This is a genomic window from Methanolobus halotolerans (assembly GCF_004745425.1).
Lineage (GTDB): Archaea > Halobacteriota > Methanosarcinia > Methanosarcinales > Methanosarcinaceae > Methanolobus > Methanolobus halotolerans.
Map to the genome: position 1 here is coordinate 288,229 of NZ_PGGK01000001.1, position 41,405 is coordinate 329,633.

General features: G+C 40.5%; 36 protein-coding genes and 3 pseudogenes (1 of these 39 running past the window's edge). 25 read left to right on the forward strand and 14 right to left on the reverse strand.

Annotated features, from left to right (window positions below):
• The 7 genes from ilvC to CUN85_RS01410 all read right to left on the reverse strand — a co-directional run.
• Positions 1-680, reverse strand: partial view of a ketol-acid reductoisomerase gene (gene ilvC, locus CUN85_RS01380; RefSeq protein ID WP_135388232.1) — the 5' portion only. It extends 328 nt beyond the left edge of the window; 680 of the gene's 1,008 nt are visible here — the first part of the coding sequence; its start codon is at positions 678-680; the stop codon falls past the left edge of the window.
• Between the two features lie 67 nt (positions 681-747).
• Positions 748-1,239 (reverse strand): acetolactate synthase small subunit, encoded by a 492-nt coding sequence (gene ilvN / locus CUN85_RS01385; RefSeq protein WP_135388235.1) that lies wholly within the window; start codon positions 1,237-1,239, stop codon positions 748-750.
• Complete coding sequence (locus CUN85_RS01390; RefSeq protein WP_135388238.1) at positions 1,236-2,933, reverse strand: acetolactate synthase large subunit; 1,698 nt, start codon at positions 2,931-2,933, stop codon at positions 1,236-1,238. The genes ilvN and CUN85_RS01390 overlap by 4 nt, the downstream gene beginning before the upstream one ends.
• 63 nt (positions 2,934-2,996) lie before the next feature.
• A complete protein-coding gene (locus CUN85_RS01395) occupies positions 2,997-4,475 on the reverse strand; it encodes a (R)-citramalate synthase (RefSeq protein WP_135388241.1) in 1,479 nt (492 codons plus the stop codon).
• A gap of 137 nt (positions 4,476-4,612) precedes the next feature.
• On the reverse strand, positions 4,613-5,659 hold the full coding sequence (locus CUN85_RS01400) for a M42 family metallopeptidase (RefSeq protein ID WP_135388244.1): 1,047 nt from the start codon (positions 5,657-5,659) through the stop codon (positions 4,613-4,615).
• A gap of 118 nt (positions 5,660-5,777) precedes the next feature.
• Positions 5,778-6,278, reverse strand: coding sequence for a PEF-CTERM sorting domain-containing protein (locus CUN85_RS01405; RefSeq protein WP_235856144.1), 501 nt, complete (start codon positions 6,276-6,278; stop codon positions 5,778-5,780).
• 143 nt (positions 6,279-6,421) lie between these two features.
• Positions 6,422-9,130 (reverse strand): DUF1616 domain-containing protein, encoded by a 2,709-nt coding sequence (locus tag CUN85_RS01410; RefSeq protein WP_135388247.1) that lies wholly within the window; start codon positions 9,128-9,130, stop codon positions 6,422-6,424.
• A 152-nt stretch (positions 9,131-9,282) separates the two neighbouring features.
• Between CUN85_RS01410 and CUN85_RS01415 the strand changes: the two genes are divergently transcribed.
• The gene (locus CUN85_RS01415; RefSeq protein ID WP_167848746.1) at positions 9,283-10,119 is read left to right on the forward strand and encodes a M48 family metalloprotease; all 837 of its coding nucleotides are present in this window, start codon (positions 9,283-9,285) and stop codon (positions 10,117-10,119) included.
• 34 nt (positions 10,120-10,153) lie between these two features.
• Positions 10,154-10,390, forward strand: a complete 237-nt coding sequence (locus tag CUN85_RS01420; RefSeq protein WP_135388253.1) for a hypothetical protein — start codon at positions 10,154-10,156, stop codon at positions 10,388-10,390.
• A gap of 39 nt (positions 10,391-10,429) precedes the next feature.
• Here CUN85_RS01420 and artC read toward each other — a convergent pair whose 3' ends face one another.
• A complete protein-coding gene (gene artC, locus CUN85_RS01425; protein WP_135388258.1) occupies positions 10,430-11,263 on the reverse strand; it encodes an archaeosortase C in 834 nt (277 codons plus the stop codon).
• A 229-nt stretch (positions 11,264-11,492) separates the two neighbouring features.
• Here artC and CUN85_RS01430 point away from each other — a divergent pair, with 229 nt between their 5' ends.
• The 12 genes from CUN85_RS01430 to CUN85_RS01485 all read left to right on the forward strand — a co-directional run bounded on the left by CUN85_RS01430 (position 11,493) and on the right by CUN85_RS01485 (position 23,483).
• A complete protein-coding gene (locus tag CUN85_RS01430; protein WP_167848747.1) occupies positions 11,493-12,281 on the forward strand; it encodes a hypothetical protein in 789 nt (262 codons plus the stop codon).
• Between the two features lie 6 nt (positions 12,282-12,287).
• Positions 12,288-13,307, forward strand: a complete 1,020-nt coding sequence (locus tag CUN85_RS01435) for a lipid II:glycine glycyltransferase FemX (RefSeq protein ID WP_135388260.1) — start codon at positions 12,288-12,290, stop codon at positions 13,305-13,307.
• Between the two features lie 46 nt (positions 13,308-13,353).
• Positions 13,354-13,818 carry an acyltransferase gene (locus CUN85_RS13475; RefSeq protein ID WP_135388262.1) on the forward strand — a complete coding sequence of 155 codons (465 nt, stop codon included), beginning with the start codon at positions 13,354-13,356 and terminating at the stop codon, positions 13,816-13,818.
• A 14-nt stretch (positions 13,819-13,832) separates the two neighbouring features.
• Positions 13,833-14,939, forward strand: a complete 1,107-nt coding sequence (locus CUN85_RS01445; RefSeq protein ID WP_135388264.1) for a carboxylate--amine ligase — start codon at positions 13,833-13,835, stop codon at positions 14,937-14,939.
• Positions 14,940-15,977, forward strand: coding sequence for a DUF354 domain-containing protein (locus CUN85_RS01450; RefSeq protein WP_135388266.1), 1,038 nt, complete (start codon positions 14,940-14,942; stop codon positions 15,975-15,977).
• A 78-nt stretch (positions 15,978-16,055) separates the two neighbouring features.
• Complete coding sequence (locus CUN85_RS01455) at positions 16,056-17,477, forward strand: flippase (protein ID WP_135388268.1); 1,422 nt, start codon at positions 16,056-16,058, stop codon at positions 17,475-17,477.
• Between the two features lie 109 nt (positions 17,478-17,586).
• Positions 17,587-18,255 (forward strand): WbqC family protein, encoded by a 669-nt coding sequence (locus CUN85_RS01460; RefSeq protein ID WP_135388271.1) that lies wholly within the window; start codon positions 17,587-17,589, stop codon positions 18,253-18,255.
• Positions 18,236-19,168, forward strand: coding sequence for a methionyl-tRNA formyltransferase (locus CUN85_RS01465; protein WP_167848748.1), 933 nt, complete (start codon positions 18,236-18,238; stop codon positions 19,166-19,168). The genes CUN85_RS01460 and CUN85_RS01465 overlap by 20 nt, the downstream gene beginning before the upstream one ends.
• Before the next feature lie 14 nt (positions 19,169-19,182).
• Entirely contained in the window at positions 19,183-19,836 is a 654-nt protein-coding gene (locus tag CUN85_RS01470) for a PIG-L deacetylase family protein (protein WP_135388276.1), read from the forward strand.
• Complete coding sequence (locus CUN85_RS01475) at positions 19,827-20,732, forward strand: glycosyltransferase (RefSeq protein WP_135388278.1); 906 nt, start codon at positions 19,827-19,829, stop codon at positions 20,730-20,732. Before CUN85_RS01470 ends, CUN85_RS01475 begins: the two co-directional genes overlap by 10 nt.
• On the forward strand, positions 20,696-22,267 hold the full coding sequence (locus CUN85_RS01480) for a hypothetical protein (RefSeq protein ID WP_135388281.1): 1,572 nt from the start codon (positions 20,696-20,698) through the stop codon (positions 22,265-22,267). Before CUN85_RS01475 ends, CUN85_RS01480 begins: the two co-directional genes overlap by 37 nt.
• Before the next feature lie 22 nt (positions 22,268-22,289).
• Positions 22,290-23,483, forward strand: coding sequence for a glycosyltransferase (locus CUN85_RS01485; protein WP_135388283.1), 1,194 nt, complete (start codon positions 22,290-22,292; stop codon positions 23,481-23,483).
• A 50-nt stretch (positions 23,484-23,533) separates the two neighbouring features.
• Here the strand turns inward: CUN85_RS01485 and CUN85_RS01490 are convergent, their stop codons facing one another.
• The 4 genes and pseudogenes from CUN85_RS01490 to CUN85_RS01505 all read right to left on the reverse strand — a co-directional run bounded on the left by CUN85_RS01490 (position 23,534) and on the right by CUN85_RS01505 (position 28,536).
• A complete protein-coding gene (locus tag CUN85_RS01490; RefSeq protein WP_135388286.1) occupies positions 23,534-25,024 on the reverse strand; it encodes an MOP flippase family protein in 1,491 nt (496 codons plus the stop codon).
• A 203-nt stretch (positions 25,025-25,227) separates the two neighbouring features.
• Positions 25,228-26,409, reverse strand: coding sequence for a hypothetical protein (locus CUN85_RS01495; protein WP_135388288.1), 1,182 nt, complete (start codon positions 26,407-26,409; stop codon positions 25,228-25,230).
• An 85-nt stretch (positions 26,410-26,494) separates the two neighbouring features.
• Positions 26,495-27,350 (reverse strand): annotated as a pseudogene (locus CUN85_RS01500) (IS630 family transposase); the annotation flags it as partial.
• 244 nt (positions 27,351-27,594) lie between these two features.
• Positions 27,595-28,536, reverse strand: a complete 942-nt coding sequence (locus tag CUN85_RS01505; RefSeq protein ID WP_135388290.1) for a polysaccharide pyruvyl transferase family protein — start codon at positions 28,534-28,536, stop codon at positions 27,595-27,597.
• Positions 28,537-28,723: 187 nt separating this feature from the next.
• Between CUN85_RS01505 and CUN85_RS01510 the strand changes: the two are divergent.
• Positions 28,724-29,406: pseudogene (locus CUN85_RS01510) on the forward strand (IS1 family transposase).
• Positions 29,407-31,212: 1,806 nt separating this feature from the next.
• Positions 31,213-32,784 carry a putative Ig domain-containing protein gene (locus CUN85_RS01515; protein WP_135388293.1) on the forward strand — a complete coding sequence of 524 codons (1,572 nt, stop codon included), beginning with the start codon at positions 31,213-31,215 and terminating at the stop codon, positions 32,782-32,784.
• Positions 32,785-32,810: 26 nt separating this feature from the next.
• Here the strand turns inward: CUN85_RS01515 and CUN85_RS01520 are convergent, their stop codons facing one another.
• On the reverse strand, positions 32,811-33,029 hold the full coding sequence (locus CUN85_RS01520) for a hypothetical protein (protein WP_135388295.1): 219 nt from the start codon (positions 33,027-33,029) through the stop codon (positions 32,811-32,813).
• Positions 33,030-33,476: 447 nt separating this feature from the next.
• Between CUN85_RS01520 and CUN85_RS01525 the strand changes: the two genes are divergently transcribed.
• The 9 genes from CUN85_RS01525 (at position 33,477) to CUN85_RS01560 (ending at position 40,548) form a co-directional block, all read left to right on the forward strand.
• Positions 33,477-33,815: a hypothetical protein gene (locus CUN85_RS01525; RefSeq protein ID WP_135388298.1), complete on the forward strand. Its 339-nt coding sequence runs from the start codon at positions 33,477-33,479 to the stop codon at positions 33,813-33,815.
• Positions 33,812-33,979, forward strand: coding sequence for a hypothetical protein (locus CUN85_RS12880; protein ID WP_167848750.1), 168 nt, complete (start codon positions 33,812-33,814; stop codon positions 33,977-33,979). The genes CUN85_RS01525 and CUN85_RS12880 overlap by 4 nt, the downstream gene beginning before the upstream one ends.
• Complete coding sequence (locus tag CUN85_RS01530) at positions 33,979-34,209, forward strand: hypothetical protein (RefSeq protein WP_135388300.1); 231 nt, start codon at positions 33,979-33,981, stop codon at positions 34,207-34,209. The genes CUN85_RS12880 and CUN85_RS01530 overlap by 1 nt, the downstream gene beginning before the upstream one ends.
• Positions 34,210-34,291: 82 nt before the next feature.
• Entirely contained in the window at positions 34,292-35,275 is a 984-nt protein-coding gene (locus CUN85_RS01535; protein WP_135388303.1) for an ATP-binding protein, read from the forward strand.
• Positions 35,276-35,324: 49 nt separating this feature from the next.
• A complete protein-coding gene (locus CUN85_RS01540; protein WP_135388306.1) occupies positions 35,325-38,366 on the forward strand; it encodes a phage/plasmid primase, P4 family in 3,042 nt (1,013 codons plus the stop codon).
• Position 38,367: 1 nt separating this feature from the next.
• Entirely contained in the window at positions 38,368-38,589 is a 222-nt protein-coding gene (locus tag CUN85_RS01545) for a hypothetical protein (protein WP_135388309.1), read from the forward strand.
• Positions 38,586-38,882 carry a hypothetical protein gene (locus tag CUN85_RS01550; protein WP_135388312.1) on the forward strand — a complete coding sequence of 99 codons (297 nt, stop codon included), beginning with the start codon at positions 38,586-38,588 and terminating at the stop codon, positions 38,880-38,882. Before CUN85_RS01545 ends, CUN85_RS01550 begins: the two co-directional genes overlap by 4 nt.
• 131 nt (positions 38,883-39,013) lie before the next feature.
• Positions 39,014-40,345: a DNA-packaging protein gene (locus CUN85_RS01555; RefSeq protein WP_167848751.1), complete on the forward strand. Its 1,332-nt coding sequence runs from the start codon at positions 39,014-39,016 to the stop codon at positions 40,343-40,345.
• Positions 40,342-40,548 carry a hypothetical protein gene (locus CUN85_RS01560; protein ID WP_135388314.1) on the forward strand — a complete coding sequence of 69 codons (207 nt, stop codon included), beginning with the start codon at positions 40,342-40,344 and terminating at the stop codon, positions 40,546-40,548. The genes CUN85_RS01555 and CUN85_RS01560 overlap by 4 nt, the downstream gene beginning before the upstream one ends.
• Positions 40,549-40,629: 81 nt before the next feature.
• Here CUN85_RS01560 and CUN85_RS01565 read toward each other — a convergent pair.
• Positions 40,630-41,283: pseudogene (locus CUN85_RS01565) on the reverse strand (IS5 family transposase); the annotation flags it as partial.
• Positions 41,284-41,405: the final 122 nt, after the last annotated feature.

Below are 41,405 nucleotides of genomic sequence, written 5' to 3' on the forward strand. Positions count from 1 at the left end.
TCAAAATATGCCATCTCGGGCTGGTAGCCGGCTTCCACAAGCACCTCGAAGGAGGTCTTGATAAGTGAGGCCACGCCACCGCACAGGTCAACCTGTTCTCCGAAGAGATCGGTCTCTGTCTCCTCCCTGAAGCTTGTCTCATAAACTCCTGCACGGGTACATCCGACACCCTTTGCATGTGCGAGTGCCATCTGTTTAGCATTGCCTGTAGCATCCTGGAACACAGCTATAAGGCCCGGTACTCCTGCACCATCCCTGTAGGTCCTTCTGACCAGATGGCCGGGGCTCTTTGGAGCTACCATGTAAACATCTATGTCTTCCTGTGGTCTGATTTGATTGTAGTGGATGTTAAAACCATGTGAGAACACGATGGCATTCCCTGCTTCAAGACCGGGTTCGATCTGGCTGTAGTATATATCTGACTGTACCTCGTCGGGCAGAAGTATCTGCACGACATCCGCAGCCTTTGCAGCCTCAGAAACTGTCATGACCTTCAATCCGTCATCTTCTGCCTGTTTCCAGCGTTTGCTGCCCTTTCGCAGACCTACGACCACATCAAGTCCCGAATCATGAAGATTCTGGGCCTGTGCATGTCCCTGGCTTCCGTAACCCATCACTGCTATTTTCTTATCTTTCAATATGTCAAGATCTGCATCGTTATCATAGAACATCTGTGCCATTGTCTAGTACCTCTCCTGGAATAATATGGAATAACTACCTATGAAATATTTGCTGTTAACTGTACTTTCAGCTTGAAACACCTTTCGCCCCCCTTCTCAGGGCGACCTTGCCCGTTCTCACCATCTCCTTTATGCCGAAGGGGCGGAATAGCTGCTCGATAGCATCGATCTTTGTCTCATCTCCCGTAACCTCTATTATCACTGACCGCGGGGCAACATCAATGATCCTGGCACGGAATATGTCGGCTATCTGCATGATCTCCGAGCGGTTGTTCACATCAGAGCTAACCTTGAAAAGCGCCAGCTCCCTTTCTACCGTTTCTTCGGATTTAAGGTCGGTTACCCTGATCACATCGATGAGCTTGTTGAGCTGTTTTGTGACCTGTTCGAGAACATCGTCATCTCCTTTTACAACAATGGTCATACGGGAGATCGTGGGGTCTTCAGTGATTCCTACTGTCAGGCTGTCAATATTGTAGCCTCTCCTTGAGAACATGCCTGCGACTCTTGTGAGTACACCGTGTTTGTTCTCAACCAGAACTGAAAGTGTATGCCTCATTTTTTCCTCTCCAGGTCAAGTATCTCGTTGATCGCAGCACCCGCAGGTACCATTGGTGAGACGTTCTCCTCACATTCGACAATGAAATCGATCAGTGTAGGTCTTCCCGATGCAATTGCCTCCTCTATTGCAGGGCGCACCTCATCACGTTTGGTCGCCCTTATTCCCAGAGCTCCATAGGCTTCTGCAAGTTTTACGAAGTCAACACTGTTCTGAATGCAGGTTGACGAGTATCTTCTCTCATAAAAGAGCTCCTGCCACTGCCTGACCATCCCGAGGTAACCATTATTGAAAATAACTATTATGACCGGAACATTCTCCTGCACAGCCGTAGCCATCTCCTGTGAGTTCATCTGGAAAGAGCCGTCTCCTGAAACATCGAAGACTACCTTGTCGGGTCTGCCTATCTTGGCTCCAATGGCTGCGGGGAAGCCGTATCCCATGGTCCCGAGCCCGCCTGAGGATATGAAGGTCCGTGGTTCCTTATACCTGAAGTACTGCGCAGCCCACATCTGATGCTGCCCTACTTCAGTAACGATAATAGCATCCTCGCAAGCCTCTCTTATCTGCTCGATGATGTACTGGGGCTTGATGCCATCTCCTGTGGCAGGTCCTATGTAGTGCAGAGGATATTGCTGTTTCCATTCCTCCACCTTTTTCAGCCATTCTTCGGACTGAGCTTTTTCAGCATATTTCATAAGGTGGGAAAGGATCCATTTTGCATCGCCTACTATCGGAATGTCTACTTTTATATTCTTTGATATCTCTGCCGGATCGATATCAATATGGATTATCTTTGCGTTGGCTGCAAATGACTTCAGCTTACCCGTGACCCTGTCATCGAACCTTACGCCGACAGCAATGAGAAGGTCTGATTCCTGGATCGCATAGTTTGCGTACTTGGTTCCGTGCATACCCGGCATTCCCATGAACAGCGGATGGTCACCAGGGAATCCTCCCATTCCCGTCAGGGTGGTGGTAACAGGTGCCTGGATCTTTTCTGCGAGCTTTGTAAGCTCTCCTGCCGCGTCAGAACTGATAATTCCTCCTCCTGCGTATATTACCGGGTTCTTTGATCTTTTGATCTCAGATGCAGCTTTCTTTATCTGCTGGATGTTACCGTGGTAAGTGGGATTGTACCCGCGCAGCTCCACTTTGTCCGGGTAATAGAAGTCTATTTCATCCGTTGTGATATCCTTGGGCAGATCTACAAGTACGGGTCCCGGTCTTCCTGTGGAAGCGATATGGAATGCCTCCTTGATTATCCGGGGGAGCTCCCTGGCATCCTGTACAAGATAATTGTGTTTGGTGATCGGCATTGTTATGCCTGTGATGTTCGCTTCCTGGAATGCGTCGTTACCGATCATCAAACTTGGCACCTGGCCGGTAAAAGCCACCATGGGTATGGAGTCCATGTAAGCGTTCGCAATGCCTGTGACCAGGTTCGTTGCGCCCGGGCCGGATGTTGCCAGGCATACGCCGGTCTTGCCCGTTGCCCTTGCATACCCTTCTGCAGCATGAGCTGCGGCCTGTTCATGGCGTACAAGTACATGGCGTATGTTCGAATCATACAGTTCGTCATAAATGGGAAGCAGGACTCCTCCGGGGTATCCGAAAATAGTATCAACGCCTTCCCTGTACAGGCACTCTATGAGGGCTCTTGCACCTGTCATTTTTTCAGTTGATCCTGTCATATAAATCCTCTATATAATATGTTTTACAATGATCTTTATCTTTTTGCAGATATCCTGGTCGGCTCATATAAGACGGTTGATACCGTTGAGAAGAGCTTCTACGGATGCCATTACTATGTCTGTACGGGCTCCTCTTGAAGTGACCATCTTTCCATCCTTTGATAGCTTCACAAGTACCTCTACCAGAGCATCGGTACCTCCGCTGATAGCATCCACATGGTATTCCTCAAGTTGCACATCCCCAATGCTTGCAACACCTTTTCTGATACTTGCCAGGGTCGCATCCACAGGTCCGTCTCCGATACCTGCCTCGACAACCTCTCTGCCATCCACCCTGAGTTTCACGGATGCTGTTGGAGTGACCTTGTTCCCGGAAACAACAGTGTATTCTTCCAGGATGACCTTGGCCTCTCTCTGGATATTGAGCACTGTCTCGGCTATGGACTGCAGGTCTGCGTCAGTGACTTTCTTTCCATGGTCTCCGAGCTCCTTTACACGGGCAAGTATCTCATGTAGCTCGATGTCGTCAACCTCAAATCCCATCTCTTTTACTGCAAGTGTTACAGAGCTCTTGCCTGCATGCTTGCCTAGCACGATCTTACGTTCCCTGCCGATAACATCCGGCTTGATGGGTTCGTAGGTCGATGTATCCGCCAACAGGCCGTGTACGTGAATGCCTGCCTCGTGGGTGAAAGCATTTCCGCCCACTAAAGATTTGTTCGGAGCCACAGGTATGCCTGTCAGCCTGCTCACAAGCCTTGATGTCTTGAAGATCTCCTTTGTATTAATGCCGGTATTGCATTTGTATAACCATTCAATGGTCATGACGACTTCTTCCAGCGACGTGTTGCCTGCCCGCTCACCAATGCCGTTCATAGTTACATGTGCCTGCTTTGAACCTGCTCTTAAGGCTGCAATGGTATTGGCGGTGGCAAGTCCGAAATCGTCGTGGCAGTGTATGCTTACGGGTGCTTTTACGGCAGATGTGATATCCCTGAACATCTCATCGGTCTTCTCAGGAACCAGTAATCCGACCGTGTCACAGAAACATAACCTGTCAGCTCCTGCCTGCACACCATCGATGTATAAGGACTTCAAAAACTCCAGGTCCGCCCTTGAGGCATCCTCGCCGCTGAGCTCTACGATCAGGCCATGCTCTTTGGCATACTCGGTAGTGTCCACAGCCATCTGCCTAACGGTTTCCCTGTCCTTGCGTAACTTAACGCTTATATGGAGATCGGATACGGGTGCTACAAGGTGGATCGAGTCCACATCACAGGCAAGTGCATGGTCCACATCCTGCTTCATGATCCTGCAGTAGCTGCATATCTCTGCGTTTAACCCTTCAGCGACCACTGCTCTTATCGACTCGCGTTCACCTTCGGATGTGATGGCGGATCCCGCCTCGATCACATTGACGCCTAACTCATCCAGCTTTGTGGCAATTGCCACCTTGTCCTCGCTGCTAAGTGCTACGCCTGGTGTCTGTTCGCCGTCTCTGAGAGTTGTGTCTAAAAACCGGACATTTTCAAATAATATAATCCCTCACATTTTCTGATCTGTTATCCAATAACAGCCTACAGGGATATTACGAAGTGCTATATATGTATAGCGATGAATCTATCACGATTGTACACAAAAAAAGTATGGCGGGGAGAGCCCCGTCAGCCAGATCAGGATCAGAAATAGTCGTTTACGTTCTGCACTGCCTTTGTAAGCAGGTCTGCAGAGTATTTGAGGTCAGCAAGATCAAGCACTTCTACGGGTGAGTGGATATACCTGGTTGCTACACTCAGCACACCTGTGGGGATCCCGTCCCTTGTAAGATGGATCGCAGTTGCATCGGTGGTACCGCCGTCTCCTACGTCCAGCTGGTAGGGAATATCGTTCTTCTCGGCAGTTTCCCTCAGCCATTTGATCACCCGGGGTGATGCAATGATGCCACGGCCGGAAGCGTCTACGACGGTGATGACCCCTCCCTTTCCGGTCTCAAGCACAGAATCCTTTTTCTCAATACCGGGATGGTCGCCGGGTATGGTCGTATCAATGGCTATGGCTACATCCGGATTTAGTCCGAAGGCTGATGTGCGTGCGCCTTTGAGTCCCACCTCTTCCTGTACGGTTCCCACAACATAGAGGGTTGCCTTTAAGTCCATCTTAGAGAGCTGCTTCATTGTCTCGATCACGATGGCACAGCCTGCCCTGTTGTCAAAGGCTTTTCCTGTTATCTTGCCGTTTGCAAGCTTTTTAACTTCCCTGTCCATGGATATAGGGGTGCCTACTTCGATACCCATCTTTTCAGCATCTTCCTTGTCGCTGGCTCCCACGTCGATGAACATATCATCTGACTTGATGGGTTTTTTCCTGTCCTCCTCTTTCATCACATGGGGTGGCTTGGAACCGATGACCCCCGGGATCGGGCCTTTGCTGGTATGCACGATGACCCTCTGGCTGTGCAGTGTCTGGTCAAACCAGCCTCCGATCGTCACGAACCTCAAAAAGCCCTTTTCATCGATATATTTTACCATCAGCCCTATCTCGTCCATATGGGCCGCGAGCATAATGGAGGGACCATCACCTTTCTTGACAACAATGAGGTTCCCCATCTTGTCAGTTCTCATCTCGTCTGCATAAGGCTTAAGCTCCTCTTCTAAAATGGCCTGTATGTTTCCCTCACTACCGGATATGCCATGAGCATTGGATAATTTTGTAATCAGTTCTTCCATTGTTATCATCTTTTAACTTTAGTCAGGAAAGAATGGAATTGCAGGAATATAAGTTTTGAGTAACGAAAAAAAGAGCTTGAACAAAAAAGAAAGAAAAAGGTAAGAGTGAGTTATTAACTTACTCTTCCTTGCGGCGCTGGAAGATAAATGCCAGACCGAGGATCGCAGCTATTGGAAGTGCTACGGTTGGGAACTCAGGAATCTGTGCATTGAAATTCTGTGATGCGGATGCCCATACGAACGGAACCTGTAAAACTGCAACAGCTTCAGGGTTCTGTGTTGGATCTTCTTTGTATACATCTACTCTACCACTGAATGTCTGTCCCTGTTCTGCTCCGGCTTCAATTGTAACACGAACCATGTCGTAGTCTACAAATGAATTTGAATTAACAACTGTTCCTTGCTTAAGGATTTCCATCTCTAAGCCTGCGTCGAACGGTACAGCTACATAGTATACGGTTTCGCCAGTAAAGTCTTCAAGTATGATGCTGTAATCTACCGGAGTTCCGACCATTTGTGTAACTGTGACCGGCAAAATTACTCCATCACTGTCTGCAAGATCGGCTCCATAACTGGCACTTGCGGTTCCCATCATAGCAACTATCGCTATAATAGCCATTATTATTAATTTCTTCATTTTGTACCACCTTTATTTTAATTAGGAAATTTTTGGTCATGTCATACTTCCTCGCCTTTGTATATAAACATTTGTAAAAAGACTCGAATGTAATTATCATCATTATGATGATTTAGAAACAATAATCAGGAAGATATGTAGAAGGACCATTCTTCCTTCTCAGTGTTACCTGCCTGATCGGTCACACTAAGGTAAACATCCACCCTGCCACTTGCAAGTCCTTCTGCGTTGTATGAAAGTGACCCGGAACCTATCTCCGTATCTGCAGTGACATCAATACCATTGACCCTAAGGACTGTCCTGTCCCTGTCAATGCCGGACCTGTCATCAGAATACGATGCCATGATGCTTGGACTGTCAACGGTTTCATCTTTCATCGGACTGATGCTGTTAACACTTGGCTCGATCCTGTCTATTATGAACGTTTTCTCTTCATACAGGTTCTCGGAGTCGACTGTCTTTGCCTTGACTGTGACACGGGCAACACCATCGTTGATATCATCATCTATCTCTGCTGTGTAGCTGTACTCACCATCCGATGAGCTTTCGAAGTTCACATCAAGGCTTCTTCCGTACCTGTCTTTGACCGTTACAGTTGGATTCTCCTGAAGTGCTATCGAAGGCACGATCTTTATAGTTACGTCATTGGCTGTCTTTTCCGGTTCAATGATGATGTCAAGGTCTTCCAGGGAGGTGTCGGTGTAGATGGTTCCAAATGTGTACGCTGTGTTGTTGGCATAGTCTTTTCCGGTGATCTCCACATCGAAAGTATCCTTTAACTTTACCGTGTACTTAGCTGTCCACACAAGATTGTCCTTGCTTGTCATCCTGACATTCTCTGTGCTTCCGAAGGTGCGGGGTGTTACCAGACATGTCAGGTCCTGCAGCGGTTTGGTTGATTCGACTGTCAGATATGTTGTTTCACTGGTGGGGTTCGGGCTGATCTCAAGGCTGATCTGGGGTCCTGTCCTGTCCACCGTAGTACTTGTATCTGCAACTGCATGTTCCGTCTCTTCATTCAAGGCATTATCTACAGCCCTTGATCTGAAATAATAGGTAATGCTCTCTTTACCTTCGAACTGAGCTGATGTTGCCACTGTCCTGCTCAGCCATCTCTTCCAGATGGTTCCGTCGGTGCTGTAATCTATATCATAATAAAGGATACCTGATTCTGCATCCGTTCCGTTCCAGCTCACTGTGAATTTATCCTCGCTGACAGCAGGCGGCAAAGGAAGCACCCTTGATGTGGGGGGGATCGATTCTACTGTGTTGTCATCGTTAATGTACGGGGAAAGCTGTGACAGCGGGAGGAAGCTGATCTCATCGACTGTCATTTCTACAGGATGGATGACAAGGTTCCTGTTCTGCATCAGTGTAAATGTGAGGGTGTTGGTTCCCTCCATAACGGTAACAGGTACCTGTAAGCGTTGCCATCCCTCATCACCGTTCACTCCGTCGGACCATACAACCTCTCCGTTCAAAATTACCCGCTTGAATTGCGTTTCATCCGTGCCGGGCGTACCTGCTGTGTAAGAATCCTTCAGATATGCCGACAACACTACATTCTCAGTCCTGTCGCTCTGTATTTCCTGACTGATCGAATGCTGATCGACACCAGATCCACCGGTCATACCTTCATATGTGCTGTTTATCACATAGGCACCGGTGGAATGGATGCCGGAGTCGTTGGTGTACGAACCGGTTACATGGCTTTCGTTGGTGGATGTGAATATCCAGCCATTGTACGATTCCATAGAGGGGTTATCAATGTCAATGAAATCTATGATCTCTATGTCCGTTTCAGGCAGTCCTTCCGTACTAAGTTCCTGGGTTACCCAGAGGTGGACCGAACGATATGGGACGGGACTTACATCTTCCTTATATATTGCAAACTCCAGCTTCTGCCTGCCCTGTTTAAAGCGAATGGGTTTAATCGCTATTTCCTGCTCCCATTTCTCCTTATCTTCCAGCGAAATTTGCATCTGCTTCAGAGTGTTTCCGTCAAGCCTGATCTGTAGTATATAGTTCACGTCTGTAAGTTCGTAGTTCTCTATTCCCACGATCATGTCTGTGGGCTGGGATACTGATAGAACGCTAGGATAATTCTCGGCCTTTCCATCAGGGCCGAGGATATAGAGTGCGGTGAATGTTTCCTTTTCTCTGGTGACCTTGGCATAGGCGAACATTGCACTGGCAATTATTATGGAAAGCACCATTGCGATCATAAGGGCTCTTGTGATCTCAGGGGGTATCCTCTGGGACTTTCTTTCTTTCTTATCTTTCTTGGGTGGTCTGTCCCCTGGTGCCATCTTAGCAGACACTTTCTTCCTGCTTGTGGCCCGGAACTTTTTATTGTCGGATTCCTTTATATCCTCTGAGTCTTCGACAATTTCCGGCTCAACATCTTCGGATGTGAGGGAATCTATAAAACCATTGAATGAAAAACTGAACTGCTCGCCTTGCGGCAGCCTTCTCCGTGACAGGTATGCAAGGACTACGAACAATATGGTCAAAAGGGATAGTGAGATGGTGATCGAATCCGGCCTGAACTTCCAGGGAGTTACACTGATAATAAACCCGTCAAAGACCATGATCACAATACTGAAACCTACACTCAGGGTGAATCTCTCGATGCCTGAGATCTCCCGGTTGCCGGGAAACAAGGCTGAAATGAATGCATATCCAGGGATGAAGAATATAAGTATAAGCGCAAAAAGGATTCTCAGGGGAGTGTCGTTCAGGGGTGCTACAAGAATAAAAATAACAGAGAGTAATGAGAACAGCAACAGTAACATCAGGTCCTGTGTATACAGACATTTTTTGGGTTCGGACATTTACTTACTATTCCTTTTTTTCCATTTTTATGAACGCTGACTGTAACTAATTATTTGCTAAAATATATAAACATAAGGTTACTATTATATTCATTCAAAAATTACAACCACCAGATATGGGAGGTATTAACATATATAAACGGATATATCTTTTGTTTGCCACACCCCTGATACCTGTGGTCCTTGCTGCTTACTACCTTGGAGGGCCTGCTGCAGGTGCGCTCTTAGCTGTGGTGGGTGTCATACTTGGCGTGGCGGTCTACCGTATGTCTCCCAAGGTCCTGCTTAGATGGTACGGTGCCAGAAAAATGTCCCGGGAAACGTATACATTTATCTATCCTTACCTGGCAAAGATCTCTTCCGATCTTGATGTGCCGATGCCGCAGCCTTACGTCTTTGATTCGGCCGCACCCATAACGTTCACAGTCGGGAACAATAATAGGTATTATTTACTGGTTTCGACCGCTTCACTGGATATGCTGGATAAGGATGAGTTGAAATCGATAATTACGCTTGAAGTCACAAAGGTTTCAAAGGGTTCCGTGGGTGCCAATACCGTAGTAGCCCTTCTTGCAGGGAGCATCGCATCACTTTCGACAGTTGCCTTGTGGATGGCGATGCTAACAGGCTTTGGCCAGGAGGATGACCCGGCACCACGAACTATCAGCTTCCTTGCAATGGGCATGGTATCTCTGCCCTCAGCACTCCTTGTCCACATCTTTACTATCGACTCTACAGTCGAAGCGGACCGGATGGCAGCAGGTATGATGGCAGAACCCTGCCTTCTCGCCGAAGCTCTCGAAAGAACAGGGACCTATATCAAACTCCATGTTACAGGTGGCTTTAATCCCGGGCATGCCCATCTTTTTTCAGTGAACCCGCTTAAGACAAATACCATCTTTGATGTGTATTCCTCTATGTTCCTTACAAAGCCTGATATCAGGCAGCGTGTTATGTACCTTGAGAATATTAAAAAGGTAAATCCTTAAAAAGTAGTCAATAAAAAATACAAAAGGTAAGCACATGTTCGCATTAATAACGGATATCTATAATGCCCTGCAACATTGGCAGAAAGCACTCCTGTTCAGTTTTGTCTCTTATGCGATGCTCTTGTTCGGAATCATTGTGGCGATCACTTTCATACTCAAGGATTTTAACTTCCTGGTGGTAACAGGTCTTACTTTCATATATATGTCCACTTTGTTTGTAGGTATACTGGTTGCCAGGAAGATGTTCAAAAAAAGGCTTATTGAAGAGTAATTATCATTGAATATAAGACAGAGGAGAATACTCCTGCTGTCATTTTCTTTTCATATTCATAAGGTACATTATAATCCCTGCTGTCCCTGCAAATATGATCCATCCCAAATGCGTATGGACCACTGACATTGTATCGAGACCGTAGAAATAAGCTGTCAGGTACAGGATGAACACCCTTGCAAGGTTTGCCAGATAAGCTATGGATATGGCGAACAGCAGGATCAACAATGATCTGCGCAGCTCCATTCTCTCGATCCTGGAATATCCGGCCACTATGCCTATGAGCAGGAACATGGAATAAAGACCCGAACATGGCCCGCCTATAACTATCGTCATTGCTTCTTCTCCGTACAAGGTTATCGTTTCAATTGCAACGATCTCCACGGGGATTCCCACGACCTTGAGAGCCACAACTGTGGGCATTAGTACGAAGTAATGGTCGAACAGGTGCAGGAAATCGATATTGAAGTGTCCGAAGAAAGAGTAGAATATAAGGTAGAGGACTGTGAAAACAGCGGATATATACAGGCCGAATTCCCCAAGCTGGCGCAGATCCTTTTTAGATGTTCCCATAGCAAAAAGGGAAGCACCTATTATAAATGTCATGGAGTCCAGGGTACCTATGTTATCTCTGGTGGCAAGGTTGTATGTGGAAACTGCAGCCATTATAAAGATCCCGGCAAAGAGATATGTCTTCGAGCTCCTGAAGGCTGCATTGTCCCCTGTGAGCTTTATTCTTGAGATCACTCCCGCTGCAATGATGAACAGCACGATACCGATAGTAGTTGACCCCTCACTGAGCTCGATGGTTGCACCAGTGAAAAGTGCAAGTACTATCAGGATAAGAATTATGTTTTTGCTTTCGTCCTGCATTTTTTAACCTTTAATTTAAATCATTCAATTACTATATATAGTTGACCGGGACCGGCTGAAATCATCATTATCATCATTTCTGTGCCGGGGTGCTGTATTTATATATAGTTGCACTGCAATTATATTTTGATCATGCTATAAGGGCCGTGATAATGTAATGGGAGCTCACAAGGCCGTTATATAGAATGAACAATATTATTGACTTTTAATATAAAATTGAGGTTATAATTTGAGAGATTTTACATTGTCCAAATACAGGGAACTGCTTGAGACCATAGGGTCAACAAGCTATGAAACTATCACCATGCGTGAGCACTTGGTATCCCCTGTGGACAAATGCATCATCCTGCGTCATGATGTGGACCGTGCAGTGGACCGCAACCTTGCAATGGCAAGGCTTGAGGCCAAATACGGTATCAGGTCTACATATTATTTCAGGCATGTAAGGGATGTTTTCATCCCTGGTGCGATCCAGGAAGTGGCTGAGCTGGGACATGAGGTGGGATTTCACTATGAGGTCATGGACAAGGCAAAAGGTGACAAGTTAAAGGCCCTTGAGATATTCGGGAAAGAGCTTGAGGACCTTCGCCAGTATGCCGATGTGACAACTGCCTGTATGCACGGCAATCCATTAGCATCCTGGTCCAACAGGGACCTGTGGGACGATCATGATTTCAGGGATTTCGGTATTATAGGTGAACCGTACTTCTCCCTGGATTACTCCCGGATACTCTATCTCACGGACACCGGCAGGACCTGGGCCGACCGCAATATACGTGTCAAGGATGTCCTGGAAACCCCGGCTGACTGCCTCAATGCAAGTTATTGTAAAGTGATAAGAAATACTGACGATGTTATGGATATGATCAGAAGGGAAGAAGTGGACCGGATATGTATACTCGCCCATCCCAACAGGTGGTGTGACAGCATCCCGGGATGGACCCGGGAGATGGTCATGCAGAATTTGAAGAATATTGGGAAGGCGGGGATCATCAGGTACAGGGAAATGAGGGGGTGAGATACCATGGTGCTCATAACTGATATTTTTGAGAAGGGTGAATGGGATGATTTTAATTCCGCTCATCCCAATGGAAACATCTTCCAGAGTTCTGTAATGGCCGGTGTATTAAGCAGGACCAAAAACTACGAACCTGTCAGCCTTGCTGCGAGAGATGCAAATTCAGGGGAAATACTTGCATTGATGCAAAGTATCCTGATATGCGAGATGCCGGGTATCCTCTCTTCATTCTCATCCCGTGCTATTTTGCAGGGAGGGCCGCTTTTCCCAGATTCGGATAAAGGGAGAGAAGCTGCCCGGATCTTGATGGAGCATTACGATAAGCTGGTGGGCAGCAAGATAGTGTATACTCAGATAAGGAATATGTGGGATACAGAAACCTCCCGTCAGATGCTAGGATTAATTGATTATGAATATGAGCAACATCTTGATTTCCTCATTGACCTTGATCGTAGTGAAAAAGAGATATGGAGTAATATCCAGAAATCCCGCAGAAAAGGTATAAACCGGGCAGAAAAAAACGGTATCGAGATCAAAAAGGTTGCCAGCAGGAAAGAACTGCTATCCTGCTATGACCTAGTACTTGATACGTACAAGCGCTTCAAGGTCCCCATTGCTGATATCTCCCTGTTTGAAGCAGCCTGGGAGGAACTGGCATCAACAGATCTCGCAGACTTTTTCATAGCCTTGAAGGACGATGAACCTGTGGGTACAAGGATAACCTTGAATTACAAGGATATGGTCTATGACTGGTATGCCGGATCCAAACCGGGTGTTGACTATGTCGACGAGGCTCTTGTCTGGCACATCCTGAAAGAGAATGCCGGCAAGTACAAAGTATTTGACTTCGGAGGGGCTGGCCATCCTGATAAGCCATATGGTGTAAGGGAGTTCAAGAGAAGGTTTGGCGGGAAGATGGTCAATTTTGGGAGATATGAGAAAGTGCATTCTCAATTTAAAAAGATTTTAGCTATGAATGCTTATAAAATATATGTGCATAGTAATCATATTTACTGTTCTAAATAAGTCATTTTAGATAACTTCAAAAATTATAATTGCGAAAGGGTAGGTTATGAACATATTATCAATTCTCCGTAAAATACAGTTGAAGTTATATAGCTCATTAGCTCGTTATCCTATATCCTACAAGTGGCCCACTTTTTGGTGGAGGAAATGTGGTTATGTAATCGGGGATAATTCCGTAATAAGTCCATATTGTCTATTATGGGCAACTCATCATTCAGATTCATCTTTACTTACTATCGAAGATGATGTGCATATTGGCCCGAATACAATTTTGATTCTTCGCACTCATCCAAAAGATGACATTACTAAATATGGTAAATTGGTTTCAACAATCAGTGGTACCATTCATATACAAAAAGGTTCTTGGATAGGAGCGTCTGCTATAATTATGCCAAATGTAGTTATTGGTGAAGGGGCAGTTGTTGGAGCTGGAGCAGTTGTTACAAAAGACATTGACCCCTATACAGTAGTTGCTGGGGTCCCTGCAAAAAAAATAAGTTCAGTTAAATGAAAGGATAAGATTATATGTCTGTTTTTTTAACAAATTCATCATGGAACATTACAAATGAAGCCATTAAATCTCTCCGAAGACATAATATTGATTCTGTTGCAGGCGACATAAATTCTCCAATTACAAATATGTTTTCCAGAACAAAGTTTGTAAAATATTCTCCTCCTAGTCATGAAGATTTTATTGAGAATTTCTATGATGTTTGCTTAAAAAACGATGTTGATGTAATATTTCCAATGAGTGACGAGTTAGCTGTCCAATTATCTTTAAATAAATCTCTTTTAAGTGAAATATGTGAAGTTCCAATTGCAGATTATGAAAACTTTAGTAAAACACATGATAAGTTTGAAACATATAAGATGGCTAAATCCTTAGGCGTTCCTGTACCACAAACTTTTATTTTTTCAGATATTCATGAGTTAAGTGATTTTTCGAAAACTGCATCTTATCCGTTGATTATAAAGCCTCGGATGGGGGGAGGAGCTTCAAGGTACCTACGTATAATTAAATCAAAAGAGGAACTTATAAAAGGCTATTTAGATTATCTATCTATGAATTGCCTACCCTTAGTTCAGGAATATATACCTGGATCAAGTGAGCAAATGTATATGGTTAATATACTATTTGACAAAAAACATAATTTATCAGCATACTTCATGGCTAAAAAAATAAGAGAATATCCTCCCAGCGGGGGAATCACTTCTTGTGGTACTAGTATCAGTGAACCTGTTTTGCTTGAGTATGCAAAAAAGATATTTAGTGCTCTTGATTGGTACGGAGTTGCAGAAATAGAGTTTAAATTAGATTTACGTACCAATGAATTTAATTTAATCGAAATAAATCCTCGGTTTTGGCAATACTTGAAACTTCCAATTTCGTGTGGTGTTGATTTTCCTTTTTTGCTGCACGAGGTTTCGATTGGGAATGAGATTAATTTAACTTCAAATTATAAACACGACATTAAATATATTAATATACTAAAAGATATTCCTTCATGTTCTAGTTACTTATTAAAAAATAATAACAAAAAAGAAGCAATTAAAAAAATAGTAAAGTCATATGATGGTAAAAAAGTTTATTCCCATAAACATTTATTACATTCTATTATGTGGAGGTTATGAATGCGTATTTTGATTGATTTGAACCATCCTAAAGACATCAATATTTTCCGCAATGTTATTCATAGGCTAATACTTGATGGTCATTCCATTAAAATAGTTGCCGCTAATAAAGAAAACATGGTTGACATATTAGATTCCTATGGTTTTGAATATGAAACGAAACCTCATTACAATGGATTAGTAAATAAAATTGTAGGAATGGTTAAAAACGATTATCGGCTGTACAAAATTGCAATGAAATTCAATGCTGACATTTTTGCAAGTTTCGGTTCGCCATATGCTGCCCAAGTCAGTAGAATATTAGGGAAAGATCATATTTCATTTTCTGATACTGATTCAGATAAAGCTACTATAAACCAATTTGTTTTGACAACTTTATTATTTTCAAAGGTGGACTATGTTCCAGAATGTCATAGGATTGATAGGGGCAAAAAACAAAAAAAATTCAATGGTTATTATGAGCTATCATATCTCCATCCTCTTTACTTTAAACCCAATCCTGATGTATTGTTTAAACTAGGTTTGTCGCCAGAAGATAGGTATATAGTAGTTCGCTTTTCTGCATTGAATGCTCATCACGATATTGGGGCTGAGGGTTTTAATTTCAGAAACGAAGAAGAAATCTTAACTTATATCAAAAATCTTAGTGCCTATGCGAAGGTATTTTTAACTACAGAAATAAAACTTAGCCCTACCCTTGAAAAATATAAGCCGAATGTCTCAGCGACTGATTTTCATAGTTTCTTATTTTATTCTTCATTATATGTTGGTGAAGGAGCTTCAATGGCTGCAGAAGCTGCAATTTTAGGTGTTCCTTCTATTTATATTTCAAATACAACAAGAGGTTATCTTGAAGAACTTGAGAATAAATACAAGTTATGCTACACAATAGTGAATAAAGAAGAAGCTTTGAATAAAGCTATTAGTCTTTTCGAACCAAATGTGAAGTCTTTATGGGCTGAAAAAAGAATGAAAATGCTAGACAATAAAATTGATGTTGTGGAGTTCATAGTTGATGCAATCGAAAAGGAAACTTGACGTCAATTATAATTCTTTTAAATATTTTACTTATAAAAAATATTTTTTAAAAAATACTGTATTATATTAGGTATTTTCATGAGCACAGCTAAAAAAATAGCAACAAATACAACTTTTATATTAGTAGGAAATGTTCTTGTAAAAATATTAGCTCTGTTAGTTTCTGTTTATCTTGCTAGATATTTTGGAGTGGAGTACTTTGGAGAATATAATTTCGTAATTACCTACCTGACTTTTTTTATTTTTGTAGCGAATTTCGGACTTGATCCTATATTAATAAGGAACCTTTCAAGACCTGGTTCAAATACGGACCATCTGACATCAAATATATTGATGATCAGAGTATTGACATCTCTCTTGTCGATAGTTCTTGCAATTTTATTAGTCCGGCTTCTTGACTATCCGAACGAAACTATATTATATGTTTCTGTACTGTCTGCCATCTTATTGTTTCAAGGGATAAGCTATCTTTTTGAATCAGTGTTTCATGCAAATTTGAAAATGTATTATTCTGCAATTGGCCTGATTGTATCAAAGATGTTCTATTCTGCTGCAGCATTTGGTTTAATATGTTTAAACAGAACTTTGTTGGATTTTTTATATTTATATATTGTTGCAGAGATGATCAGGACATTGATTGCAGTTTACTATTCCCAAAACTTTGTTAGTATAAAGTTAGATATTGACTGGAAATTATGGAAATCGCTTTTTAAAGAGTGTTTACCGTTTATTGCAAGCTATGCACTATTTATTATCTATTACCGTATTGACATTCTAATGTTATCAAAAATGGATGGAATCTTTGCAGTTGGCCTATATTCATCAGCTTACAGATTAGTTGACCCGATTTTATTCATACCTGCTGCCCTGGCTTCGACTCTGATGCCTCTCATGTCAAAAGAATATTTGCATAATCTCACAAAATTCAGGATACTATATTCTGCAGGGTCAAAGTATATTCTTATATTGATGCTACCCTTGACTATTGCTTTGTTCCTTCTTTCAGAAAATGTGATCCATTTACTTTATACTGAAGATTATTATCCCGGTATTATCACATTGCAGATACTGTCGTTGACCCTTGTGTTCAACTCGATGAACTCCATACAAAACTCGTTATTAATAGCCTCTGATCGACAAAAGATCAATACCTTGTCTATAGGGATTGGTTGTGTGCTTAATGTGGTCCTAAATTTCATTTTTATCCCAATCTATGGTTATAATGGAGCAGCAATTGCAACTTTGATATCGGTGATCGTTTTGTTCCTGATACAGTTATTATTCATTAAGCAAACACTTTCTATTTTATCTTTAAATAGGAGCAGTTCCGGAATAATAATATCATCTTTTTTGATGGGTTCAATTATTTATTTAAATCCGAAATCGAATTTATTAATACTCATTCTTTCATGTGTCCTTACGTACGTTACATTGTTGTGGCTTACAAAGAGCTTGTCTAAACAAGAAATAACAATGATAAAGTCGATTTTAAAGAAATGATGACATATCAACGCTTGATGATTACGATATATTATGCTATTTCCAACATATTTTATAGGTTTCACTTAAAATAAATATATAAATACTAGGAGAACTATTGAAATGATGTATGATTGTTGGAGTGCACCAGCCTAATTATCTTCCATATTTAGGTTTCTTTGATAAGATGCGAGAATCAGATATCTTCATTATTTATGATGATGCACAATTCAATAAGGGTGATTTCCAGCACAGAAACAGGATTCGAATACATCACGGATCAAAGTGGCTTACAGTTCCGGTGGAAAAAAAACATGTGCCTATAAATGAAATACGTATTTTGAATAACGCAATGGTCAAAAATGAAAATTGGAACAACCACCATTTATCGCAGATAGTTGATAATTACAAAAAGTCTGCTTGTTTTGCTGATTATTTTGATGGCTTATCCGGAATTTATCAGGGAGAACATAAATATTTGGCAGAACTTAATATGGAGCTTATTGCGTTTCTGAATAGATCTTTTGATATATATACCAAAATAAGCTACTCAAGTGAAGCGCCTTCCAGTTTTTTTTCTACTCAAAGGCTTATTGAACTCGTTCAATCAGTGAACGGTGACACATATCTTTCTGGGTCTGCAGGAAGGAATTATCTTGACATTGATATGTTTGAAGCCTGCGGAATAGAAGTTATATTCCAGGATTTCAAGCATCCTGTCTATGAACAACAATATGAAGGCTTTGTGGCTAACATGTCTGCGATAGATGCATTGTTCAATGGTTACAGGTTTGATTGAAATGAGTGTTTTTCCTTTGAGTGTGGTGTTCTTTGGCAATAATCTTGAAGTGCTTGAATGTTTGGATTCTGTCTCGAATATCGTTGCAGTATTCACAAGACCTGATGATGGGTCAAATGAAAATGTAAATTCGATTAAGAAATTTTCTGCTTTTTCAGGCATACCTGTATTTCAACCTAGCAAAAAAGAGCTTTATGATCATGCAGATTTCCTGCAGAAAGCTGACCCAGATATAATCATAGTATGTGGTTACAAGTTCATTATCCCGAAAGAGATATTTTCAATACCCAGAAATGGTACGATAAATATACATCCTTCTATGTTACCTCGCTACAGGGGTCAACATGTAATCAACTGGGCTATTGTAAACGGGGAATTGGAGACAGGTGTTACTCTGCATTTCATGGAAGAAACCTTGGATACGGGTGATATCATTGTTCAGAAATCTGTACCAATTTGTTTCGAAGACACTGCTAAAGAATTGCATGACCGGATATATAAAGAAGCTTGTTGCCTGCTTAAAGAACTTCTCAAGTATTATAATAAGCAAGATAAATTGCAGGGGAAAAAGCAGGATTCCTCGGTTGCGACTTTTTTCAAGCCACGGAAGCCGGAAGATGGACATATAGACTGGAGTAAAAGTAGTGTTGAAATCTATAATCTTATCAGGGCACTTTCGAAGCCATGGCCAGGAGCTTTCAGTTACTTCAAGAATCATAAAGTGGTCATCTGGAAAGCTCATATTGAACCTGATCTAAGCGAAATATCTCATGGAAAACTTATTAATGTTGATGATGACTATATATCAGTCAGTACTATAGATGGTCAAATTATAATTACAGAATATGAGATAATCAGTGCTGATAAAACTATAAAATCCATACTTCTTAAAAATGGAGATTTTTTCACATAACGGAGATTTTAACTATGCCAAAAATACTTGCAATGGGAGCACATCCGGATGATATGGAACTGGAGGCCGGGGGAACTTTGGCAAAGTTCATCAGGAAAGGCTATGATGTGTATCTTCTCATTCTCACATCCGGTGGTTACACCGATATGAAAGGAAATACTTACTTTGATGAGCAGTTGAAGAATGAGGCACTGAATGCTTCCAAAATTCTTGGTGTAAAAGAGGTAATATTCTTTGACTATAATACCACTGAGCTTCCATCTGGTGGAAAGATAGTTTCGGAAGTGGACTCAATAGTTGACAGTATCAAACCTGATGTGTTCATCTCTCACCATCCTTTTGATTCTCATCAAGACCACAAAGCAGCTGCCGATATAATGTTTGCTGTTTCAAGACAGGGCCGAGTTAAGAATGTTCTCAGTGGTTCGACCCTTCCATACAGGCCTAACGTATTTGCATTCAGGCCTCAATTCTTTGTCGATATCACAGACACGATTGACATCAAAATGGATGCTATAAGGGCATATGAAACTCAGTACAGTAAGTTTGGATCTGAAGAGCTTATTGAAAGAGTGAGAGCTATGTCAAAAACACATGGCTGGGCTGTAGGATATGAGTATGCCGAGTGTTTCGAAGTTATAAGAATGGATGATAGTTTATGGATATGAACGGTTACATATTGGTAACTCCATGTAAGAACGAAGAAGAAAGTCTTCCAAAACTTGCAGAATCTATAGTTGGGCAAGAAATCACTCCTCTTTTGTGGGTTATTGTAAATGATGGAAGCACAGATAGGACTCCTGAAATTCTTCGTGATTTAGGTTCAAGATATCCGTGGATCCAAACAATAACTTTAAGCGAAAAGCCTCGTGATCTTGGTGTACATGTGTCTCATGTATATAGGACCGGCTTTGATGCTGCTATCAAACACTGTGAGGGTAATAGTATTGATTACCATTATGTTGCAAGTGTTGATGCAGATATAATCCTTGATATTGATTATTTTTCATGCCTAATTAAGGAATTTGAGGTAGATCCAAAACTTGGAATATGTAGTGGGCAAATAGGAAATATAATTAATGGAAACATAATTTGGACCAACGACAAAAAGAATCTACCATCCGGTGGAGCCAGGATCTGGAATAGAAAATGTTTTGAAGATACTGGTGGTTACCTTCTGACATGCAGTCCGGACAGTGTTTCCAATGTCAAAGCTAAACTAAAGGGATGGAAGACAAGAAATTTTGCTACTACAAAAGCTGTTTCAACTCGTCCTTATTCAAGTGCGCAAGGTCAATGGAAAGGTTACAGGAGATTAGGTTCTAATAACTACTTTATAGGTTATTCGGCTATTCATGTTTGCCTTAAAGGAATTAAACTACTCTATAGCAAAAATGGATATTTCAAGCATGGTGTAGGAATAGCATATGTTGCAGGTTATTTCCACGATTTGATTTTAAAAAAGCCACGTATCGATGATCAAGAAGTGCTTGACTATTACAGAAAGAACAGGCTTAAGGAGATATTATGTTCAGTGTTCAATCGTCCAAAAAGTTCAAAATAACGTCCTTAGGACTTCTTGTTTTATTGAATATAATATTACGCATACCTTCAATTCCACATGCAAAAGGGAGGGATTCCTTTTTCATTCACTCCCTAGCTAGTTCTATTAGCGTTTTTGGTGAAGCAAGATGGTGGGATCATTGGCTCTCTGTATTTGGATATTATCCATATTCATATGCAAGTGGTCTGCCATTCACTCTTTCTGGTATGTCACAACTCTTTGGTATCGACATAGAAAAGGCAATTTTAATATATTCAATAGCCTTTGGTGTACTAACTGTATTCTTGGCTTTTACATTAGCGGGGCTTATCTCTAATAATTTTATATTCAAATATGCTATGGCTTTCTTCTTCTCAGTTTCTCCTGGAATCATGCTTTTTACAACATGGGAAGCAAGCTCTAGAGGTCCTTTTATGATTTTTTTACCTCTTTTGTTTTTTGTATTATTAAAAGAAATCTCATTCCCTAAAAAAATAATATTGGGTTCATTATCCCTACTTCTACTGTTTTCATTTCATCATTACGCTATTTTTGCATTTGTTCTTACCTTAGTATACATTTTTCTTAGAGTCATTTTTAAGTTCAATTCTTCTTATAATTTTTCCTCATCGCTAAATAAGCACTCAAGAAAAGCCAATTATCTGTATTTATTTCTGATATTTAGTTCATTTATGTATCCATTTCTTACTCACTCCATGATTACGGCAGGTTCACGCTATAACTGGCTTATAGACTTATTAGTAATTAATATAAGGTTTATTGGACCTGCAATACTCCTTGCAATAGGTGGTATAGTTTCCTTATCGTTATCAGAAAGGAAAAATTTTGCGCAGTGGTATTTTTTGATAAGTTTCATATTTATCCTTCCTTTTATTTATGATTTAACCTATGGTGTATACCTTCTCCTTCTCTATTCTATTGTTTTTCTTAGCGTCGGTTTCAAGAATTCTTTGTGCAATAGTAAAGGAAATAACAAACATGCTATCAAAGTTATTTCCATATTTATTGTTAGTATAATCCTTGTTTCAACACTTTTCACAGCATATTATAGTTATAGCAGAACAGGTGATTATCAGTATCTATGGTATATGGATGAAAGGACCTATGAATTTGCACACTGGGTCAATGATCAGATTGACAGGGATAGTCGCGTTTTCATGGTTGCTGAAAATAATTATTATGTCCGTACTATTGCACTTCAGGAAGAGGGATTGCCTATACTTGTAGCCGGGGTTCAAGGCTTTACATATGGTTTTATTAATAATTCATATCTTGATAGTTTGGAAAGGGTTCCTGTTACGAGTAGCTATTTCTATTCCGAGGGAGTCTATCGTGTTGAAGAAAGGGACATTTACAGAAGTATGACTTGGTATGTAGACAATAAGAATATCAAAATCATAAAGAATGTATACTCACTTGATTATTTAATACAATCTAGAACATATTATAAGAGGGTACAGGGATTGGATAGTAACAGTGCCGAAATTATTTATACCAACGGTATACATGAGATTTACGAGCTTCGATATCTTTAATATTATTTAGATTGGTTTGAGCATGAATGTTTGTATATTTACAGGTGTCATTTCGCTTGACAAGAATAATAGTGATGTGCGAAAAAAATATTTACTTGAAAGAATCAGATACTTTGGCAACAAGAATGTAAATCTCAAAATTCTAAGTCCTATGTCCTCAAATGTGGACTATATAGGTGCCAACAATCTTTGTTACAATCATTACTTTTTTATAAATAGAAAAGGTTTCAAATTGCTTTCTTTGATTTTCTCAGTACCTAAACTAGTCACATTAGATTGTGATATTCTACATTGTTTAAATTATCAATCTTTTTTTATTGCAAATTTTGTCAATTTTTTCAGGAAAAGTAGATACCTTATTTTATTTGAATCAATGGGTCTTGCTTATGCAGAATCTATAGTAGGTTCTAAAGGCTCTATCAAAGTAAAAATTTTGAGCCCAATAATTACTTTCCTAGAAAGAGAGGCATTTAAAAAAAGTGATAGTGTAGTTGTGTACACAGAAATATTGAAAGAGTTTGCTGCAGATCATTTCAATATTAAGATGGATAAAATTTCTGTTGTTCCACATGGGGTCAGTCTTGATACAAAAGATTTTACTGGCTTTAAAATTGTTGATTTGCTGGTTGATCTGCCACATAAAAAGCCTATTGTAATGTATGTAGGCTTATTATCAAAATTACACGGTACTCCTTATCTGATGAAAATTGCTTTAGAGTTAAGCATTAAAAGGCCGAATATCTTTATTATGGTACTTGGTACAGGTCCCTTAAAAAACCAATTTGAAAGATTTATCAAAGAATACAAGCTCACAAATATTATTTTGACTGGATACATACCTTCAGAGAAAGTTCCCATGTACTTGCATATGGCTGACGTTCTGCTTATTCCTCATTCAAAGTGTCTACAAACAGAACTTGACCCTCCAACAAAGCTTTTTGAATACCTAAAGGCCGGTAAACCAATTGTTTCTTTTGATTTTAAGGCAATATCAGAAATTGTAGGAGATATTGCAGTTTTAGTTGAACCGGACAATCCTTCAAAATTTGTGGATGGTGTTATTGAAGTATTGGATAATAATAAATACTATTTAGAACTTGCACAAAAGGCAAAATTAATTGTAGATCAATATTCATGGAAAGTTGCTGCAGAAAAACAGTTTAATGCATACACTAACTTAGCTAAAAAACATAACTTTAGTGACAAAACTAAATAACAATGAATTAATGACATTGGTAATTATATTTAGTTATATACAATGATAACTTATGACCTATTTTTTTCATATATGTAATTTTTATATTTAGATATTCTATTTTTCAAATTGGTATTAATTGTTTTATTAAAATCTTGGTTAAACGCGTATATAATAATTATATATAAGATTATTCCAATTATTATAGAGCTTATTAGCATATTTATGTTACTCTCAAAGAACTTTGGGTATATCCAATGTTTGTATAAAATTATGCTAATACACATTAATAAAGATGCAAACAATGATGTTTTTACATCTGTAAAATATTCTATCCACTTTAATTGTAAAATCAAATTAACAGTGGACTGTGTAATAAGTAAATAGAATAAAGAAAGAGATGCTACTGTGGTTGCTACACCAAGAATTCCATAAAAGGAGCCTATGTATATTATTGGAAATGATATAACGACTTTCAACAAATTCAGTTTTAACTCTGTTTCTGGAGATCCCTGTGCATAAAACACGGACCTTGATGTACGCGATATTGATTCAAGAAGCCCATGTATACACAATATTTGCAATGGTACGATTGCAGGAGTCCACTTATTACCATAGACTTGTATTATTAGTTCAGGAGCGACGACAGCAAGACCCATAAGGGATGGTATTGTTATTAATGATAGAGAATACACCAATTTCCTGTACCCTTTTCTAAATCGTACAATATCATCTTGTAAAAGAGAAAATGCAGGAAACACTACTCTTGTGATTACGGGAACTATTTTTGTCGCAGGGAAAACAGCTAAGGTATATGCTAGGGTGTAATATCCAAGCAGTTCTGCACCTAGAACACGTCCAATTATAATATAATCTATATTCTCTCTAAAGTATTTCAGTATATTACCCCCTGTTACATATATACTAAAACCAAAAAGCTCATTGAATTTCGTTTTGTTGAATTTAAAAGCCGGTTTCCAAGGGTACATTAGTAATGTTAGCAAAACAACAATTAAGTCATTCAATAAGTTCTTAGCAACAAGACTCCATAAACCAAATCCGGATATTGCAAGATACACAGCAAATGTTCCTGAAATAAGAGAACCCGAGATTTCAGTAATTGACACCAATCTAAAGTTTAAATTCTTGGCAAGTAAAGATCGATGCACAATTGTAACTGATGATATAAGAAAACTGAGTGATGCAACTTTTATAATTAACTCGACTAAGTCGGTTTTAAAAAAATCTGCGACATAAGGAGATAGTAAAAAAGTTCCTGCATATAACACGATCCCCGTAGATATACTTGTCCAGAAGGCTGTATGAAGATGCGAATCATCTAAATCTTTTTTTTGAATAAGTGCTGTTGTCAATCCACTTTCATTAATAATAGACACGAGTCCGATGATTATTAATGACATTCCTACAATGCCAAAATCTTCTGGTAATAATAATCTAGCAAGTATTGCGGTAATAATTAAATTAAATAAATGCGTTAGAGATTTTGAGTTAATAGACCAAAAAAGACCATTAATAGTCTTTTTTTTGATATTTATATCCATTTTGTTTTACCTAATGGGCTGTTATTAATTAAACTTATTCAATTATTGTAATTCTTCGGCTTTGTAGAAATTTTCGATATTCAAATAGTCAATCAGATTTGCAATGTTTAAGGTGTATTGCACAAAATTGATAATAATTGCTTTTTATCCTTTTAATGTCGATTTTGATAGGTTTTCTACAGAGTTGAATTTAAGATTTTGGTTTATTCGATTTTCTTATATTTTTTTCTACTGTTAAATACAAATTTGGGTATTAAAAAAAGAACATTTATAACAGCTTTTTGCTTTTTAGAAAATGGATATTCTCTTTCTTTTGCAAACTCAATTATTTCCTTATTGAAAGGATCTATTTTACTTTTAAGGATAGTTCGATAAATATACTTATCACGGTTTATTTTATATTTTTTAATATCAAATACTCTTTCGTATTCTTCCAGTTTCCCTAGTATATCTAGAGTTAAAAGCGTTCTTCGACACTTAAAGCAGACGGAACAGTTGGTTGTACTCACTTCGTCAGTACATACATTTAGATACCTTTTACTAGGTTCATATGCAGTAATTAGTTCTGTTTTCTTTGTCCTAGTATATTGAGGACCACTTAGAATAAATTCAAGCGTTTCAGTTGAAAGCAAATTTACAGATATTGAATCAACTGAAGATATATTTCCTTCTTTGCTGACCTTAAAATCTTCATAAGTTGTACTTGAAGCGTAATAATATTTTGAAAATAATCTTTGTAGTAGTAAGATACTCGATATATTTCTTATTGTATGTGTGATTTCAAAATCCATCATTAAAATATCACTTAAATTTGAATCTATTTTTAAGAAATCGATATTAATCTCGTCTGCATACTGCTTCAAAAGAATGTAACGTTTTTCAAACAATATCTTTGCTTTTGCTGAGTTCAAATCTCCGTGAGATCCAACATTGTTGAAAGTAAAATGTGTGATTTTGTAATTCTTGGGAACATTCTCTTTAAAAATATGTTCATAGATGGTACAAAAGGAATCAATTCCGCCTGAAAAACCTGTTCCAACGTAATTAAAACATGGGTATGAAGTTCCATCATCGAGTTTATCTGGTAGGATTTCTATTACTTTTAATCCATCGATACACATATTTAATAAACCAATATAGTAGTTTGATAGATTATAATATAGTCGCTCTGAGATTGGCCATTTAAGATTTATATTTTCTCCATTTTTCATCGACAATAATAATAATCCTACAACAAAACCATCAATTTTCTCGACAGTTAGGAATCTCGAATATTTTATATCAAAAGAATACCATAACTCCATCATATTATTGTTATGCTTAAAGGGAGCTGATATGATAACCTTGTCTTCAAGGTAGGTTACATTGGGTTTATATATCTCCATTATATCGCCAGATTTGATAATTTTCCTTATTATAGTCTTTAACTCAATAAATCACACTTTTAATTTGTGCAATGAATATTTCTATCTATTTCTTTGTAAATGATAATGAGTTCTCCTCTTTCATAAATTCATTTTTGATAACTTCCCTCAAATGTTCTTTTGATCTGGCGAATTTGGCTGAAATTTCTCTTTTAATTGTTTTCTAGGTGAATTCTACAGATTCAGGTCTGGTGAATAAGGTGGCAGGAACACAAGCCTTATTTTTAATTCTCTGGCTTTACTTATAGTTTTTTTTTGCATGATGTGATCTTACATTATACAGAACAAGGATTATTCTTTTTCCTGGATTTTGTTCTACAATGTTTTCCAGGAATTTACACACATCTTCTGTTTTTGAGCTTTCCATGAAATCAATGAGATTGTTATTGTTTATGGAATAAAATGCAAATGCATTTGCTTTGATATAGTCTGTATTTTTTATTATCAAAGGTTTTGTAAATGATCATAAACGTTGTGTATTTGCCTTTGTTTAGGTGAAGATTCATCCAGGAAACCTATGATATATTGCTTATCTTGACCAATATATTCTGGAACTGTTTCCGTTAGTTTTTTTAGAATATTTTCAGCGTCTTTAGGTCTTCTGTAGTCAAAAGAATATGGTTTTGAATGATACAGGTCAAAATTGTGGAGTATAACTCCTATTTGTTTCTGTAAATATTCTACACCATATTTTTCCTTTATTAATTCCCAAATTTCTCTTGTAGTCCAATAACCTTTATTTTCTAATAGATTTCTTAAGTCTTTTATTTATTCATCAGTAAGTTTGGATTTCCTACCTCCACCAAACTTGGTATTAAGGCGGCATAGCCGCCTTTATTCCAAGACTCCTGCCAGTAATATCCTGTTTTCTTAGTTACTCCTACTTTAATGGCAGTTTCTTCTTTCCTGACCATAAAGCAATATAAACATTAATACGTGTAATAAATCACGTTGAAGACTATAATTGGCATAATTGTAATGCTTTTAACCGCTTCGGTGTTGAATCACTCCCTAAACTTTCTGAGTAAATCCGTTAAAATCTAGATTATTTTTACCTTAATAAGTGTGGAAAGTAAGAATAAATTACCAATAGTTTGTTTTGTAGTAAAAATATTTTCTTTATTTAAAACTGTTGTTATTAGTTATTTATCCTTCTGAATGTAAATTGTTCAAACGAACCTCTAATAGATGTTTTTTTTCTTCATCTATAAAAGGACAAGCATTTAAGAGTTTTAACAAATCAATGGTAATAGTGTATTCTCTAAAACTCTTATATATTTCTTCCGGAGTAGATTTTTCAGAAATAAATAATGGTTCTTCTAATTCTCTCCCTACAGAAGAAAAGTAGTCATAAAATTTGAACCTATCGCCTTGTATTTTATTAGAGAGCTCAATCCATATAGAAGGAATTCTATATGCATCTGCTGCAATGATTCCGTGAAGAGAACTTGATGCAATCATTTCACAAGAGCATATTTGGTCAACCACACTGTTTGTATCACTTAAAATATCAATTATTATAATATTTTTGTATACTTCAAGTTTACTTATTCCAGAATTTTTTTGATCAACGAAATGAGGAATAATTCCAAGTTTGTATTTATTAGTCTTTTTTGGATTATAAAAAAGCGGATAAAGTAAGGCTGGATCTCCATAGATTTCAGGACAGTCGATGCCTTGTTTTAACAATTTTTCTCTCGTAAGAGGTCCTCTTACGGCACATACTGTTACTTTCTTTTTAATAATTGAAGAAGTTGATATGAATCCAGAACCCCACACAATAAGATTACTACTGTTATATCTTCCTAGTATACTTCCAATGACAGAGTACACTGGAGTTTCTTTGAAACTATATATATATTCATAATTTATAATTTTTTTACCGGATATTTTGTTTATTATTACTGGATTTAAAGCATCCCCCCAATTTTTACCTCCTTCACCAACCCACCAAGTTGCAATTAACATATTGTCTTTGTGACATGCATATAAAATAGTATTACTAATTTTAGGTTTTATTTTTTTAAACTTATGACTGATTGATTTAAACGCTTCAATTGCTTTTTTGGAATAATTTATTTTCATCATGCACTTTGTATAGATATTAATGTACTTCTATTTATCTTTAGTCAAAATGTTTGATCGTGTATACATCACCTTATTTTGGTTAATATATTATATTATTGATCTTATTTATTTTTATTGTAACTAATATTTACTAATCTGAAATTGGTAATCAAACATTGTTATATAATATGGTAACTTATATTTAAGCATGGATTGCCCCAAGTGCAATAGTTTTAGTAACAAAAGGAATGGTAGAATCAACGGAAGGCAGCGTTATAAATGCCATGATTGCGGATATAATTATACAGTAGAACTTAAATCAACTGCTTTTCCTCAATCAGTTAAAAGACAAGCTTTACAGCTATATCTTGAAGGATTGGGATTTCGTTCAATAGGACGTTTTTTAGGGGTTAGCCATGTATCTGTTCAAAAGTGGATAAAGAAATTCGGACCGGAGCTAGAGGATCTAAAAAGCGAAAGTGAGATAGATATTGTTGAATTGGATGAAATGCATACTTATATCGGAACCAAAAAAAAAATAGCTGGATCTGGATTGCTGTTGATAGTACTGGGAAAAGATTCATCAACTGCTCTTTTGGCAGCAGAGGAACAAAAACAGGACGAAAGCTCTGGAGAAAACTAGGGAAAAAGAAGATCGTGAGAGTTAGGACTGATAACTGAAAAGCATATGCAGATTTTCTTCCAGAGAATGTTCACACACGCTCAAAAGCAGAAACATATACGGTTGAAGGATATAAAAGTATATTCAGACACTTTCTGGCAAGACTGAGAAGAAAAACAAAATGTAACACCAAGAGTCTTGAAATGCTAAAATACTCTGTCCTTCTTTTGATGAAGTATAGGAATATAGAGATAGCTATGCTTAAGTAACAATGCCACTAATCTATAGTATCCTAACATTGAATATAATTTGCAGGTTCTTAAGCTAGAAGCTCTATCAAAGTATATAATTTTATTCGTGTTATATTATGTCTTTTATCATTTCAGTATATATAATTTAAACAATCAACATTTCCCGGATATATTTAATATGTAACAATTATTTCATGTACAAGCTTTGAAAGCTTGTGAACATGTTAATTATATAATTGTGCATATACTAAGATGATTAAGGCTAGTTGAGGTAACATCATGCGCTTTAATTGTAAAAACGTAAAAAGGACTATACTGTTTTTGACTAGTTTGCTATTGCTATCCACCAGTGTAAATGCAAGTGTTACCTATAACACTTATTATGAACACCTTGCAATTTCAAATGAACCTACTATAGAAAATCTTACTCAACTGAGAGAAAAAGTTATTGATACCTTCGGTCAAGATTTTGCTGATACTGTAATATATCAAACAACTCCAAAACATTGGTATATACACACTCTTTATGTAACAACTCCTGATACATTTTTTATCAACAATACTGATGCGGAAGAGGTTGTTTTTAAGACTAGTAAAAATGGATGGTCATATAATGGCTACATTCAGTTTGAAAATGTAACATTAATATCTTCCAATAGTCCTGATAACCCCGGATATGGAACATCATATTACGAAGCACATAATGTTATTTTCACAAAGTTCAAGAATATTTATTTTGGTTACAAACATGGGCAAAATATATCCGATTTAAGTTTTTCTAATATTACATTAGAAGAAACTATGTATGGACTCAGTTTCCAAAAAGCTGATAACATTACTGCGCATGATATTATTATAAAAGATGGTGATAGAAAACATGGTGGCGGTTTGCTGTACTGCCAGATGGAAAATTCTCATATATACAATGTCCAAGTTATCAATGCAAGCGAAAAGAACTTAGATGTAACTGGGGCCTATGGGGTACAGTTGTCAGGCAATAACAATCTGATACATGATGTTTACATAGACTATGTTGCATATAGTGGTACAAGCTTTACGGGTGGTACTAATTTAACTGCCTATAATATAACAATAATAGATGCTGGTCATAATGGATTTGAGGTTGAGGTAAATGATTCAAGATTCACAGATATTTTAATTAAAGATACTCATAGACACAATCTGTTTCAAGTTGGAAAAGTGGAAAAAAATGCTACTAGAGGTAACAACACATTTGAAAATATCACTAGTATTAATCCCAATATTGGATATGGAGCATGCATAACTGAAGGTAGCTTTGACACCATTATTTCAAATTCAACATTTGTAGGCAAAGGTCCTTATATTTCGAATTCAAAGAATATAACTCTTATTAATATCGTGCAAAAGGATGCAATTGGGACCGGCTCTGCAGGTGTAGGATATCTATCTACAATTGTTTCAGGTACTAGCTTTTCATATTTAGAGGACCTAAAAATAATCGATGGTAAGTTTTCTAATAATAATTGGAAAGATTTATGGTTTAATTACGGTGTAAATAAGATAATTAATACGAATTATACTACAGTCCGTTTGGATCGTGATTACTTTTCCACAAATTATTATCTGGATATGATAATTCTTGATTCCAATGAGAATCCTGTTCCTGAGTCAATCATCAAAACTAAAAATGAAGTAAGTTCGGTTGCTGGATGTTTAAATGGGCTGGGTAATGATATGGCTTCTTTTATAGTTGATTCAAACGGAAGGACATATCTACCACAAGTCAATCGGATTCAGTCTCCTGTACTAACTAGCATGTATAAAGAATTAGGCGCTGATTATTTGACATTAATCCATGAGGCCACAATCACCACTCTCTCAGGCGACATTGTCACCCTCTCTAACATAACTCCAGATCCCTCTTGGTACCGCGAGGACCCCAACGTCCCCACCTATACCATCACCGCCATAATTCCAGACGACAGCACCACCGGACCACACATAACAGGCTTTGCACCAAGTGAGCACAATCCCTTCAATGCAGAAGAGACCAAAAAGTTCAGGGTATGGGCAAATGAAGAACTTACAAACATGAAATGGTATGTCAATGGCAATCTCAGGTCAAGCGGGTCAATGGAATATAACTGGGTAGTCGAAGAAGGCTCACATACCATCATGTTCGCAGGTTCCAACTCCGACGGATCAGTCACCCAGTCATGGGAAGTAACAGAGGGTGTTCAGATTCCTGTGGAAGAACCTGTTGAAGACCCCACCCTCTCCCCCAACGACACCACATTCACCCCTTCCGCAAGCTCCCTTACAGCCGAAGTGGGTAAATCCACGACCTTCAATATCACTACCGACCAGCTATTCACAAGCCTCAACTGGTATCTTGACGGGGAGCCTGTGGCAAGCGGGACTATGAGCTATACACAGGAATGGGTTGCACCCGGAACACACTCTATAAGTTTTGAAGGGGATGCCGGGCAGGATCTTATCTCGAACACATGGACAGTGGTCGTGTCTGAGGTGGGGTCCTCGATCATCAGCATCTCGCCGTCCTCCTCAGTTGTAGCTCCGGGAGATACCTTCTCCCTTGACGTGTACATCGACCCCGGGACACCCCTGTCGGGCTCGCAGTTCGATCTTCAGTACAGCAGCCTTGCTTCGGTAATTTCTGTACAGGAGGGCGGTCTGTTCTCATCCGGTGGCCTGTCCACCACCTTCTATGAAGGTGAGGTTGACGAGCTGGCCTCTTTACTAAGTGCTGTGTATTCCGCAATAGTGGATTCCGGGACAATATCAAATCCGGGCTCCATGGCCACAGTGGACATGGTTGCGGGAAGCAGCACCGGGATGCTTGAGCTGGCGCTCCCGGATGTCTTACTGAGCGACGCGGACTCAGCTCCTGCTCCGTATACGGTCTCAAATGCGACGGTACTGGTGGACTCTGCTCCTGTGTTCGATCCGATTTCCGCTGAGCCTGTTACTGAGGGAGATACCATTATGTTCATGGTCAATGCAACAGATCCTGACAGTGACCCGCTCACATACTCATGTACATCTTTGCCTGACGGGGCCACCTTCAGCCAGACAACCAAGCTCTTCACCTGGAACACGCAGGAAGGGGATGCAGGAGAATACAGTGCTGTGTTCGATGTCACGGACGGCTATCTTAACGACTCTGTAACTGTCGGCATGACCGTCGCTCCCGTATCAGTGACTGATATGCACCCAAGATGGGATGTAAACGAGGATGGGGTCGTGAACGACCTCGATATGACTCTCGTGAGACATAACTATGGTAACACCTACACCGACAACCTTCCCGGGTGGGATGTCAACCAGGACGGTATCGTGAACATCCAGGATCTGTCCATGGTTGCAAGCCGCTTCGGGGAAATAATTGAGTGATACTTTCAGGTATCAATCATCTTATTTCACTCGTAAATGTGCTCTATTGTGATCGGTTGATTAGATAGAACTGCTTCTTTCTCCTTTTGCTCTCTGTTGTAGCGACCAATGAACTCCGCTAGTGCGATGCTAACAAGATCTGACATACTGCTGAAGTCGCCTGTAGCTACAAGCTCTTCTGCCTGTTTTTTTATATACGGGCTCACAGTTGCGTGAATTGATTCTTTCTTGTACTGAATAGCCATTACATCATGATGTACTACTTATTACATATATACACTTTCTTAAAACAATGGCCTAATTATGTCATAATAGCCACTTTTATATATTAAGAGTTTCATGTCATAATTAGGAGATAATAAGCTTATAACATAACAGTACATTCCTGTGGCTATGAAAATATGCTACAAAATGTGGACTCGGGAAAGTATCTCTATGTCAGTTAAACTGCAGGCCATCAGTTAGGATTGGTCTGCAGACCGATGAGGTGAAAGATTGAGAAAGAAATATAAGACAATACATCAGCAGTTTGCTAAATATTTGGAGTGATGACCAATGCCATCTAACTTTGCAGGCGAGAAGGCATTGGCCATCAAGAATGAGGCACCTTGGGAAAAGTGTGGAGCCTTTCCCTTGTGGTACTCGATGGGCAAAACGAACTATATGATTAAAATCTTTACGGAGGTCTGAGTATGGGCAGAGCTAAGAGCGGAGGCTATGCAGGCAGGCCAATAGGATCCACAAAGGACCGATACTGGCTAGGTGAATGTCATCAGGAACGCAGGCTCAATCATGCCATGGACCTCTGCGAGCTGACGGTAGGCCAGACCGCAAAATGCCCTGTCTGTAATCAATTAACTGCAAAATGTATCGAGGCAGGTGTCACAAAGTCCCTTGGTGCACGATCGCGATGGAGATGTGTTTGTGGGCATCAGTTCACCAGATCAATAACCCCTGAGAAGATGGCCCAATACTATGCAGAGGACCTCAAAAGGATGATCGAATCCAATACCCGCGAGGTCACACTATGACCATCAACAACATGGCTCTTGTAGAGGGCAGTATAGTGGCCAAATGTGTATGTGACGGCTGCGGGTACATATTCAACGTTGATTGGCAATACAGAGAGCAGGCTGTCTACTGTCCGGAATGCAACGAAAAGGTCTTACCAGGAAATCTCCGGGGAGATGTTTGATGAGCGGTACAGAAACGCGTATAGCTTACACCCAAGCCTATGAGATCTTTACAAAGGTTGGTGCAGAGGTTGATTCCAAGGGTAACATCAAGCCAAATGCACAGATCAGCATATGCAGGAGGCTTGAGAGCGGGGATGAGATCAAAGAGCTGATACATGCCGACATTTCCAGGGGTATCGAGGAGGTAATGATCGCAATTCATGATATTCTCAAGAGAGGTGCTCAGTGATGGTGATCTGGTATTGTGATCAAATGCTCCATATGGTGCAAAACTGTGTGGAGAGAAATATAGATTGCATTGAGGTAAGAAAATGAAGCTTGAAAAAGACAGACTTGTACCTGTTCTTGAAACGTTGGGGTACAACACGATCGGTAACACCGATGTATGGAAAAAGGCCAGTGAAGACCCGGAAGACTCCATATTCTGGGGTGTGGACTTCAAGAAGAACGAGGTCTTCAAATGGGTAAGAGACCATCGGGAGTATGACGCACACGCAGATCCTGTTCTCATGGAGCTTAGGACCCTTGCAGAAAGTATTGAAGAGCAAAGTGGTGAACCTTCAACAGATGCCCCCGAAAGCACCGACCAAAGTACGAAGGGTGAGCAGTCCGAGGAAGAGTCCACCAACAAAGACAAAGCATTACAAGCTTATGAAAATAACGCTTTAATAGACCTCATCCACGGCTATGTCGGAAACGATGTACTCGAGGTGTTCGGAGATACGGGCAGTGGTAAATCAAAGTTTGCCATGGCCGTTGCAAAGGAGGTCATTGCATCTGGCAAGAAGGTGTTCTATCTCGACACCGAGAGAAATCTCACTGAAACAGACATTGCAGGTCTGAAAGGATGTGAGTACAAGTACACGCCCATTATCGATGAGATCGATTCCATATGCCAGAAGCTCCCGAAAGTGGACGTGGTAATAGTTGATTCCATCGGCTTTCCCATCCTTACATCATACGCAAGGCTTAGTGTCAAGCAGAAAGGGGATGCCTTGTTAAAGCTCATCGCAATTTTCGGTGATCTCAAGGGCTGGGCCTACAAGAACAACGGCACAGTGCTTGTGACAAACCAGCCGGAGTCCGAGTTCAACAAGGCACCGAACCATATCCTCCGACCCTTCGGTGACAAGTCACAGTTTGCTGCCAAGGAGATCTGGAAAACGGAGATCGTGGACCGCAAGCCTGCCTACACCAATATCCGTATCAGTGCGTTCAGGAGCAGAAGTGTCGGCCACAGAACCAAGATCGCGGACATGAGGATCAGCAGCAGTGGTGTGGAGGTGCAGACATGATGTGCTGCTGGATAAGGCTCATTGAAAAGGTCATTCGAGGAGGCCAACGATGAGCAGTGAGATGATCGAGGAGATCAAATCTAAAATTGACATCGTTGGCCTCATCGCAGAATCTGTCAAGCTGAAAAGACAGGGGAGTGTCTATGTAGGTGCAACCTCATCTTCTTCAAGATCAGGTGCATCCTTAAAAGTGGATCCGCACATGCAGCTGTATAACAACTTCGCCGAGGATAATGGTGGGGATGTGCTCAGCTGGATAGCTTATCGTGAGGGTCTTGATATTGGGTCTGATTTTCCAAGGATACTTGAGATCGCTGCTGAGAGAGCAGGTGTTGTACTTGAGCATCAGAGCAAAGAGCTTCTTTCTGAAAAAGCCGCAGTCCACTCATTCCTGCGTGCTGCAGCCGGATATTATCACGACCAGCTAACCGATGAGCACAGGGCATACATCCATCGCAAATGGGGTATAAGCGATAAGATGATCGATCAGCTTTTGATCGGCTGGGCTCACGAGGACTGTCACCTGCAAAGAGAGCTTGGAGACCTGTTCCCTGAAGATGTCATGAAGAGGTCTGGTCTTTTCAATGTCACAAATGATGATACGTTAGTGGATGTGTTCTGTGGTAGGATAATCTTCCCATACTGGAAAAAGGGTAAGGTGGTCTACTTCATTGGACGTGACCCCATCTGGACCAAGGAGAGCAGATCACCGAAGTACTTCAAGCAGATGGTGCACTCCGAGGCCAGGCCCTATGTCAGCAAGGTTATAGACAATTCTGTGTTCTATGGAGAGGATTCCATCCAAAAGGCAGACTCTGTCATGATCACAGAAGGTATCACCGACTGTATCAAGGCCCACCAGGAAGGTCTGGCTTGCATATCCCCTGTTACGGTCCGCATCAAGGATGAGCAGAAGGAGTATGCATATCAGCTGCTCAAGAACAAGTCCGAAGTTATCATATGCAATGACAATGAGGACAATCAGACCGGCAAAAGAGGTGCAATGGCAACCGCAGAGTACCTTGAATCAAAAGGTGTACCTGTTCGAGTAGTGGAGTTGCCAAGACCAGAGGGCGTTGACAAGATCGATCTGGCAGAATACCTGCAGACACACTCAAAAGAGCAGCTCCAGCAACTGAACTCAAAAAATGTATGGGAAATGAAACTGCTGGCTCAGCATGTTCCGGATGGTAATGTAGAGAGGGCCAGGTCTGCAAAGGGATTCATTCTCAAAGATCTAAAGCAAATGGACCCATCCTTGCGTAAGATCTTCATCAGGAACGATGTCCGTGAATATTTCAAGCTTTCAAGGACCGATATCAATACGATCATGAGATCTATCAAGTGGGAGGATGATAAACAAAGGGATCCCCCAGGGGACGATACTGACTTTTTCAGCAGCAAAGGTAAGCTTAACGTGAAGAGACTTTCTGAGTATGCGATGTCGCTTGCCCATTTTATTACATTCGATGATACAAAGCGAGTATACGTGTACCGCAATGGGGTGTATGTTCCAAACGGAGAAGATACGATCGCCAGGATCGTTCAGAATGCACTTGGTGATTCGTCAAAGAAGAACCATATTGCAGAGGTGATCAACTACGTCCAGCTGGATACACTGATATCAAGGTCCAAGGTCAACCATGATACACATAGGATCAATGTCCTCAACGGCATCTATAACCTTGATACGGATGAGCTCGAGCCGCATTCACCAGACTATATCTCGATCGTACAGCTGCCAGTGACATATGACCCGCAGGCCATCTGTCCCCTGGTAGATAAGTTCATATCAGAGGTTCTGGATGAAAAGGACGGAGACCTGATCTATGAGATACTAGGCTATTGTATGGTCCCTGACACAAGCATCGAGAAGTCGGTCATGTTCCTTGGGAAGGGAGCAAATGGCAAATCGGTCATGCTCAACCTGTTCATAGATTTCCTGGGTACCGCCAATGTAAGCACTGAATCGTTGCATATGCTTGAAAATGATCCATATTCGACTGCTGAACTATACGGTAAGCTTGCAAACATCTTCCCGGACCTGGCATCCAAGGCCATCTATGAGAACAGCACGTTTAAGACCATCAGTGGTAATGAACGCAAGATACGAGGTCAGCGCAAGTATGAACATCCGTTCGCCTTCAGGAACACGGCCCGTCTAGTATTCAGTGCCAACAGATTACCACCTGTTCCAAACGATGATTTCGCTTATTTTCGCAGGTGGATATTACTGAAGTTTTCCAACATCTTTGAAGGCGATAAAGCTGACAAGAACCTGATCAACAAGATCACCACGCCTGAGGAGATGTCTGGTCTGTTCAACAAATGCGTTGTGGCACTGAAAAAGGTCCTTGCGGAGGGAAAGTTCAGCTACGATCTGAGCACCGAGCAGGTCCAGCTAATGTACCAGATCAACTCAGACCCCATAGCTGCGTTTGCCGATGAGATGATCGTATATTCCGATGGAGACACCCAGAAGAAGATCATGTTCGATGAGTACACGAAATGGTGCAAGTTACATGAGCTTACTCCATTTGCTGCAAACTCATTTGCCCGAAGGCTCAAGGCTCTGGGGTATACTCCCGGCAGGGAGAGCACTGGAAGCAGAGCACACACATGGGAGAATTGCTCGATACGTGATGTCAACTCCCGTCCAGGTTCGCAAAAAAACACGGACGATAAAAACCAAGATTTGGCGACTTCACCGTCCGAAAACCCGGGTTCTACCTCTAATTGTAATATAGTACACGACATTAATAAAAAAGAAAATGAAGAAAATAATATGCTATATGTAAACAATAGGGAAAAACCCTCCAAACCTGGACGGAGTGACATACAAGTACATCCATTGCAATCGATTTCATCTTGTCCAGGTAAAGATATCGATCAAAGAAGCAAGACAAAACTTTCTCTTGGTGAAAGGATGGACGTTTTCAGAAGAGCATGTCATCAAACGGATGATGTTAAAGAGATTCAAAAACTATGTCTTGCAGCTGGAGTTAACGACTTTTTTGAGATACTTGGTAAACTCAGGAAGATAGGGGAAGTGGTGATGCTTTCCAAAGATAGGATCAGGTTGGTGGGATGAGATGAGTACAGCCTTTACTCCAGTATCCTGTTTATGCATCAACTGCAGGGAGAGGATCATTATAACAGAACCGGTTGACAGGGTCACCTGCCATACATGCGGAGAGGTTATGAAAGTGGTCATAGGAAAGAAGCTAAAGCTACCCAGGATACCCGTCAGTTCAGTTGAAAACAAAAAACAAAAAATCGGTATTCTAACATTCAAAAAAGAGGGAATGAGATGACCACTAAAAAAACAATTCTACAAACGATCAGAAAACACTGCCTTGAATGTGTATGTGGTTCGCCGAAGGAAGTTGAGCTGTGTACATCTGAGGATTGTGCACTGTATCCGTACAGATCTGGAAAGGATCCAATGCCTAACTCTGGCAAATCAAAGATAATGGCTGGCAATAACCCTGCTCAGTTTTCCAATAATTCAACGCCTAGGCGTGAGAAAATCTCTCTAGAATCGACGAACGCGGTCAAGGTGGTACCAGAGTATGGGTCAGCATTTTTTGAGGCGTTTTTGGCTTGAATTTTGACAGTTTTTAACAAGAGGACATTGTAGAAATACAACAGATCAAAATCGGTTCACACAAACCTTTAGTGAACAACCCCAATAGTTGAGATGAAAAAATACCCAGAACAATATCGAGATGAACACCGATGAAACAAAAGAGAGGATCGCTTGCAGAATCAATTGCATTGCTGCCAGAATCAGAGCGCCAGAAGATCCTGACCGATATCAGCGATGAAGAGGTCCAGCAGTTGGAATACGACTGGAAGTTCTGGGCTCGTCCCAATCAACTCCCTCCTGCAGGTGACTGGCAGTACTGGTTGGTGCTCTCTGGAAGAGGCTGGGGTAAATCGAGAGTAGGAGCCGAATGGGTCCGGGATAGGGTAGAGTCAGGGAAAGCTAAAAGGATAGCTCTTGTGGCACCCACCGCAGCTGATGCCAGGGACACGATGGTGGAGGGAGAATCCGGGATACTTTCAGTTTCTCCGCCATGGAACCGACCCGTATACGAGCCATCCAAACGCAGGCTTACCTGGCCCAACGGTGCGATCGCTCTGCTCTTCAGTGCCGAAGAGCCGGACCGGTTAAGAGGTCCCCAGCACGACACTGCCTGGTGTGACGAGATAGCTGCCTGGAAGTACCCGGACAGGACATGGGACATGCTGCAGTTTGGCCTAAGGCTTGGAGATGATCCCAGGGCTGCGATCACAACAACTCCGCGGCCAATACCACTCATCAAAACCCTGCTCAACGATGCCAGCACACATGTTACAAGAGGGTCGACCTATGAGAACCTTTCAAACCTGGCCCCAACCTTTATCGACGTGATCATCAGCAGGTATGAAGGGACCCGGCTGGGACGGCAGGAGCTCAACGCTGAGATCCTGGATGACAATCCAGATGCACTCTGGACCCGGCAGGTGATAGAGGATGCCAGAGTGTCCAAAGCCCCGGACCTTGTACGTATAGTTGTTGGTGTGGACCCAGCGGTCACATCCGGCGAGACTTCAGCCGACACCGGCATAGTTGTTGCAGCTGTGGACGAACGTGGAGAGTACTATGTCCTGGGCGACTACACTATTCATGCAACACCGAAGAAGTGGGCGCAGGAGATCATCGCAGCTTACTACAAACACTCTGCTGACAGGGTTATCGGGGAAGTGAATAACGGTGGAGAGCTTGTGGAGTATACGCTTCGGACGATCGACCCGAACGTTTCATATAGGTCCGTAAGGGCCAGCCGGGGAAAGCAGACCAGGGCCGAGCCTATCAGTGCTCTGTATGAGCAAGGCAAGGTTCACCACGTGGGGTCCCTTCCTGTCCTTGAAGACCAGATGTGTGACTGGGTTCCTGGAGAAGGAAGCAGTCCGGACCGTGTAGATGCTCTTGTATGGGCATTGTCGGAGCTTAGCAGATCAAGATTTGGAGCACAGGGACTGAACATGTCGGCATTGATCAGAACAAGACCGAGGGACCTATGAGGCCAAGACTCTATGCAACCGTGAGCAAGAATACGACCGCAGTGCTCTATCGGGTGATGAAAGAGCAGGATTGCAACAAGAGCCGGGCGGTTGACTTCATTGTGGAGTACTATTCGAAGATGCAGAAAGATCTCAGGGAGAGGCAAGTTGAGGAGACTGCAGAGCTTGTGATTGAGAAACTGAAGTTGAAGAAGCGGGTGTAGAAGTTCGAATTTAACCACTTGCACAGTAACGGGTAATAGGTATCCTGAAAAATAGATACTCAAAGTTTTAGGAAGTTCGGGCTCTGTAGAAATCCTTATTTGAATCAAACAAACAACCTTGGCATACCTGCCAAGGTTGTTTACTATTAGCTTTATTTTAATCTCTTTTACCTGATTCCAGTGCTTCCTAGCCTTTATTTCCTCACCATATTTCCTTTTGAGGACTGAAAACATAGTTTCAACCAGGTTTCTGTTATGGTAGAGTTCCTCATCAAACTCTTTTATCATTTTTCTACGATAATATCCTTTTATCCTTTTTCTCTTCCTCTGCCTTAAAGGAATAATGGCTATTGATTGTAATTGTTCTCTTGTTAGTGAATGTATAGCTTCTGAATCATATCCTTTGTCCATGACATAGTAGTTTGATCTTCGAGTTTTATGACATTGTTTTAACAATGTCTTTGCATGTTTTGCATCATGACTTGGTTTGCCTGATATCTTAAAACCAGTAACTATTAACTTATTAGTATCAACAGAAATACTTACTTTCATGAATGATCTGCGTTTCTTCTTTGTTCTGAGTGAATAGTAGTAACTGCAATGACTACTGGTAAATCCACTTGAATCAATAGCAGTAACTTCTATTCTTTCACCATGTGAGTAGAACAGATCAAGTGTTTGCTTTAATAATCCATTGAAGTAAATAGATTTAATTCTTCTAACGAAATTAGGTAATCCACTATCATTCAGTTGATGTTATGTAATATGAATTAGACATATTTTCATCATGGGGAAACGGGGACCAAAACCAAAATACACTAATGTTGCTTGTCCTAATGAAGACTGTGAATATTATG

Bases quoted from the DNA above. Each gene is read 5' to 3' on its own strand.
- CUN85_RS01460 (WP_135388271.1), top strand. From the start codon at position 17,587: ATGATTGTTGGAGTGCACCAGCCTAATTATCTTCCATATTTAGGTTTC.
- CUN85_RS01495 (WP_135388288.1), bottom strand. From the start codon at position 26,409: ATGGAGATATATAAACCCAATGTAACCTACCTTGAAGACAAGGTTATC.
- CUN85_RS13475 (WP_135388262.1), top strand. From the start codon at position 13,354: ATGAACATATTATCAATTCTCCGTAAAATACAGTTGAAGTTATATAGC.
- CUN85_RS01545 (WP_135388309.1), top strand. From the start codon at position 38,368: ATGAGTACAGCCTTTACTCCAGTATCCTGTTTATGCATCAACTGCAGG.
- CUN85_RS01435 (WP_135388260.1), top strand. From the start codon at position 12,288: ATGGTGCTCATAACTGATATTTTTGAGAAGGGTGAATGGGATGATTTT.
- CUN85_RS01475 (WP_135388278.1), top strand. From the start codon at position 19,827: ATGGATATGAACGGTTACATATTGGTAACTCCATGTAAGAACGAAGAA.
- CUN85_RS01530 (WP_135388300.1), top strand. From the start codon at position 33,979: ATGAGCGGTACAGAAACGCGTATAGCTTACACCCAAGCCTATGAGATC.
- CUN85_RS01535 (WP_135388303.1), top strand. From the start codon at position 34,292: ATGAAGCTTGAAAAAGACAGACTTGTACCTGTTCTTGAAACGTTGGGG.
- CUN85_RS01480 (WP_135388281.1), top strand. From the start codon at position 20,696: ATGTTCAGTGTTCAATCGTCCAAAAAGTTCAAAATAACGTCCTTAGGA.
- CUN85_RS01560 (WP_135388314.1), top strand. From the start codon at position 40,342: ATGAGGCCAAGACTCTATGCAACCGTGAGCAAGAATACGACCGCAGTG.
- CUN85_RS01400 (WP_135388244.1), bottom strand. From the start codon at position 5,659: ATGGAAGAACTGATTACAAAATTATCCAATGCTCATGGCATATCCGGT.
- CUN85_RS01450 (WP_135388266.1), top strand. From the start codon at position 14,940: ATGCGTATTTTGATTGATTTGAACCATCCTAAAGACATCAATATTTTC.
- CUN85_RS01485 (WP_135388283.1), top strand. From the start codon at position 22,290: ATGAATGTTTGTATATTTACAGGTGTCATTTCGCTTGACAAGAATAAT.
- CUN85_RS01390 (WP_135388238.1), bottom strand. From the start codon at position 2,933: ATGACAGGATCAACTGAAAAAATGACAGGTGCAAGAGCCCTCATAGAG.
- CUN85_RS01405 (WP_235856144.1), bottom strand. From the start codon at position 6,278: ATGGCTATTATAGCGATAGTTGCTATGATGGGAACCGCAAGTGCCAGT.
- CUN85_RS01540 (WP_135388306.1), top strand. From the start codon at position 35,325: ATGAGCAGTGAGATGATCGAGGAGATCAAATCTAAAATTGACATCGTT.
- CUN85_RS01525 (WP_135388298.1), top strand. From the start codon at position 33,477: ATGGGCAGAGCTAAGAGCGGAGGCTATGCAGGCAGGCCAATAGGATCC.
- CUN85_RS01465 (WP_167848748.1), top strand. From the start codon at position 18,236: ATGGTTACAGGTTTGATTGAAATGAGTGTTTTTCCTTTGAGTGTGGTG.
- CUN85_RS01455 (WP_135388268.1), top strand. From the start codon at position 16,056: ATGAGCACAGCTAAAAAAATAGCAACAAATACAACTTTTATATTAGTA.
- CUN85_RS01555 (WP_167848751.1), top strand. From the start codon at position 39,014: ATGAAACAAAAGAGAGGATCGCTTGCAGAATCAATTGCATTGCTGCCA.
- CUN85_RS01410 (WP_135388247.1), bottom strand. From the start codon at position 9,130: ATGTCCGAACCCAAAAAATGTCTGTATACACAGGACCTGATGTTACTG.
- artC (WP_135388258.1), bottom strand. From the start codon at position 11,263: ATGCAGGACGAAAGCAAAAACATAATTCTTATCCTGATAGTACTTGCA.
- ilvN (WP_135388235.1), bottom strand. From the start codon at position 1,239: ATGAGGCATACACTTTCAGTTCTGGTTGAGAACAAACACGGTGTACTC.
- CUN85_RS01445 (WP_135388264.1), top strand. From the start codon at position 13,833: ATGTCTGTTTTTTTAACAAATTCATCATGGAACATTACAAATGAAGCC.
- CUN85_RS01505 (WP_135388290.1), bottom strand. From the start codon at position 28,536: ATGATGAAAATAAATTATTCCAAAAAAGCAATTGAAGCGTTTAAATCA.
- CUN85_RS01470 (WP_135388276.1), top strand. From the start codon at position 19,183: ATGCCAAAAATACTTGCAATGGGAGCACATCCGGATGATATGGAACTG.
- CUN85_RS01550 (WP_135388312.1), top strand. From the start codon at position 38,586: ATGACCACTAAAAAAACAATTCTACAAACGATCAGAAAACACTGCCTT.
- CUN85_RS01520 (WP_135388295.1), bottom strand. From the start codon at position 33,029: ATGGCTATTCAGTACAAGAAAGAATCAATTCACGCAACTGTGAGCCCG.
- CUN85_RS12880 (WP_167848750.1), top strand. From the start codon at position 33,812: ATGACCATCAACAACATGGCTCTTGTAGAGGGCAGTATAGTGGCCAAA.
- CUN85_RS01420 (WP_135388253.1), top strand. From the start codon at position 10,154: ATGTTCGCATTAATAACGGATATCTATAATGCCCTGCAACATTGGCAG.
- CUN85_RS01490 (WP_135388286.1), bottom strand. From the start codon at position 25,024: ATGGATATAAATATCAAAAAAAAGACTATTAATGGTCTTTTTTGGTCT.